General features: G+C 60.0%; 48 protein-coding genes and 4 tRNA genes (1 of these 52 only partly in view). 38 read left to right on the forward strand and 14 right to left on the reverse strand.

What is annotated here, in order from left to right:
* The 3 genes from VHB22_RS05920 to VHB22_RS05930 form a co-directional block, all read left to right on the forward strand.
* Nucleotides 1-4239, forward strand: the 3' portion of a protein-coding gene (locus VHB22_RS05920; protein WP_325456031.1) for an autotransporter domain-containing protein. 60 nt of this gene lie to the left of the window's left edge; 4239 of the gene's 4299 nt are visible here — the last part of the coding sequence; the start codon falls outside the window, past its left edge; its stop codon occupies nucleotides 4237-4239.
* A 232-nt stretch (nucleotides 4240-4471) separates the two neighbouring features.
* On the forward strand, nucleotides 4472-4864 hold the full coding sequence (locus tag VHB22_RS05925) for an invasion associated locus B family protein (RefSeq protein ID WP_325456032.1): 393 nt from the start codon (nucleotides 4472-4474) through the stop codon (nucleotides 4862-4864).
* A 341-nt stretch (nucleotides 4865-5205) separates the two neighbouring features.
* Complete coding sequence (locus VHB22_RS05930) at nucleotides 5206-5892, forward strand: hypothetical protein (RefSeq protein WP_325456033.1); 687 nt, start codon at nucleotides 5206-5208, stop codon at nucleotides 5890-5892.
* Nucleotides 5893-5917: 25 nt separating this feature from the next.
* Here VHB22_RS05930 and VHB22_RS05935 read toward each other — a convergent pair whose 3' ends face one another.
* Both VHB22_RS05935 and VHB22_RS05940 read right to left on the reverse strand, forming a co-directional pair.
* Nucleotides 5918-6592, reverse strand: a complete 675-nt coding sequence (locus VHB22_RS05935; protein WP_325456034.1) for a helix-turn-helix transcriptional regulator — start codon at nucleotides 6590-6592, stop codon at nucleotides 5918-5920.
* Between the two features lie 282 nt (nucleotides 6593-6874).
* Nucleotides 6875-6949 (reverse strand) — tRNA-Gln (locus tag VHB22_RS05940).
* 292 nt (nucleotides 6950-7241) lie between these two features.
* Between VHB22_RS05940 and VHB22_RS05945 the strand changes: the two genes are divergently transcribed.
* Nucleotides 7242-7318, forward strand: a tRNA-Pro gene (locus VHB22_RS05945).
* Nucleotides 7319-7322: 4 nt separating this feature from the next.
* On the opposite strand, the gene VHB22_RS05950 is transcribed toward VHB22_RS05945, so the two are convergent.
* The 3 genes from VHB22_RS05950 to VHB22_RS05960 form a co-directional block, all read right to left on the reverse strand.
* Nucleotides 7323-8522 carry a DUF4112 domain-containing protein gene (locus VHB22_RS05950; RefSeq protein ID WP_325456035.1) on the reverse strand — a complete coding sequence of 400 codons (1200 nt, stop codon included), beginning with the start codon at nucleotides 8520-8522 and terminating at the stop codon, nucleotides 7323-7325.
* Between the two features lie 285 nt (nucleotides 8523-8807).
* Nucleotides 8808-8882: transfer RNA gene (locus VHB22_RS05955), tRNA-Asn, on the reverse strand.
* A 234-nt stretch (nucleotides 8883-9116) separates the two neighbouring features.
* A tRNA-Cys gene (locus VHB22_RS05960) sits at nucleotides 9117-9190 on the reverse strand.
* A 276-nt stretch (nucleotides 9191-9466) separates the two neighbouring features.
* On the opposite strand from VHB22_RS05960, the gene VHB22_RS05965 reads away from it, so the two are divergent.
* The 5 genes from VHB22_RS05965 to VHB22_RS05985 all read left to right on the forward strand — a co-directional run bounded on the left by VHB22_RS05965 (nucleotide 9467) and on the right by VHB22_RS05985 (nucleotide 17529).
* Complete coding sequence (locus VHB22_RS05965) at nucleotides 9467-10120, forward strand: protein-L-isoaspartate O-methyltransferase (protein WP_325456036.1); 654 nt, start codon at nucleotides 9467-9469, stop codon at nucleotides 10118-10120.
* A 333-nt stretch (nucleotides 10121-10453) separates the two neighbouring features.
* A complete protein-coding gene (locus VHB22_RS05970; RefSeq protein WP_325456037.1) occupies nucleotides 10454-11923 on the forward strand; it encodes a TolC family outer membrane protein in 1470 nt (489 codons plus the stop codon).
* Nucleotides 11924-12188: 265 nt separating this feature from the next.
* Entirely contained in the window at nucleotides 12189-13637 is a 1449-nt protein-coding gene (locus VHB22_RS05975) for a DUF2497 domain-containing protein (RefSeq protein ID WP_325456038.1), read from the forward strand.
* A 304-nt stretch (nucleotides 13638-13941) separates the two neighbouring features.
* A complete protein-coding gene (locus VHB22_RS05980; RefSeq protein WP_325456039.1) occupies nucleotides 13942-14643 on the forward strand; it encodes a DUF2497 domain-containing protein in 702 nt (233 codons plus the stop codon).
* Nucleotides 14644-14763: 120 nt separating this feature from the next.
* The gene (locus tag VHB22_RS05985; protein ID WP_325456040.1) at nucleotides 14764-17529 is read left to right on the forward strand and encodes a valine--tRNA ligase; all 2766 of its coding nucleotides are present in this window, start codon (nucleotides 14764-14766) and stop codon (nucleotides 17527-17529) included.
* Here the strand turns inward: VHB22_RS05985 and VHB22_RS05990 are convergent.
* Nucleotides 17526-18122 carry a DUF2939 domain-containing protein gene (locus tag VHB22_RS05990; RefSeq protein WP_325456041.1) on the reverse strand — a complete coding sequence of 199 codons (597 nt, stop codon included), beginning with the start codon at nucleotides 18120-18122 and terminating at the stop codon, nucleotides 17526-17528. The genes VHB22_RS05985 and VHB22_RS05990 overlap by 4 nt on opposite strands.
* Before the next feature lie 93 nt (nucleotides 18123-18215).
* Nucleotides 18216-19292, reverse strand: coding sequence for a M48 family metallopeptidase (locus VHB22_RS05995; protein WP_325456042.1), 1077 nt, complete (start codon nucleotides 19290-19292; stop codon nucleotides 18216-18218).
* 501 nt (nucleotides 19293-19793) lie between these two features.
* Between VHB22_RS05995 and ilvD the strand changes: the two genes are divergently transcribed.
* Entirely contained in the window at nucleotides 19794-21518 is a 1725-nt protein-coding gene (gene ilvD, locus VHB22_RS06000) for a dihydroxy-acid dehydratase (RefSeq protein WP_325456147.1), read from the forward strand.
* Nucleotides 21505-22602: a sel1 repeat family protein gene (locus tag VHB22_RS06005; RefSeq protein ID WP_325456043.1), complete on the forward strand. Its 1098-nt coding sequence runs from the start codon at nucleotides 21505-21507 to the stop codon at nucleotides 22600-22602. The genes ilvD and VHB22_RS06005 overlap by 14 nt, the downstream gene beginning before the upstream one ends.
* On the opposite strand, the gene xth is transcribed toward VHB22_RS06005, so the two are convergent.
* Both xth and erpA read right to left on the reverse strand, forming a co-directional pair.
* Nucleotides 22599-23381, reverse strand: a complete 783-nt coding sequence (xth, locus tag VHB22_RS06010; RefSeq protein WP_325456148.1) for an exodeoxyribonuclease III — start codon at nucleotides 23379-23381, stop codon at nucleotides 22599-22601. The genes VHB22_RS06005 and xth overlap by 4 nt on opposite strands.
* Nucleotides 23382-23427: 46 nt before the next feature.
* Nucleotides 23428-23751 (reverse strand): iron-sulfur cluster insertion protein ErpA, encoded by a 324-nt coding sequence (gene erpA / locus VHB22_RS06015; RefSeq protein ID WP_325456044.1) that lies wholly within the window; start codon nucleotides 23749-23751, stop codon nucleotides 23428-23430.
* Nucleotides 23752-23864: 113 nt separating this feature from the next.
* Between erpA and VHB22_RS06020 the strand changes: the two genes are divergently transcribed.
* The 11 genes from VHB22_RS06020 (at nucleotide 23865) to VHB22_RS06070 (ending at nucleotide 36437) form a co-directional block, all read left to right on the forward strand.
* Nucleotides 23865-25097 carry a deoxyguanosinetriphosphate triphosphohydrolase gene (locus VHB22_RS06020; protein ID WP_325456045.1) on the forward strand — a complete coding sequence of 411 codons (1233 nt, stop codon included), beginning with the start codon at nucleotides 23865-23867 and terminating at the stop codon, nucleotides 25095-25097.
* 71 nt (nucleotides 25098-25168) lie between these two features.
* The gene (gene argS, locus VHB22_RS06025; RefSeq protein ID WP_325456046.1) at nucleotides 25169-26929 is read left to right on the forward strand and encodes an arginine--tRNA ligase; all 1761 of its coding nucleotides are present in this window, start codon (nucleotides 25169-25171) and stop codon (nucleotides 26927-26929) included.
* A 59-nt stretch (nucleotides 26930-26988) separates the two neighbouring features.
* On the forward strand, nucleotides 26989-28647 hold the full coding sequence (locus VHB22_RS06030) for an SPOR domain-containing protein (RefSeq protein WP_325456047.1): 1659 nt from the start codon (nucleotides 26989-26991) through the stop codon (nucleotides 28645-28647).
* Nucleotides 28648-28945: 298 nt separating this feature from the next.
* The gene (locus tag VHB22_RS06035) at nucleotides 28946-29782 is read left to right on the forward strand and encodes a ScpA family protein (RefSeq protein ID WP_325456048.1); all 837 of its coding nucleotides are present in this window, start codon (nucleotides 28946-28948) and stop codon (nucleotides 29780-29782) included.
* Nucleotides 29783-29823: 41 nt separating this feature from the next.
* Complete coding sequence (gene scpB, locus VHB22_RS06040; protein ID WP_325456049.1) at nucleotides 29824-30687, forward strand: SMC-Scp complex subunit ScpB; 864 nt, start codon at nucleotides 29824-29826, stop codon at nucleotides 30685-30687.
* A gap of 200 nt (nucleotides 30688-30887) precedes the next feature.
* Nucleotides 30888-31097 (forward strand): twin-arginine translocase TatA/TatE family subunit, encoded by a 210-nt coding sequence (locus VHB22_RS06045; protein ID WP_325456050.1) that lies wholly within the window; start codon nucleotides 30888-30890, stop codon nucleotides 31095-31097.
* A gap of 48 nt (nucleotides 31098-31145) precedes the next feature.
* Nucleotides 31146-31532 (forward strand): Sec-independent protein translocase protein TatB, encoded by a 387-nt coding sequence (tatB, locus tag VHB22_RS06050; RefSeq protein WP_325456051.1) that lies wholly within the window; start codon nucleotides 31146-31148, stop codon nucleotides 31530-31532.
* 4 nt (nucleotides 31533-31536) lie between these two features.
* Nucleotides 31537-32361, forward strand: a complete 825-nt coding sequence (gene tatC, locus VHB22_RS06055) for a twin-arginine translocase subunit TatC (protein ID WP_325456052.1) — start codon at nucleotides 31537-31539, stop codon at nucleotides 32359-32361.
* Nucleotides 32362-32435: 74 nt separating this feature from the next.
* Entirely contained in the window at nucleotides 32436-33716 is a 1281-nt protein-coding gene (serS, locus tag VHB22_RS06060; RefSeq protein ID WP_325456053.1) for a serine--tRNA ligase, read from the forward strand.
* Between the two features lie 54 nt (nucleotides 33717-33770).
* Nucleotides 33771-34535, forward strand: a complete 765-nt coding sequence (gene surE, locus VHB22_RS06065; RefSeq protein WP_325456054.1) for a 5'/3'-nucleotidase SurE — start codon at nucleotides 33771-33773, stop codon at nucleotides 34533-34535.
* Between the two features lie 279 nt (nucleotides 34536-34814).
* Nucleotides 34815-36437 (forward strand): LysM peptidoglycan-binding domain-containing protein, encoded by a 1623-nt coding sequence (locus VHB22_RS06070; protein ID WP_325456055.1) that lies wholly within the window; start codon nucleotides 34815-34817, stop codon nucleotides 36435-36437.
* A gap of 150 nt (nucleotides 36438-36587) precedes the next feature.
* On the opposite strand, the gene VHB22_RS06075 is transcribed toward VHB22_RS06070, so the two are convergent.
* Nucleotides 36588-37451 (reverse strand): ATP-binding protein, encoded by an 864-nt coding sequence (locus VHB22_RS06075; RefSeq protein WP_325456056.1) that lies wholly within the window; start codon nucleotides 37449-37451, stop codon nucleotides 36588-36590.
* A gap of 208 nt (nucleotides 37452-37659) precedes the next feature.
* Between VHB22_RS06075 and yajC the strand changes: the two genes are divergently transcribed.
* From yajC to VHB22_RS06105, 6 genes are all read left to right on the forward strand, one after another.
* Nucleotides 37660-37995, forward strand: coding sequence for a preprotein translocase subunit YajC (gene yajC, locus VHB22_RS06080; RefSeq protein WP_325456057.1), 336 nt, complete (start codon nucleotides 37660-37662; stop codon nucleotides 37993-37995).
* 78 nt (nucleotides 37996-38073) lie between these two features.
* Nucleotides 38074-39687, forward strand: coding sequence for a protein translocase subunit SecD (gene secD / locus VHB22_RS06085; protein ID WP_325456058.1), 1614 nt, complete (start codon nucleotides 38074-38076; stop codon nucleotides 39685-39687).
* Between the two features lie 13 nt (nucleotides 39688-39700).
* Nucleotides 39701-40678 carry a protein translocase subunit SecF gene (gene secF / locus VHB22_RS06090; protein WP_325456059.1) on the forward strand — a complete coding sequence of 326 codons (978 nt, stop codon included), beginning with the start codon at nucleotides 39701-39703 and terminating at the stop codon, nucleotides 40676-40678.
* Nucleotides 40679-40704: 26 nt separating this feature from the next.
* Complete coding sequence (locus tag VHB22_RS06095; RefSeq protein ID WP_325456060.1) at nucleotides 40705-41082, forward strand: Mth938-like domain-containing protein; 378 nt, start codon at nucleotides 40705-40707, stop codon at nucleotides 41080-41082.
* Nucleotides 41083-41108: 26 nt separating this feature from the next.
* Nucleotides 41109-41942 carry a squalene/phytoene synthase family protein gene (locus tag VHB22_RS06100; protein ID WP_325456061.1) on the forward strand — a complete coding sequence of 278 codons (834 nt, stop codon included), beginning with the start codon at nucleotides 41109-41111 and terminating at the stop codon, nucleotides 41940-41942.
* A 37-nt stretch (nucleotides 41943-41979) separates the two neighbouring features.
* Nucleotides 41980-44598 (forward strand): hypothetical protein, encoded by a 2619-nt coding sequence (locus VHB22_RS06105; RefSeq protein WP_325456062.1) that lies wholly within the window; start codon nucleotides 41980-41982, stop codon nucleotides 44596-44598.
* 79 nt (nucleotides 44599-44677) lie between these two features.
* Here the strand turns inward: VHB22_RS06105 and trmFO are convergent, their stop codons facing one another.
* Nucleotides 44678-46111, reverse strand: coding sequence for a methylenetetrahydrofolate--tRNA-(uracil(54)-C(5))-methyltransferase (FADH(2)-oxidizing) TrmFO (gene trmFO / locus VHB22_RS06110; protein ID WP_325456063.1), 1434 nt, complete (start codon nucleotides 46109-46111; stop codon nucleotides 44678-44680).
* Between the two features lie 329 nt (nucleotides 46112-46440).
* On the opposite strand from trmFO, the gene VHB22_RS06115 reads away from it, so the two are divergent.
* From VHB22_RS06115 to VHB22_RS06130, 4 genes are all read left to right on the forward strand, one after another.
* On the forward strand, nucleotides 46441-47535 hold the full coding sequence (locus VHB22_RS06115; RefSeq protein ID WP_325456064.1) for a DUF2157 domain-containing protein: 1095 nt from the start codon (nucleotides 46441-46443) through the stop codon (nucleotides 47533-47535).
* A complete protein-coding gene (locus tag VHB22_RS06120; protein ID WP_325456065.1) occupies nucleotides 47532-48116 on the forward strand; it encodes a GDYXXLXY domain-containing protein in 585 nt (194 codons plus the stop codon). Before VHB22_RS06115 ends, VHB22_RS06120 begins: the two co-directional genes overlap by 4 nt.
* 61 nt (nucleotides 48117-48177) lie before the next feature.
* Nucleotides 48178-48525 carry a RidA family protein gene (locus tag VHB22_RS06125; protein ID WP_325456066.1) on the forward strand — a complete coding sequence of 116 codons (348 nt, stop codon included), beginning with the start codon at nucleotides 48178-48180 and terminating at the stop codon, nucleotides 48523-48525.
* A gap of 192 nt (nucleotides 48526-48717) precedes the next feature.
* Nucleotides 48718-49068 (forward strand): hypothetical protein, encoded by a 351-nt coding sequence (locus tag VHB22_RS06130; RefSeq protein WP_325456067.1) that lies wholly within the window; start codon nucleotides 48718-48720, stop codon nucleotides 49066-49068.
* Nucleotides 49069-49142: 74 nt separating this feature from the next.
* Here the strand turns inward: VHB22_RS06130 and VHB22_RS06135 are convergent, their stop codons facing one another.
* The gene (locus VHB22_RS06135; RefSeq protein WP_325456068.1) at nucleotides 49143-50027 is read right to left on the reverse strand and encodes a DUF937 domain-containing protein; all 885 of its coding nucleotides are present in this window, start codon (nucleotides 50025-50027) and stop codon (nucleotides 49143-49145) included.
* A 288-nt stretch (nucleotides 50028-50315) separates the two neighbouring features.
* Here VHB22_RS06135 and VHB22_RS06140 point away from each other — a divergent pair, with 288 nt between their 5' ends.
* Entirely contained in the window at nucleotides 50316-50768 is a 453-nt protein-coding gene (locus tag VHB22_RS06140; RefSeq protein ID WP_325456069.1) for a VrrB protein, read from the forward strand.
* A 230-nt stretch (nucleotides 50769-50998) separates the two neighbouring features.
* A complete protein-coding gene (locus VHB22_RS06145) occupies nucleotides 50999-53155 on the forward strand; it encodes a sodium-translocating pyrophosphatase (protein WP_325456070.1) in 2157 nt (718 codons plus the stop codon).
* A 79-nt stretch (nucleotides 53156-53234) separates the two neighbouring features.
* Here VHB22_RS06145 and VHB22_RS06150 read toward each other — a convergent pair whose 3' ends face one another.
* Nucleotides 53235-53489, reverse strand: a complete 255-nt coding sequence (locus VHB22_RS06150) for a hypothetical protein (RefSeq protein ID WP_325456071.1) — start codon at nucleotides 53487-53489, stop codon at nucleotides 53235-53237.
* Between the two features lie 142 nt (nucleotides 53490-53631).
* The gene (locus tag VHB22_RS06155) at nucleotides 53632-54129 is read right to left on the reverse strand and encodes an outer membrane protein assembly factor BamE (RefSeq protein WP_325456072.1); all 498 of its coding nucleotides are present in this window, start codon (nucleotides 54127-54129) and stop codon (nucleotides 53632-53634) included.
* Nucleotides 54130-54282: 153 nt separating this feature from the next.
* Between VHB22_RS06155 and VHB22_RS06160 the strand changes: the two genes are divergently transcribed.
* The 4 genes from VHB22_RS06160 to VHB22_RS06175 all read left to right on the forward strand — a co-directional run bounded on the left by VHB22_RS06160 (nucleotide 54283) and on the right by VHB22_RS06175 (nucleotide 57592).
* Entirely contained in the window at nucleotides 54283-54831 is a 549-nt protein-coding gene (locus VHB22_RS06160; protein WP_325456073.1) for a ubiquinol-cytochrome C chaperone family protein, read from the forward strand.
* Between the two features lie 13 nt (nucleotides 54832-54844).
* Nucleotides 54845-55366 carry a DUF177 domain-containing protein gene (locus VHB22_RS06165; protein ID WP_325456074.1) on the forward strand — a complete coding sequence of 174 codons (522 nt, stop codon included), beginning with the start codon at nucleotides 54845-54847 and terminating at the stop codon, nucleotides 55364-55366.
* A gap of 154 nt (nucleotides 55367-55520) precedes the next feature.
* Nucleotides 55521-56609 (forward strand): phosphate acyltransferase PlsX, encoded by a 1089-nt coding sequence (plsX, locus tag VHB22_RS06170; RefSeq protein WP_325456075.1) that lies wholly within the window; start codon nucleotides 55521-55523, stop codon nucleotides 56607-56609.
* A 2-nt stretch (nucleotides 56610-56611) separates the two neighbouring features.
* Nucleotides 56612-57592 carry a beta-ketoacyl-ACP synthase III gene (locus VHB22_RS06175; RefSeq protein WP_325456076.1) on the forward strand — a complete coding sequence of 327 codons (981 nt, stop codon included), beginning with the start codon at nucleotides 56612-56614 and terminating at the stop codon, nucleotides 57590-57592.
* Nucleotides 57593-57671: the final 79 nt, after the last annotated feature.

Consider the following 57671-nt stretch of genomic DNA (forward strand, 5'->3'; position numbering starts at 1 on the left):
CAGTACGCCACACGCAAGACATACGGCAGGCAAAGGTCGTTTGCGCCGCCTGCCTGCTTCATTTCCGCGTTGGCTCTGGGGCTGATTATCGGTGGAAATTCAGCCGCGGGCGCGATTGGGGGCTGCATCTCTACGGTCGCCGGAGTTGAACTGACCTGCGTAGGCCAGGCGAATAATCCAGATGCCTTTACCGCAGCGTCGGATTTCACCGTCAATATCGGCACGACGACGCCAAACGATCCTGCTGAGATCACCCGAGACAACACCAGCGACCACGCGGGTCTCAAGATCGACGGAGGTGGCTTTGGCGGCACGATCAACATGACGCGCGGTTCCTCTATCACCGTCGATCCCGGAGTCCACGGCAGCTCGTTTCGCAATGGTCTTTCGGTGCTTAGCAGTGCGGTGGGCGCCAGCAAGACGTACACGATCGATATCGATGGCAGCATCGTCACCAACGATGCTCAGGGCGACGCGCTCCGCTTAGAAGGCCATTCCGGTACGGTTTTCGATGTTACCGTTCATCGCCATGGGACCATCGGAGGCGAGGACGGTGACGACTCGATCATGGTAACGGGCGCGCAGAGCCTGCTCTTGAAAAACTACGGCGAGATAGCTGGCGGCAACGGCCAACCGTCGACCGGCGGCGAGGGCATTAACGTCGGCAATGGAACGCGGATAGCCGCCGAAGGCGTGACGATCGAAAATCATGGTTCGATCACAGGGAGAGGCGACGCTGGCGTCAACGGTCAGGGAATTACCGTGTTCGGGGCGGGCGACGTGCACATAGACAACAGTCGGCGAGGCGATATCGTCGGCGCGTCGCAGGGTATCCATGTTGAAGCCGATGGGGCGGTGTCGATCAGCAATGACGGTCACATCGAGGGGCACTCCGAGTCTGGTGTGGAGGTCGCGGACGGAACTGATGTCGAGATTACCAACCGCAGCAGGCACACCATTGAAGGGGCGACGGACGGTGTGTTCGTGCATAACGTCGACGAAGCCAACATCGACAACGATCATGGACGTATCGTCGGTCACGATGGTGATGGTGTCCATGTCCACAACGTCGATGGCGCTGTCTCAGTGCAAAATAGATTTGGCGCGTCCGGATGGAATGCGGCCAGAATTTCCGGATCCGATGACGGCGTTCATATCAGCCGCGTCGAGGATGATGTCTCGGTTGATAACCGATTTGGCGGCAAGATCATCGGGCATGGGGACGACGGCATCGATATTCACAATGCCGGTGATGACGTAACGATCGCGAACTCTTTTGGCGGCAGCGTCAGCGGTCGTGAAAATGGTGTCAACGTTCACGACGTTCGCGATAACGTTCGGATCGACAACGGCTTTGGCGGCAGCATTTCGGGAGAGCGTGACGATGGGGTCCATATTCGCGATGTGCGCGGCGATGTGGATGTCTCAAACCGCTTTGGCGGGCGTATCGGCGGGCGCGATGATGGCATTGATGCCGATCATGTGCGTGGCGATGTAACCGTCAGCAATGACTTCGGCGGTCATATATCGGCGCGTCGCGGCGACGGCGTTAAAATCGAGGATGTTGGAGACGACGTCAGGATCAGTAACAGTTTCGGTGGGCAGATTCACGGCCGTGACGACGGCGTACATGTGGATGGTGTTCGCGATCATGTGACGGTGAACAACAGTATTGGCGGCTCGATCGTCGGATATGCCGACGACGGCATCGATATCGATGACGTTCGGGACGACGTTGATATTTTCAATCGGTTTGGTGGAACGATTGCTGGGCGCGATGCCGGTGTTGAAGTCAGCGATAGCGGCGACGACGTCCGCATCGATAACGCGTTCGGCGGGACTATAGCTGGCTGGCGTGCTGATGGTGTTCGCATCGACGATACCGACGGTTTCGTTGCCATCGATAACAGCCGGGGCGGCAAGATCTCCGGCGGCGGGGATGGAGTTCATGTCACGCACGCCGATGACGGCGTTCGGATCGACAACAGCTTTGGCGGCAGTATCGAGGGGCGACATGACGATGGCATCGACGTGCGCGATGTCGATGACGACGTTCGAATTGACAATCGCTTCGGCGGCAGTATCGCGGGTGACGATCACGGGCTTAAGGTCCACGACGTCGACGGCAGCGTGGCGATCGCCAATAGTTTTGGGGGCAAAATTCGCGGCGACGGTGGCAATGGCATCGATATCGATGATGTCGACGATAATCTCCGCATAGACAACAGGAGAGGCGGCTCGATCAGCGGCCGCAACGATGGCGTTCACTCCGACGACGTCGACGGGAATGTTCGGATCGATAACGGCAGTGGTTCTATTCGGGGCCGGAGAGGCGATGGCGTCGACGTTTCCGCGGAAGGGGATGTGACAGTCAACAATGGTCGGCTCGGGCGCATCGAGGGGGCGGACAGCGCCATTGAGATCGATGCGCAGTCTGCGGAAATTAATTCGGCTGGATTGATCCGAGGATCAGGCACCGATCATCCGACGATCAAGATTTCGACCGAGGGCGGTGCGACGATCAACAATTATCGGAGCGGAAAGATCGTCGGCCATGACTATTCGCCGACAGACATGATCGTAAAGGCGCATGGCGGCCCGGTCACGATCAACAACGACGGCACCATGCTCGGCCGTATCGACCTTTCCGATGCGGGCAATACGCAAGAAGGAAACGTCTTCAATAATACCAGCAATCATAGCTGGACATTTACCGGCACGAGTAATCTCGGTGGCGGATTTTCCGACGCTTACAATAATTCGGGTACGGTTTTTACGACCGATCCCGGTCGTCCCGAGAATAACGACGTAACGGAGCTTGCAGGCGTTGAAGCTTTCAACAACGGCAGCTCGTTCAGAACCGGAACGATCGATCTGCAGGATGGCTTCACCGGCGATGTTACGACCTTAAGCCCGACCAGCGGTGCGACGCTGACGTTCAATGGCGCGGCAGGGCATAGTTATCTCAAGGTCGATAGCTATCTCGGTTCTCCGACCAATTCGAGTTCCGATCGCCTGCTCATCGATGGAGACGTCACGGGCAAAACGGCCATTGACGTCAATAATGTCAATCCGGGCTTTGGAAGCTACAACCCCGTCGGAATTGAGGTCGTGAAGGCGGCGGGCTCGTCGTCTGCGAACAATTTCTTCCTCCGGAACGGGCCCATCGACACTGGCCTGTTTGATTACAATCTTTATCTCAAGAATCCGAACGACTGGGTGCTTGCCAGCGCGCCTAATCGTACGTTTTTCGAGTTGCCAAGCTTGATCTCGGCGGCACAATCGATGTGGCACGACGCGTCCGGCGTGTGGCTCGACAGAACGGCCGATCTCCGGGCGTCACTCGAACATCCCTGTGTTTCCGAGGGGCTTAAGGGGCCGAGCTCGACGTGTCCTCCGGCCGCCAGAGCGGGCGGATGGGTGAAAGGACTAGGCGTAACGGAATCGCGCACGCCGAAGCAGTCATTCTCACTCTTCAACACGGCCCAGACTTACAAGACGGGCTACGATCAAAGCGGCGGTGGCGTTCTCGCCGGCTACGATGTCGTGCGTCGTGCCGATGACGGACAGAGCATCTGGCTGGCCGGCGTCATGGGAGGCTATCTCCGATCGGTCGTCGATTTCGATAACTCAGCAACGGGTGTCGATTTCGAAGGCGGCGCCGTCGGCGGTTATGTCACCTATCTGAAAGGTCCATGGTTCCTTGATGCCAAGTTGTTGGCGAACATTGGCAATGTCGAGTACAGCGGCTCGCATGGAGTGAAGGACAGCGCCGGCGTGACGTCCATCGGCGGTGTCCTCGATACGGGATATCGCATGGACCGTGGGCGCTATTTCATCGAGCCCGGGGCGACACTGGCTTACGTCGATAGCAATATTGACAGCCTCGGTATCTATGGTTCGTCGGTCGGCTTTTCCAATGGGGACAGTCTGCGCGGCCGGCTCGGCCTTCGCGTTGGAATGTCGCTTCAGGATCAGCAAGCCAAATATGAGCCGTTTCTCGGCATGAGTGCCTGGTACGAGTTTCTCGGAGACAATACGGCGCAACTTGCAAGCAACGGCTATACCCTTGGCGCAACCGATAACGTGAGCGGCGCGATCGGAGAGCTGAGTGGGGGTGTCGATGTCTACAGCCTTGCCGGTGACGGTCTTAGCGGCTTCGTGAAAGGCAATCTGCAATTCGGCAAGGACGATTATCTCGGTTTCGGGGGCAGCTTTGGCGTTCGCGTAGATTGGTGAGGAACCGCAAGCCGGAGCAAGGGTACGCGTGCGCTCCGGCTTGCGCCGCTTGATGCGTATGAAATTTTTGGAGCGGCTTAGGAGGGCAAATGAGGTACGGGATCAGGTTAAGTGGTGTGATGGTTGGTGCACTCACGTTCTTGTCGGCTGGCGGTATTCGCGCGCCCGTTTTTTCCTTGCCAGCGACGGCGATCAAAGAGACCCGGAAGGTGGTCGGCGATTGGGTGGTGGCGTGCGCGCCGGTAGCCAACGGACGGAAATCCTGCGCCTTGTCGCAAACATTGCTGAGTCAAAGCTCGAGCAGCCCGTCAGTGTTTTTTTTATCGGAAGGGACGGCACGGGGAAACTCAAAGGTTCGCTGCGCATGCCGGTAGGTCTCGCGCTCAAGGACGGTGTGGTCGTCGGGGTCGAGGATCGAGAGGCGTTCAAGGTTCCTTATGCCGCGTGTCATCGGATCGGTTGTTTCGCGCCATTCGATTTGAGCGCACGATCACTCGGAGAGCTTAAGTCGGCAACGAATATATCCGTCGTTGCTCATAGCGTCTCGCATAGCGCCTTGCGCTTCAACTTTTCCGGCCGAGGTTTTGCCCGCGCTTACGACACGTACATCGCGTGGTCAAAATAGCCGGAAGGATTGTTCCAATGATGATTACAGCATTTCGGATGCGGCTCGTGTTGAGACGTCGCGGTGACGAGCAGATGCGTCCGGTATCGAGACCAGTCGCGAAGCAGAGGCTTTTATCAAAGCACTCCGTGGACAGAGATGAAACTGACGTTGACGATTGCAATTCAAGGTAGTAGTAATTTATGTGTAGTCTATTCCGTGGTGTAATCGACGGTGTAGGTATGTAAGCCTATGCAGTGGCCTAAACTCGCCGGTTCCAAATCGTTTTGGGTTTTCGTTCAACGGGTTAGGTCATCGCTGTCGAAGTTGGGGTTTGGCCGCCATTGGCAAACGGAGCGGGAATGATCCGGTCTCTCAAAGGTAAAGTCGTGGCAATTCCGTTGGCCGCGTCGGCCACAGGATTGGCTGTCGCCCGCTTGGTAGCGGAGGATGACGGTGACCTGCTCCTTGGCGCTGGCACAGCGGCGCAACTCAGGTCGCTGGAAACACGTCTGCCGCGCTCTGATGCATTCTACGCGGTGCAGGTGGATCTTGAACGGCCAAAGTCGGTCGACGAATTCTTCAAGATCGCAATGGGGCAGTTCGGGCACGTCGATGCGATCGTGCTTGAAACAATGAAGGTCGCTCCTCGCGCAACGCTTTCGGAAAAGGCGCTCGGTCTTGGTGCACGTCGTCTGCTGCATTGTCTTGACGCGGCGCTCCGATATTCGGCCGGAGATCTGCATGTGATCAACATCGCACCCGTGGCTGGCCGGTACGCCATTCCCGTTGCGACGGCATTTCTCGGCGCAAGGCTTGCGACGGGCAAATCCGGCGGCGGGCCGGCGCCGAAGCTGCGCATGTCGGTCGTCTCGCCATTCGACGGGGCGGTGTCGGACGATGGGACACTAGCGCGGACTGTGCTCCACGTTTTACGGGAACCGCGTACGCCGGATATTGCCGAGCTAATTTTGCGTCGGCGGCTGGAGCCAGAGGTTCGAGACCGTCGACCGGTTGCGGCGCGGAGCAAGATGATGGTGCCGATGTAAAAAACACCGCGCGCGGGAGGCGACTTCAGCGGCGATGATTGGTCGGCCGCAGATTCAACTGGTTTACAAGCATTGCGGCTCGCGTGCGGTTCGGCAAATGCAATTTCTGTAGAACGGCCGTCACGTGCCGCTTCACAGTATTCAGCGAGCACTCAAGTTCTTCGGAGATCTCGAGATTACTCTTGCCCGCACCGACCAGCAGCAGAACTTCGTACTGCCTTGGGCTGAGACTTTCTATGTCCGGCTGTGGTTGGTAATTCCGCTGCGGTTCCGCGAAATGGCCAACGAGTGTCGAGACCGTATCCTGAAGCAGCTCTGGGTTGAGCGTAATGGGGGCGTCGGTGTTTTGCTTGCCTTCGGTGACCCAAGGCGTGATGTCGACATGCATCAAAACGGCACCGGTGCCGGCATCGGGGCTGACGGGAATGCCGAGGACAGCGAGCCAATGTTTTACTCTGGAGGATGGGGAGGACGTCACGAATGAGATCAGCGTGCGCTTACGCTTGAGCAGTGCCTGGATGTCAGCGCGGTTCGCTTCATCGGCGCAATGGTCGAAATAGGAGTCGCCAGCCGCGTAGCCGACGGCGTTACGACGATTCGAAGGACCACTGTGCGTCTGTACGCCGGTTATGGTTCCGCGGCTATCGATGAGTACGACGTGTACGGCCGGCTCGCGTAAGTCAGTTCGTTGAACGTTCATCGTTGCCCCGTAATTTGCGGCTTGTTGTCATAAGCGGTTAAGGCCTGAGTGCTTGCGCGACCGGATGAAAACAGGACTAGTCCGGCCGGCTTGCGATGACTCTCGCCCAGAAGCGTATGGCTTAGTCAACTTGTGGCCCGAGGGCTAGATAGAGCGCTAAAGGGGTTGTGCATCGTCGGGGAGGGCGCCCTCGTAGCATGGCAGGTTCCGGCGCAATCAATTTATGGCGGGGACCGGATGCACCGGCGCCGGTCGAATATTGCTCGACGCATGTATCAGTGGTGGCTGGGATGCCAGGATTCGAACCTGGGAATGGCGGAATCAAAATCCGCTGCCTTACCACTTGGCTACATCCCAATGCCGCTCGGGGAAACCGGTGCCGCAGCACCGGCGGACGCGCACCATAATCAGTCGACACCGAGGCCGCAATGGCGCGTGGCAATGCGCGCACATCCCTGCTGGGCGGCCTCTACAAGCCAGTATCCATGGCTTTCGGCACGGCCCTAATTGGCTTATCGTATCGGTCGGCAGGGCAACTTAAACCGTGCTTGCGGTACCGTGAACAGGTGGCTATAACGCCGGTCTCCTCGCCGCTCGATACGTCTTGAGCGTGCGGAAGAAAAGCCTAAATTCAGGCTGTTCGGTCGGGCGGAGCGTAGCGCAGCCTGGTAGCGCACTTGCTTCGGGAGCAAGGGGTCGGAGGTTCGAATCCTCTCGCTCCGACCAATTCTCATTCAGTTCGATAAAATGCCGTGGGGTGTCCGAGGCGGTTGCCAGCGGCCGCTGCCGCTCGTGCATACGGCGAAGGCGCGTGGCGAAAAAGACTATGACCCGCCAAATGACGCCGGAGAAGCGTGACGTTACGAATATTGGACTTATAAGAAGCGTCGAAAATATCACCGGCGATCGGGATGCATCCGACGAGCGTGTCGAGGGCCGAATTGAGCAGCATGCGGAGTACGAGCTGGCGGGGCGCGCCGAGGCGCCTGGATTTCCAAATGATGTAGGCGCCGACCGATCCCCCGAGCACGTCGCCGACGACGGGAACGATGCCGAGTAGTGCATCGAAGCCGACCGTCATTTTTGTCCCTGGTATGCACATCGCGCTGTCAAAAACGTGGGCCAATCTTTGCAGCCGTCCAAATGTCTGCCCGGCTGGACCTTGTGATTGGCTGAAGTCTGTTTCAGCAAGCCGGAATTTTCGTTGCCCCAATCCATTCGGGGCTGGTTCGACGTACGTCGTCGGCGCCGCGAGTTTGCTGTTCGCCCGGCGCATGACCGTATTTTCCCACTGGGCGTGAACGGCCTTGATTTCGGTGTCCCGTCCGTAGCGCAAGCAGTTGCGAAAGTTCTTTTCGCGAACGTCGGCCCGTTGCGCCCAGCGGCGGCCGAAATGGCTCGCCGCGTTTTTTACGCGTGCCGGGAGCAGCCGCTCCAATTCGAGCATCAGCGGGCCGGCGCGGCTAGCGAGCGGCCGTAAAGGGGCAGGCAAATGCGTTACCGCAGCGCGTCCTTCAAGCTGGCGAATGAGCTGCTCTTTGGGAGCTTTAATGACGACGAAGCGCACGTCTTCTGCGGCGTCGAGAAGGGTATGCAGATTTTTTTCTTCACGATGCAGGCTGGGGACGAGCGAGGCTGGCGTCTCCGCAAAGGACTTCCGATACGCTGTCGAGGTCTTCATATCGAAATGAAAAATCTGGCCGTTTGGCTTGGGCCCGCGCCGGAGCAGCCGATAATAGAAACGGCGCTTTCCCCAAACGTGGCGCCAAGTATGAACGTCAGGGGGTAGTCGGCACAGAATATCTTCCGGCAGCCGCCTCCGTTTCAGCTGCCGGATGAATGTCGATTTTCCCGAGCCCGAGAGGCCTGCGATAACAAGGAGGCTTTTTATCTCCGGGTCCCAGGGAATGCGTCGGGAGCCTCTTGGCAAGGCCCGCCCCCCCGTCACTTGACTATCAAAATGCGGTTGCTGGAAACTCAAGATGGCGCGTGCAGGAGCAGGAACAACGCTTTTTTGCGTTTTTATGACATTCCTTCCTTTGATTGTGACAGTTCGGCCCAGCTCATGAGTTCTGGCGCCGGCAGCGCCTGAGATGCCGCGTAACCAAATCGCCGTCCAAACTTTCCCAACAACCGCTATGGGGCGATGAATTTATCGTTCAAGCCGCTCGGATGAGGCGGCGGAACGCAAGGGACATAGGTTGGTCGGGGTAAATGGCTCCGCGGGTAGGATTCGAACCTACGACCATCCGATTAACAGTCGGACGCTCTACCACTGAGCTACCGCGGAATACCGTGCAATACTGCCGGAGAGCGCTCCGCATAGCAGAACACATCGGCGCTGGCGAGGCCCTTTGACTATTTTCTTCGTGCGAGGGTCTCGACGCGCAAAGTCTTTGCACTTCAAGGCGGAAGCCGCAACTGCGACGCCCGGTCTCGGCCGATCCGATCCACGACTAAGAGCATGCTGCGACGGCCTAAAAAAGCACGTTGGGTCAATGCCAGCACTTAATGGGAGAACTATTGGAGGCCACGCCCGGAATTGAACCGGGGTACGCGGATTTGCAGTCCGCTGCGTCACCACTCCGCCACGTGGCCTCAACGCGTCGCTAGCGGATTGCCCGTTAGCATCTTTTATGTCGACAGCGGAACGTCTTGCTGATGCGACGGCCGTCTAACATAGAGCGGCAACACCTTACAAGCCGTTACGATCGCCTTCGCGCGGTCGGTTTGCAGTGGCGGCTTGCCAGACGCGCCGTGCGACGGGTTTCCTGTCGCGCCGGAGGCGCCGCTCGCGTATAGGAGGGTCGGAATCGCGGGCTGCGGCGGCAGGCTTCGGCGGCGCGAGCATCGACTGAAGTGCGAGGACGAGCGATGGCGGACGCCGCTTTGCAGCGAAAAAATATGGTTGAAAGCCAAGTGCGTCCTAGTGACGTGACGGACCGGCGCATAACTGCGGCGATGGCGAAGATACCGCGCGAACGGTTTCTTCCCGCACGGCTGACGGCATTTGCCTATAGCGATGAAACTCTGAACCTCGGGCCGGGTCGTGTCGTGCTGGCGCCTTCGACGTTTGCCAGACTTCTGCAGCTCGCCGAGATCGATGCGAAAAACAACGTCCTGGTGATCGGCGGTTGCGGATACGCCGCCGCGATCGTTGCTGAGATGGCGGCGACGGCCGTTGCATTGCTGCCGGATGGACAGGCAGCAGCCAACGTTTCCGAGATCTTCTCCGCAATCGGCACTGCCAACGTGACGGTGGTGAATGGCGAACTCGCAGCCGGATGGAAAGCGAAGGCGCCTTACGATGTCATCGTCATTGAGGGCGGGGTTGAAGCCGTGCCGGAGACGATCACGGCGCAGCTGGGAGAGGGGGGCCGACTCGTCGCAATCGAGGTCGAGCGCGGCCTAGGCCACGCATTTCTGCTCCACAAACGAGCGGGATTACTTGCGCGCCGCGACGCATTTCAAGCCGCCAGTCCTTTGCTGCAAGGTTTCGAGGCCGCCAAGCCAGCTTTCGTTTTCTAAACGGAAGGTTGAGCAGCCGTTGCTCTGGCTGAGGGGTGTCTGCGTGTTCGTATTCTTGGACGCCGTTCTTGGAGAAGCAACTCAAGCCCTTGTATAATCACACCTGTCGATGACCTACTTCGGAGCAAAAGAGTGTGATTGCTGCCACGCTGGGGGAGCAAATTGGGGGCGGTGCTCGACGGATAGGCGTTTCGCCCTAAGTTATCCAGTAGCTTCGCGTTCGGGGGTTTGAGTCGGTAGGGGCGTTTTCGTCCGAATCGGATAGAGACACGTCGGAAGTTTGGGGGTTCCGCCCGTAGTTCGGGGTCCGGGCGGCAAAACGGGTTCATAGCATTGGCAAAGATAGCGGTATTTCAACCGTCACGCGGGCGTGCGGCGATAGCGTCGCAATGTGCGCTTGCTGCTTTTCTTGCGATTGCTGGCATCTTGGCGCACCCGGCGCCAAGTTTCGCCGAGACGTTACTCGACGCGCTTGCCGCGACCTATCAATACAGTCCGACACTCGATGCTGAGCGCGCGCGCCAACGAGCCCGCGACGAAGACATCGCACGCGCGAAGTCGGGGTATCGGCCAGATATCAACGCTTCGGCCAACGTCGGCCGCGAAGGTAGCTGGACCAAAGGCAAGCCCGCTTTCGGCAACGATCACAGCGTAACATCGCCTCGCGGCTACGCCATCGATGCGGTGCAGCCGCTCTTTACCGGTTTTCAGGTTACGAATGCAGTGAATGCTGCCGAAGCGACAGATCGCGCCGGACGCGAGACATTGCGTTCGACTGAACAGCAGGTCTTGCTCGATGCGGTGACGGCGTATGGCGATGTCGTCCGCGATCAGGCCATCGTGAAGCTCAACGAGAACAACTTGAAGTTCCTCGACGCCGAGCTTAAAGCCACACAGGATCGCTTCAATGTGGGCGAAGTGACGAAGACCGACGTGGCTCAGGCGCAGGCTCGCCGGGCGCTTGCGCAGTCGGATCTCGATCTTGCTCGGGCAAATTTGAAGTCGAGTCGTGCGATTTTCGAACAGGTCGTAGGGCATCCTCCTGCGCGTCTGGTCGAGCCTAATCCGAACATCAGGCTTGTCCCGCGCTCCGTCGACGAAGCGATTGCAATCGGGATCAAAGAAAATCCGCAGGTCGTTCAGGCACTCTACTCGGAGCAGGCGGCACGCTTCACTGTCGATCAAATTCGCGGTCAATTGCTTCCGCAGGCGCAGTTGGAAGGCAATTGGACGGAGAGCTATGATCCGTCGGATCAGATTGATCGCGGCAGCTCGGCATCGGTGGTTGGCCGCGTGAATGTGCCGATCTATCCGCAAGGCGGCGAGGTCTATGCGGAGATCCGGCAGGCGAAGCACACGCACATCTCGTTGTTGCAGCAAATCGAAGAAGCGCGCTCGCTGACGCAATCGCAGGTCGTTCAAGCCTGGTCTCAACTTCAGGGCTATAAGGCGCAGTCCGAATCTGATCGTGCTTCGATCACGGCCAACACGACGGCGCTCGAAGGTGTGAAGGAAGAAGAGCGGGTTGGCCAGCGGACCTTGCTCGACGTATTGAACGCGCAGCAGGAATTGCTGCAGTCACAGGTCAACCTGGAAACCACGAAGCGGAATATCCTTGTCGCGTCCTATACCCTCATATCGGCGATCGGCCGTTTGAGCGTCTCGGAAGTCGGCGCGGCGACCCAGGTCTACCATCCCGAGGTGCACTATCAGGATGTGCGCAATAAGTGGTTCGGCATCGACATCACCCATGACGATGGGCGTCGCGAGCACATCGATCTCAAAAATGCTCCTATGAAATAGAGGTTGGCGTTCGCGTTCGCTTTCGCCGTCCCCTCGCTTTCGACTCGTTTTGACACACGGCGGGGGCAATAGTATTTCCCCCGCTTGCCATGAGAGTGCCGCGCTCGGGGGATAACTGGTGCCCGGATCGTTGCTGCTTATTGTGCAACCTGTCACCATATTTGCTATGGCGGGTTATTCGATCAGGCGGGTGCGCCGGTCGCCGCCGCCCGCAAGATCTCTGGGACCCTGAGAACGGGCGTCGCTGACGCGAGAAGGTACGAGTATGTCGAGATTTGAGCCCAACGTCGAACCGAGCATGGAGGAGATCCTTGCTTCGATCCGCAAGATTATTGCGGAGGATGCGTCGGGCTCAAGAGTTGTGCCGCCAGCGCCTCCTCGAAACAACGGGATAAAGTCAGCGTCTTCGGCGCAGCGCGGGTTCATGTCGCGCGAAGCCTTCATGCGCTCCTCGGCTCCACAGGAGGAGTCGGATAATCAGCGCTATTTCACTCCTGTTACGCCGCACGATCCTCAGCCCGCGCATGAGCCGACTGCGAAAGCCGAACCACTGGCGAATAGCGACAAGGTCGACTCTGAGCCAGCACCGGCCGTCGCTCTCGAAGCAGAGAAGCCGTCGCCAAAGGTTGAGCCAAAGCAGCACAATCAACTTGAAATCGAAACGGCGACTGTCGTGGAGGTTGAGCAGGCGAATCTGAAAAGCTTAGGTGCTGTCGAGCCCGAAAAGGAAAAGCATCCTAAGGCTGCGTCCGAGGCGGCTATTGTCGATGCGCAGATCGACGAGCATTCGAGCGAAGATCTCAAAGTGCTGCGCGATGGCGAGAGCCATTCGCAGGCAAGCGAGTTAGACGCGAAAGGCGAAGTTCGCGACAGCAACGCCAGCGAAGCCCTAGCAGACTTGCCGCAAAAGCAGGCTGCATTGGCTTCCAAGTCGGCGGCCGAGCCGGCGTCTCCGGTATCGACTCCGGCTGCAAAAGATCCTGCTCCGGCGATCGAAAGCCAGGATAGCAGCGATCCCTTTGCGTTCGATCTGGGACCTTCGCCTTTTTTGCTGCGTCCGTCTGCGGAACGAGCAGTGGATCCGAAGATTTCTATCGAACCCGCCTCCGATGCTGTTCCAACACGACCAAGGGAGCCGTCGCGGGCTGAGCCATCGCCGTATTCGGGCCGCGAGACTTCCAGAATTAATGGGACTTCGATGCCATCGGAGCCCGGACGCTACGCCTTTTCGCCGCCGAAAAGCTACGAGCCCAAACCGGCGGCCTCGCCTTCTTCTGCGCGTCCCGCGGCTCCGTTTGCCGTTCCAAGCGTTTCGGCGACGCTCGGTCCGCATCGGCGGCTGGAGCCTTTGTCGAACGCATTCAAACCTGCTCCTTCCGATGATCCTCGCGCGCGTTCGGAGCTCCATTCTGCGGACCCTTATCCCCGCCAGTACTACACGCGCGACGCAGAAATTCCGGCAGAGTCTCGTGAGGAGCGGCGCGATTCGATGCTTCAGCACGCGCCAGCTCAGCCGCCAGCGCCTCCACAGTTGGATACGGCCGCGAATGCGGTCAGCAATCTCGACCGGACGATTGAAGACGCCGTCGCAGACCTTTTGCGGCCGCTTCTCAAGACCTGGCTCGCTGAAAATATGCCGAAGATCGTCGAGCGCGCTCTGCGTCGCGAAATGTCCGAACGCTTGTTGCCAGACCATAAGAGCGGACGCGACTAGTGACCTGACTTCCATGGTGAAGTTGTAAGAAAGCGGGGCTTCCCCGCTTTTTATGTATCTGCAGCAATTTTTTCTTGCTCGTGACTTTTGCCACACGGCTGCCTCGACTGGGCCTTAGCAACTTGTGTCAGGCGCGCGTGGAGAAGACCTTCGGGTGATGCCATCCACTCGCGCGACGTCACTGGGGGGTAGTGCTGCGTTTTTGTCGTGCAGCGATCGCTCTCCAGAATCGACGAACCGGAAGGGCAACGGGGTGCCGACGCGGTTCTGCGAATTGGGTTCTCGTACGCAGAGAGGAAGCGTCATGACGATGATGAACGGAGCAAAACACGACGTCGAAGATATTCTTGCATCGATCCGCACGAGCATTGCCGATCGAGCGCCGGAATATGACATGGACAGGCGGGAGGCACGTGTGGCGACATTAAGGGGTCGTGGAAATATCGCGGATGAGGCATTGGAATTCGAGCTGCCGGCGATCTTCAAGGCGGCTTCGCAAGCAGCGCCCGAGCGGCCCAATTTGCTCGGGCGGTTGAGTGAAGCGCTGGGCTCGAACGCGCAGCATGCACAGCAGAGCGATTGGGGTCGAGGATCGCGGACGGTCATTCCGTTCGAACCTGCCCACGGACGCATGATCGAGCCGCCGCCGAGGGCCCTCAAGGCCGCCAGGCAGGAGCAGCCCGAGGACGTCGCGGAACCTGAGGCTCACGATGTCAAGCGAGTCATGCCGACCTTTTTCGATACGCGTATGAGCCGCATGAGCCAAATGGCCGCCAAGCCGACACCCGTCGAACCGCCCCGGCAGGCGCCGCCGCAGCCTTCGCTGCGCGCCGAACCGCCGCGTCTTCCCGAGGGTCCGGTGACGGACGCCGCCCATGGCGCCAACGGCGGTGGCGTGGAAGATGCCGCAGCGCAGCTGCTGCGTCCGATCCTGCGTCAGTGGCTGACGGAAAATATGCCCAAAATCGTCGAGAAGGCACTCATGGACGAGACTGGCAAGCGCTGACGTTACTCAAGGTTGTGACACGGCGAACTGCATCCAAGGGGGTGGCAAGGTTGACAGCGAACGAATGTCAGCCTTACCACCGATGGCGAACAACCGCGGTTGGAAACGACACCCCCTCAGATGCTTGAAAAAACGTTCCGCCCGGCCGAGATCGAGCCGCGCATCAATTCCGAATGGGATAAGGCCGACGCATTTAAAGCTGGTCGGGCCGTTTCGGGCGGAAAGAATGCTTCTTATTCGATCGTGATCCCGCCGCCGAATGTGACGGGATCGCTCCATATGGGGCACGCGCTCAACAACACGCTGCAGGACATTCTCGTGCGCTTCGAGCGCATGCGCGGCCGCGACGTCCTTTGGCAGCCGGGTACCGATCACGCAGGCATCGCGACGCAGATGGTCGTCGAGCGCCGGCTCGCGGCCGATAAACAGCCGTCGCGGCGTGAGCTTGGGCGCGAAGAATTCTTAAAGCGCGTTTGGACGTGGAAAGAAGAATCCGGCGGCACGATCATCAATCAGCTGAAACGACTAGGGGCGTCCTGCGATTGGAGCCGTGAGCGTTTCACGATGGACGAGGGCTTGTCGAAGGCCGTCGTGAAGGTCTTCGTGCAGCTTTATAACGAGGGGCTGATCTACAAGGACAAGCGCCTCGTCAACTGGGATCCAAAGTTTCAGACAGCGATCTCCGATCTCGAAGTCGTGCAGGTCGAGGCGCGCGGCAAGTTCTCGTGGTCGAAAGACAGCGGCGAGCCATTCGATGCGACAGCACTGGCGAAAGTGCTCGCAAAAGATCCAAGCGGGCACATGTACCATTTCCGCTATCCGCTGGCGGCGAAGGTTCCGGGCTACGACAGGGATTACATCGTCGTTGCGACGACGCGGCCCGAGACGATGCTCGGCGACACCGGCGTTGCGGTGCATCCGGAGGATGAGCGTTATTTGGCGCTGATCAAAGCAGGCGCGAAAGTGAAGCTGCCGCTGGTCGGGCGAGAGATTCCGATCGTCGCCGACGAATATTCCGACCCTGAGAAGGGTACAGGCGCGGTGAAGATCACGCCCGCGCACGACTTCAACGACTTCGAAGTCGGCAAGCGGCATGAACTGGCGCAGATCAATGTGCTCGATGCGTATGGCAAGATGATCGACGTGCCCGAAGCCTATCGTGGTCTTGATCGTTTTGAGGCGCGCAAGAAAGTCGTCTCGGACATCGACGCCCTGGGCCTGCTCGAAAAGGTCGAGCCGACGACGCATACTGTTCCGCACGGGGATCGTTCCGGCGCCGTCGTCGAGCCGTGGCTGACGGATCAGTGGTACGTCAATGCCGGCGAGCTGGCGAAGCCTGCCATGGCTGCGGTCGAGAGCGGCAAGACCGTGTTCGTGCCGAAGAACTGGGAGAAGACCTACTTCGAGTGGATGCGAAACATCCAGCCGTGGTGCATTTCACGCCAGCTGTGGTGGGGTCATCAGATACCGGCTTGGTACGGGCCTGATGGCAAATACTTCGTCGCAGCGACGGAGGAAGAAGCGCGAGCGCTCGCCAATAGTCACTATGGCAAGGACGTTGCCCTGACCCGCGATGAGGACGTGCTCGACACGTGGTTTTCGTCCGCGCTTTGGCCGTTCTCGACGCTCGGGTGGCCCGACGAGACGCCGGAGCTTGGTCGATATTATCCGACGAGCGTGCTCGTCACCGGCTTCGATATCATCTTCTTCTGGGTGGCCCGGATGATGATGATGGGCCTCCACTTCATGAAAGAGGTGCCGTTTAAGGACGTTTACATCCATGCCCTCGTCCGCGACGAGAAGGGGCAGAAGATGTCAAAGTCGAAGGGCAATGTCATGGACCCGCTCGTCCTGATCGACGAGTTCGGCGCCGACGCATTGCGCTTCACTCTGGCAGCGATGGCCGCGCAAGGCCGCGACATCAAGCTCGCGAAGTCTCGCGTCGAGGGTTATCGCAATTTTGCAACCAAACTTTGGAATGCGTCGCGCTTCGCGGAAATGAACGAGTGCGTGCGCCAGCGGAACTTCGATCCGAAATCCGCGACGCAGACGTTCAGCAAGTGGATCATCGGCGAGACGGAGCTGACAGCGAAAGCAGTCACCGAGGCTCTCGAAGCCTACAAATTCAATGACGCGGCTGCAGCGATCTACGAATTCGTGTGGGGGCAGTTCTGCGATTGGTATCTCGAACTGATCAAGCCGATCCTTGCGGGCGATGACGAAGACGCGAAGGCCGAGATGCGCGCGGTGACCGCGTGGACCCTCGATCAGATTCTAAAGCTGCTGCATCCGTTCATGCCGTTCATCACGGAAGAGCTCTGGGACCACATGGTCGAGCACGGCGTCAAGCGAGACGATCTGCTCGCGCTCAGCCAATGGCCAGCACTCGATGGGCTGGTCGAGCGCGACGCGGTGGACGAGGTGAACTGGCTCGTCGCGCTCGTTTCCGAGATCCGTTCGGTGCGGACGGAGATGCGCGTCCCGGCCGGCACCAAGGTCCCGCTGGTCATTGTCGGTGCCGACGATCTCACGCGGGAGCGCGTTCGCCATAACGATGAGACGCTGAAACGGCTGGCCCGGATCGACGAGATCGATTTCGCAGATATCGCTCCGAAGGGCGCCGCGTTGATCGTTGCCGGAGAAACAACGGCGGCGTTGCCCCTCGCCGGGATCATTGACATGGACGCCGAACGGCGGCGCCTTGCGAAGGAAATTGAAAAGGCAGACAGCGACCTTAAGAAGATGGATGCGAAGCTTTCCAATCCGCAGTTCATCGAGCGGGCGAAAGAAGAAGCCATCGAAGAGGCGAAAGATCGCAAAGCCGAGCTTGAGGCGGAGATCAAACGCTTCTCAGCGGCTCTCCGGCGCTTGGAAGATGCGGCTTAGCCCGCAAGTCTTTGGATAGCGCTTTTAGCGGTCGTCAGAAGCCTGAGGCGAAGCCCGGTCAGTTTCCAACCGGTGCGCGTCAGTTCGAGCTTGCCGAGGTAGATGCGGGAAGCGTCGTGCTTGTCGGCCATGTCGATTTCAAAGGTTGTCAGGGCGGTGAACTTGGCGCGTTTGACGCGAGCCCAGCCGCGTGAAATTCGTTCCAGAATCGGAAGCGCGTTCGTTCCGTCGTCTGTTTCGACGTAGTTGCGATAGGCTTTGCGCATCGTGAAGAGTTTCGGGAGCCCTTCCGGCGTTACGTAACTGTCGACAAGCTGATCGACGGCGCTTTTTCCCCAATAAACTTTGAAACGCTGCCAGAGCGTGGGGGCCTTGGGCGGGGTCTGTTCCTGTTCGGGCAAATCCAGGGCGATATGCGCGATAGACGGTTTTAAAGTTTCGCGCACGCTTGGCCATTCGATTGCGGTCGCCAGGTATTCCGAATTGCCGCTGCGGACTGCCTCGCGGATGCGCCACGCCGTCACAAATGGCGATGCCGCGTAGGCCGACGCCGCAACGACAGCAAAGATGATCGCGACGCAAAAGCGTTTCATCGATTATGCCATTCCTTGGCGCCGATTATTGCGGTCGACGTTTGCAATGAATTCCGACAATCGTCGGGCCGAGCACTAGCCCTTTCCGGCCCTTCAGCCGTCATCCTCGGTTTTTTCGGGCGCTGCCGTCGTTTTGCAGATGGCTTTCAATTCTTGCCAGGACTGCACGTCGAGCGCTGGTGTTGCAGGGTAATCGGTTTGCCTCCGAACGAGCGCGACGCGTTCTGTAACGGGCGGGTGTGTGTGCAGCCAGGTGAAGGCGTCGGAGTTCCCGCCGGACGGATCCTGCGCTTCCATTTTCATCACGCGCACGAAGAAATTTCCGAGCCCTTTCGGTGCGATACCCGCCTCTTTCAGTAATTCGAGTGCCCGCTGGTCCGCCTGGCGTTCGGCATCGCGAGAGTAGCCGAGCTGCGCCAACATCAAACCGACATTCGCAAGTCCACCGCCCGCCCCGCCCCCGAGCATCACCTGGACGGCAGTCGCGAGGCCGATGCCGCGCAGAATGGCCGTCTCGGGGTGCAGCTCGATGCCGTGGCCCATCTCGTGGCCGAGGACGCCTGCGACTTCATCGGCTGTTTCGGCTTTTTCGAGCAGGCCCTTGGTCAACACGATCTGACCTCCGGGCACGGCGAAAGCATTCATCAGGTCCCAGTCGTAGACGCGGACGTTGAAGGCTGTTCCTGGCGGCGCGTTCTTCGCCAGGCGTTCGGTCAAGTGTGTGAGGGCCGTAACACCGTCGGCATCAACACATTGCTTATGCGGCGCAGTCATCGATTCGCGTGCCGCATTTCCCAGCCGCTGGCGCCAGTTTTCGGGCAATGTTTTGGCGACAGATTTGATCGGGCTCCATCCAGCGGCGAAGCCCACAAGGATCAGCACGGCGAGCATGGTTGCCAAGAGCAAAAATTGCCCTAAGCGGCGCCCACGAACGGATCGGTAGGAGAGGTGGGGGGCAAACTCCCGCAGACGCGCTGCGAAATCATGCCCTTGGACAAAGAGCGATGCGCCGGGCTCGTCTCGCGACGTGAGGAGCACGTCGATCGCATTGGGCCGTACCGGCTCCGAAGCGTGGAGTCCGGCGTAATGCCAAACGCGTTTGGGTTCTCCAGGTCCCAGATCGATTTCGATGCCGCTCAGACCGAGTGACGCCGTGCCGTCGTGAGACAAAGAGGATCGTCCGGACGTGAAGCGGCAATAGCTGCTTGCGGGATGAGACTGAGAGCTTGGCGGCATCGGTGCCCACCTGTTCGCGGCGTTAACCCTGGAGCGGAAGCGCCGCGCCTTGGCTCATTTAAGCACGGCGAAGGCAGAAGGGAATGTCCCGAGGATGCCTAACTCGGGCCCTCGTAGTGACGTACTCGGCTCGCTCTATAGGCTTACGCTGACGCCTGACTCGACGCCTGGATCGAATAATCGGAAATTCGCGCGACCGTTTTACTGGACAGGCCGGTCGTCGGCCCATCCTCGTGAGTTGTGGCTGTTAAGCAACTTTTTCAAACGCTACCGCCACTTTCGAGCCACAATAACCGCGCACGTGCAGAAGTCCGGTCCCGTATCGCGCCAACGTCCTTTCGATAGAATCGAGCACTTGCGGCTGCCGGATTGGCATCTCTGCCCTATTCGTATGCACAGCCGCTACGTGAAGCAGAGAGCCCGATGAGGAAAGCAATGGACGCGAAGACGTTCGACAAGTCGAAGCTTCCGAGCCGTCATGTGACGGAGGGTCCGTCGCGCGCGCCTCATCGTTCGTACTATTACGCGATGGGCCTTGAGGAAGATGACATCAAGCGTCCGTTCGTTGGCGTTGCCTCGTGTTGGAATGAAGCGGCGCCGTGCAACATCTCGCTGATGCGCCAAGCGCAGTCTGCGAAATTGGGCGTGAAGGAAGCGGGTGGCACGCCACGAGAATTTTGTACCATCACCGTCACCGACGGCATCGCGATGGGGCATCAGGGGATGAAGTCCAGTCTCGTGTCACGCGAGGTGATCGCAGATTCGATCGAGCTGACGATGCGCGGCCATTGCTACGACGCGCTCGTTGGGATCGCGGGTTGCGACAAGAGCCTGCCGGGCATGATGATGGCGATGCTGCGGCTCAACGTGCCAAGCGTTTTCCTGTATGGCGGTTCGATATTGCCAGGCCGGTTCAAGGGCCACGACGTCACCGTCGTCGATGTTTTCGAAGGCGTTGGCATGCATTCGGCGGGTAAGATGTCGGATGAGGACTTGCATGCGCTTGAGTGTGTCGCTTGTCCGTCGGCGGGATCATGTGGCGGACAATTCACGGCGAACACAATGGCATGCGTCTCCGAGGCGATCGGGCTCGCTTTGCCGGGCTCGGCGGGCGCACCGGCACCTTATGAAAGCCGCGATGCTTACGCGCTCGAAAGTGGCAAGGCAGTCATGCGGCTCATCGCGGACGGCATACGGCCCCGTGATATTTGCACACGGAAAGCGTTCGAGAATGCCGCCATCGTTGTCGCCGCGACGGGCGGCTCGACCAATGGTGCGCTACACTTGCCCGCCATGGCAAATGAGGTCGGCATCGACTTCGACCTTTTCGATGTCGCCGATATTTTCAGGAAGACGCCGTACATTGCCGATCTGAAGCCTGGCGGCCGGTATGTCGCCAAGGATGTTTTCGATATCGGCGGTGTTCCGCAGATTCTGAAGGCCCTTCTCGAAGGTGGCATCCTGCATGGCGACTGTCTCACTGTGACCGGAAAGACGCTCGCGCAGAATCTCGAAGCCGTAAAATTCAATTGCGACCAGAAAGTCGTATTTCCGGTTTCCAATCCGATCTCGCCGACGGGCGGCGTCGTCGGGCTCAAGGGCTCGCTGGCGCCAGACGGCGCGATTGTAAAAGTAGCTGGGCTCAAGACTTTGAAATTCCGCGGTACGGCAAGATGTTTTGATTGCGAGGAAGACGCTTTCCACGCCGTCGAAACGCGCGATTACAAAGATGGCGACGTGATCGTCATCCGCTACGAGGGACCGAAGGGCGGTCCCGGCATGCGGGAGATGCTGTCGACCACTGCCGCTCTTTATGGGCAGGGCGCGGGCGACAAGGTCGCGCTCATCACCGACGGACGCTTCTCCGGCGGTACGCGCGGCCTTTGCATCGGTCACGTCGGACCGGAGGCCGCAGTCGGAGGGCCCATCGGGCTTCTCAAAGATGGGGACGTGATCATCATCGATACGGAGGCTGGAACGCTCGACGTCGATGTCAGCGAAGAGGAATTGGGGCGACGGCGCAAAACGTGGAAGGCGCCGCCGAATATGTATCAGTCAGGGGCACTGAAAAAATTTGCAGACCAAGTGGGACCGGCCAGGTACGGCGCCGTAACCCATGCGGGCGGAAAGGCGGAAGTGCACTGCTATGCGGACATTTAGATTTGCGCTCGCGGGAAGCGTCGTCGTTTTTTTCTCGACGCTGAGCTTCGCAATGGCGGACCAGGTGGCATTCCGGTCGTCCGACGACGCCATGAAGCAAGGTATCTCGGCCTTCAACGGTGGATATTACGAATTGGCGCTTCCAGCATTCGAAGCGCTTGAGGCGACCAAACCGCGGATTGCGCGCTTTTACGAAGCGCGCATCTACGGCGACAACGATGGCGCCTATACCGATCATGGCAAGGCGTTCCGGCTTTACAAAGAACTCGCCGACGAACTCAAGGACATCGATCCGGATGACGAGGATTTAGCGCCGATTGCGGCAAAGTCGCTGACGGCGGTTTCGATGTACTTGCGCAATGGCATCAAAGATGCCGGCATCCGTCCGAATATCGAATTGGCGGATTTGGATTTGCAGCGCGCGGCGCTGACGTTCAACGACGAAGACGCGCAATTCGAGCTTGCGAAAGTTTTGCTCCGCGGCGAAGGACCGGAGATCGCGGGTTATGAAGATCCGGCGAGCAAAATCGAAAACGGCCGGCATTGGCTGTCGCGTCTCTCGCGCGCCGGGCATCCTGGAGCGCAAGCGTTTCTTGCCGATTTGTTGTGGCGCGGCAAGTTCGTTCAGAAGGATCAGGCGGCCGCGCTCAATCTGATTGACGTTGCCGTTTCCAACGCGCCGCCGAATGAGCGCGTGTGGATCGAGGACATCTACCAGAACATCTTCTGCAACGCGGGCGAAGGCGTTCGTCAGCAGGCGACCGGCCGCGTTGCCGAATGGCACAATCGCTACGGCCGCCGTCCGATCGTGCGCGATGACCGAGACGGCCTCGACGAGCTTAACGCTGAGCCAATCCGGACCTGCGCCAACGGCGAACTGGTGCGGCCGATGACGGCGATTAGTGCTCCAGCTGCAGTTCCACCGCCGATAAATGCATCGCGGTCCGCGGCGCATCGCAGTGTCGCTATCGACATTGAATTGGGAAAAGCCTCCGGCTTCGCAAGAGCTGCGGGCGTCGGTGCGCAATCCGCGCCGAGCGGCTTTGCGCCGACAGCAACCGTGCCGCAGGGTGAAGCGCGCTAGGCGGCGAGCTTGATCCAGACCGGCGCGTGATCGGAAGGCTTCTCTTGTGCCCGGGTGGCGCGGTCGATTCCCGATGACACGAGGAGATCGGCTGCCTGAGCAGAAAGCAGCATGTGGTCGATGCGGATGCCGTCGTCTTTCTGGAAGGCGCCAGCCTGATAATCCCAAAATGTGTAGACGCCCGGCCCCGGATGGCAGGCGCGGGTCGCGTCGGTGAAGCCGTGGTTTACAAGAGCGCGCCAAGCGGCACGGCTTTCGGGTTGGAATAGCGCGTCGTTGACCCACGCCTGCGGGCGCTTGGCATCGACCGGGTCCGGAATGACGTTGAAGTCGCCCGCGAGGACCAGGGGCATCTCGTCGTCGAGTAATTGCAGCGCGCGCCTCTGCATCCGCTTCATCCAGGAGAGTTTGTAGGCGAATTTCTCGGTGCCAATCGGATTACCGTTCGGCAGGTAGAGCGATACGATGCGGATCATGCGATTGCCGAGTGGAACCGACGCTTCGATCCAGCGGGCATGCACATCGAGATCATCGCCCGGCAAACCGCGCGTTACGTCTTCGAGAGGCGACTTTGAGAGGATCGCGACGCCATTGAACCCCTTCTGGCCGTTGGTCGCGACGTTATAACCGAGGTCTTCAAAGGCCGCTTTCGGAAAGCCTTCGTCGACCGACTTTATTTCCTGAAAGCAGATGACGTCCGGCCCATGCTGACGCAGATAGGCCAGCACCGATTCAAGTCGCGCCTTGACGCCGTTGATGTTCCACGTGGTGACGATCATGGCGTCCATGTGCCACTGCGGCGCGCCTAAAGCAATTTTTGATTGGTCAGATCGAGAAGCTGGTGCCACAGCCGCAGGAGGCGGTTGCAACGGGGTTTTTGATCTTGAAAGCGGCGCCGATGAGGTCGTCGACGAAATCGATCTCGGCGCCGTCCATGTATTGCAGCGATACCGGATCGATCACCACGACCGCGCCGTTTCGCTCGATGACAAAATCGTCCGCCTCCCGCGCATCGACGAGATCGAACTTATACTGAAAGCCGGAACAGCCGCCGCCCTCGACGGAAACACGCAAAACGGGAGACGCGGGTTCGCTACCAGCGATTTCGGAAATTCGTGTCGCGGCTCGATCGGTAACGGTGACGGTCATGGTCTCGGCGTAGCTTTTGAAAAAAGGAAAACGACAGCGGGCGTGGGTGGCGCCTTCGGTTCCGAAAAGATAGGAAGGCGCATGATCAAGTTAAATACCAAGTGCGGCAGTCTATGCCAATCAGGTTAAAGCCGGACATCGATCCCGACGATTACGGGGAAAAGCTGCAGCCCGGCGAACGCGCGCCTGCCTGCTATGCCGCGAGTGCAGAGCCCACGCGGGGGCGGTTCCATGCGGAACCCGAATGTACGACTCGCAGCCCGTTTCAGCGCGATCGGGACAGAGTGCTTCATTCGACAGCGTTCCGGCGTTTAACCTACAAGACACAGGTCTTTCTGCCCCATGAGGGCGATCACTACCGGACCCGGCTGACGCATACGCTTGAGGTGGCTCAAATAGCCCGCACGGTTGCGCGCCAGCTTCGGCTCGACGAGGACCTCGCCGAGACGGTCGCGCTGGCCCACGATCTCGGGCATTCGCCGTTCGGACATGCGGGAGAACGGGCACTCGACACGGCAATGGCTGACTTCGGCGGTTTCGATCATAACGCCCAATCTATTCGCATCGTGACCAACCTCGAACGCAAGTATCTGGCCTTCGATGGGCTCAACTTGACGTGGGAGACGCTTGAAGGGCTAGCGAAACACAACGGCCCCGTCGCGGACCGTGCATTGGCCGTTGCGAAAGCGGTCCATCATCTTGAGGACGCATGGCGGCCCCTTGCGCTCGATAAGTGGGCATCCGCCGAGGCCCAGGTCGCGAGCCTTGCCGACGACATTGCTTATCTTTCGCACGATGTGGATGACGGTTTGCGCGCGGGGTTGATTTCGCTCGATGTCTTGTCGGAGACGCCGCTCGCAGGAGAAATCACTCGTGATGTCGCCGCACTGGCGCGTGACGCGGAACCCGGGCGCGCGATTTACGAAATTACGCGGCGCATGATCACCGTCATGGTGAGTGATCTGATTGCGGAAAGCAGGCGCCAGCTCGCCAAGCTAGCACCGAGATCGAGCGATGACGTTCGCGATGCGGGCCGGGCGGTGATCGCATTTTCGGCACCAATGGCGGACGATCTTATGCAGCTTAAGTCGTTTCTTTTCCAAGCCGTCTACCATCACCGCAAGGTGCTCGACGTTATGGAGCGCGCGGAGAAGATCGTTCGCAATCTTTTCGAGCGGTACAACGCCGATCGCGCGGCGCTGCCGGAGGATTGGCGTGCGGCGTCCGAAGGGCTCGATTTGCGCCGACGTGCGCGGCTCGCATGCGACTTTCTTGCCGGGCAGACCGATCGCTACGCTCTTGCCGAATATCGCCGATTGTTTGACGCCACCGCGGAACTGCGATAGGCGCGAGAAAACTCCCTCTCTCATTCGTCTGCGCTTGGAATGGGGGCAGGATAAGCATCTCAAGGACTCCCATGAACGTTTTCACCGAAGTGCAAACGCGCGTCAGAGCCGCGCTCGAAGCGTTGAAAAGCGAAGGCGCGCTGCCTGCCGATCTTCCGTTGCCGGATTTCGAGGCCGAGCCCCCGCGCGATGCGAGCCACGGGGATATTGCGGTGAACGCGGCCCTGGTGCTGGCGAAAGCGGCCAAGATGAAGCCGCGTGATATCGCGGAGGCACTGAAGTCGAAGCTCGAAGCGCATCCTGACATTGCGAAAATCGAAGTCGCCGGGCCGGGATTTCTGAACATCACCTTCAAAAGCGAAGTGTGGCACGATCTCATCCGCACGATCCTGCAGCGTGGCTCAGCCTACGGAGCGGGGTCGGAACGGAGCGACGGGAAGCTCAACGTTGAATACGTTTCGGCTAATCCAACGGGACCGATGCACGTTGGGCATTGCCGCGGCGCAGTGTTCGGAGATGCGCTTGCAAATCTGCTAGTGTTTGCAGGCTACAACGTCACGCGCGAATATTACATCAATGATGCAGGCGGACAGGTCGATGTGCTGGCACGGTCAGCGTACCTCCGATATCGCGAGGCGCTGGGCGATGACATCGGCGCCATTCCGGAAGGGCTCTATCCCGGGGAGTATTTGCAGCCGGTCGGCGTTGCGCTGGCCAAGGAGCACGGGAAATCCCTGATCAATATGCCGGAAGAACGGTGGCTGCCGATCGTTCGATCGTTTGCGATCGAAAAAATGATGGAGATGATCAAGGACGATCTTGCTGCCCTCAATATCCGGCACGACGTCTTTTTCTCAGAAGCATCGTTGCGGTCTGGCGGCCGCGACCAGATTAAGGCTGCCATAGAGGAACTGCGGAAAAAGGGGTTGATCTACGAGGGCAAGCTCGAAAAGCCCAAGGGCCACGACGACGGAGAGTGGGAAGATCGTGTCCAGACGCTTTTCAAATCGACGGCCTTTGGTGACGATGAAGACCGTGCGCTGCAGAAGTCGGACGGCAGCTACACGTATTTCGCGGGCGACGCCGCCTACCATTACGACAAGTTGCAGCGCGGCTTCCGGCACCTGATCAACGTCTTCGGCGCCGACCATGTCGGCTATATTCCGCGTATCAAGGCGGTGGTTGCGGCGCTTTCCGACAAAGCTGCCGATCTCGACGTGAAGGTTGTGCAACTCGTCCGGCTCTTCAAGGCTGGCGAGCCCTACAAGATGTCGAAGCGGGCTGGGACTTTCGTGACGCTTCGCGATGTCGTCGACGAGGTTGGCCGCGACCCTGTGCGTTACATGATGCTCTACCGGAAAAACCAGGAAACCTTGGATTTCGATTTTGCCAAGGTGACGGAGCAGTCGAAGGATAATCCCGTCTTCTACGTGCAATATGCACATGCGAGATCGGCGAGCGTGCTGCGCAACGCCGTCGAGCAGATCCCGGGTCTCGATGTTTCCGTTGAAGCCTTGAAGAATGCCGACCTATCAAGCCTCACCGATCCAGGTGAGATCGATCTCGTCAAGCGTCTGGCGGCATTTCCGCGTCTCGTCGACGGCGCTGCATCGGCGCATGAACCGCATCGCGTGGCGTTCTATCTCTATGATCTGGCAAGTGCTCTCCACTCCCAATGGACACGAGGCAACGATTCGCCACATTTACGATTTATCCAGTCAAATGACGGGGTTGCGACTGCTGCACGCTTGGCGCTGATCATAGCGACAAAGACGGTGATAAAATCGGGACTGGACATTCTCGGCGTCGAGGCTCCCGAAGCGATGCGGTAAAGTCTCGAATCGAAGATTTGGCGCAAGGGGTGCTGCGCCCGATATTGAGGGGTTTCGCGATGTCCTCGCAGAACGCATATCCAGGACCGAATGGGGCGCGGGCCGCTGCCCGCCAGCCAAACCACGAGCAATCGCGTCAGCCCTCGTGGGTCAATCCCCACGCTCAGCCGCAGTCTCAACCCGGATATACGCAGCAGCCAGCAAATGCCTGGCCGCCGCAGGATAACGACTACGGTCACCAGCCTGGATATGGCCAAGCCCCGCCGCAGCAGCCGGATTATGGCCACTGGGGCGCGCTGCAACCGGGCGCGCGTCACGAGCAATCGGCTCCGTCGCCTGCGTCTGATCCATACGCGCCACAATTCGAGCCCTATGTTCCTCCGTCCAATGGGCCATCGTTCGGACGTCGCGAGCAGGCGCCGGGATTTGGGCAGCCGCAGCCTGCACCGCAATGGCCGGGGCGGACCGGCGCCGAGCAGCCGGGGTTTTCGGCTGGGTCGTATGGCGGCTCGGGGTATGCACAGCCGAGCCATGGCGGTCCGACATATGGCGAGCAGGCCTATCGCGAACCGGAGCTCAGTGCCTCTGACTGGGCGGGGCAGCCGGGGGACTTCGGTCCGGATCCCTACCAGGAGCAGGGCGATAACCTTGGTTTTGCGCAAGCCGAGGGCGGGGAGCTCGACGCCTACGACGACGAAGGCGACTATGATGACGAGGAGGCACCGCGCAGCCGCCGTCCGCTCATGGTCGTCGCAGCGCTTGCCGGTGCTATCCTCGTTGGCGGCACCATGGCTTACGGATACAAAAAGCTTGGCCTCAGCGAGCCTCAGGGCGATCCGCCCATCATCAAGAGCGAGGCGTTTCCGGCGAAGACGAAGCCTGCTGATGCCGGCGGCAAGGTCTTTCCCTACACCGATACCAAGATCATGGGCCGGTTAGGTGACGGCACATCTTCTTCGGCCGGAGGCCCGGCGACTGCACCTCTGCCGCCTGCAGCGCCCGACAACGCACAGGCCGCATCTGCCGACTCGGAACCCATCGATGGCGGTCCCAGGAAAGTATCGACGCTGGTCGTAGGGCGCGACGGATCCATTCAACAGCCGCCTGACAGTGGCCCCGCGGCGCCAAGCCAGGTTTCCGTTCCCGGGACGTCGCTGGTCGATGTCTTCGGCCAGCAGCATGCGAATGCCGGTCAGCCGCCACCACCTGCGCGTGATGAACCTCCGTCGCAAGTAACAAAGTCGGTGAGCGGCGACGACACACCTGCGCCGATGAAAAAAGCAGCGCCTGTGAAGATCACAACGCTCAATGCCAAGCCATCGACCACAGGCAGCGTGGATGCGAATGACACGCCCGTCCACAGCAAGAGGCGGCTAAAGAGGGTCGCCCGCGCCGAATCCGGGATGACCTCGGACGCTTATGAGCCGGGAGCGCCGGTTACGTCGGGCAAGTCGAGCGGCTTTGTCGCGGTGCTCGCATCGATTCCGCATTCGTCGTCGAGCCGCATGGATGCTCTCAAGCGGTACGCAGACATGCAGCAGAAGTATTCGTCTGCGCTCGCCGGGAAGACGCCCGATGTGGCAAGCGCGAATCTCGGCGCCAAGGGCAGTTATGATCGATTGATCGTCGGTCCGCCCGGGTCTCGCAGAGAAGCGAACAACGTCTGTTCAGAGCTCAAGGCGGCCGGCTACACGACCTGCTGGGTGACGTCTTATTGACGGGTATATGAAATACGGCGAACTCCAAATGGCCGATGCCGGTGCTTCGGCCATTTTTGTTTGTTTGGCGGTCATTCCGTAAATCGGGGTCGCGTCAGATCGTCAGCATACGAAGGCCCCAACGGCCGGTATGCTTGCATTCGCCAATCCGAGTCTTACGATTTACGGGGCCGCTGCAACCTATTCGCTTGCGATCCGCACATCGAGCGGGCGGACTCCCGCTGTCTGAATCAGTGTAATGTTGAGCGCCGGATCCCGATCAAGGGCGCCCCAACGGGTATCGAATTCCATAAGAGCGATGACAGAAACGACCACACAAGGTGAGCCGGGCGCGCAGGAATGGGATGCCCTCAGTTTCGAGGCCATGCCGACGGCCGAGGAGGCTTTCGTCGTCGATATCGATGGCTTTGAAGGCCCGCTCGATCTGCTCTTGGCGCTCGCCCGAACACAAAAGGTCGATCTTTCAAAAATCTCCATTTTGGCGCTGGTCGAGCAATATCTCGGCTTCATTGCCGGGGCGCAGCAGTTGAAACTCGAGATTGCCGCCGACTATCTCGTCATGGCGGCTTGGCTCGCTTTTCTGAAATCGCGTCTCTTGCTGCCGAAAGAGAAAGACGATGCAGACACGGCGTCGGCGGAGGAAATGGCGCAACGGCTGGCTTTCCGCCTGATGCGTCTGGATGCCATGCGGGAGAAGGCCGCCACACTCTTTACGCGGCGGCGGCTCGACAAGGATGTTTTCGCACGTGGTCAGCCGGAACGGGTTCGCGTCACGCGGGATACGACCTACACCGCGACGATCTACGATCTTCTGAAAGCCTATGCAGACCAACGCAAGCGGACGATAAAAGTCGTCCACGTCGTCAAGATGCGACGGGTGTGGTCGATCAAGGAAGCGCGGATGCGGCTGCAAAAGCTGGTCGGTGCGACGGAAGGGGATTGGGCGCAGCTCGATCTTTTCCTTGAGCAGTATCTGCCCCGAAACGAGGAGGAGCGCTCAGCGCTGGCCAGCTCTTTCGGGGCAACGCTCGAAATGGCGCGAGAAGGGTTAATCGAGCTTCGCCAGGACGAGCCGTTCGCGCCGATCTATATGCGCAAACGTGAAGCAGGGGCTGAGTGGGAAAAGATCGGCTAGCGCCGCCGTAAAGGCCGTTATAAGGGGGGCTCGAAATAGCCATGGTTCCGCCGAGACTGAGTGTCGTGTCGGACATTAGCCGAGAGATGGAAGTGATGTCGGCAAACGACGATGCCGATAATGCGCGCGATCAAGGCGAGCCGCATGTGCTGAGCGATCCGGAGGCCGCCGTCGATCATCTGTCGAAGAGTGCGCAACGTGAGAAGCTTCGCCGTTTGGAAGCGCTTCTCTTTGCATCGGCTGAGCCGGTCGATGTGAAGACGCTTGCGCGCTGTGTCGACCCCGAGGACGACATCAATGCGCTGCTGGCGGACCTGCAAGAAGCATACAAAGATCGCGGTATCGCGCTTGTCCGCGTCGCTGGGCGTTGGCAATTTCGCACTGCCGATGATCTGTCCTATCTACTCGAACGACAGCAGAAAGAGGAGCGGAAGCTTTCAAAGGCGGCGCTCGAAACGCTGGCGATCATCGCTTACCATCAACCCGTCACGCGGGCCGAGATCGAGGACATTCGCGGTGTTTCGACCTCGCCCGGCACCCTCGATGTGCTGATGGAAACGAGTTGGATCCGACCACGCGGCCGCCGACGGGCGCCGGGAAGGCCGTTGACCTACGGCACGACGGAAACGTTCCTCGTGCACTTCGGGCTCGACACGATCAAGGACTTGCCGGGTCTTGCCGATCTCAAGGCTGCTGGGTTGCTCGACGCTAATCTGCCGCCCAACTTCACGATGCCGGCGCCCACCGATGTCGCCGCGCTGATGCCCGACGAACTACCGCTGTCCGACGACGGTGATGAGGAAGAGCAGGAGGCTTTGCCTCTCGACGGGGACGAGAGGGAAGCTGGCGAGGAGAGCGATGGCGCCGAAGGCAGCGAAGCTCCGCCGGAGCCGAAGGGGGAATAGGCCGTTCGGCAGGCTGCGCGTCGAAGTTAACGGAATGTAATTCGATTTATTCCGGCGATTCTTCGCTGTTTTAAGGTCATTGGTACGCCAACGCGCCAAGATCGCGTCAATTGGTGTTTGCCCGAACCTTGCTCGTGCCTAGCGGTTCTGCGATAAGATACTTAACTCCCACGGGTGGCCGCTGCCGCCGAGAGGTTTCAATGGGTTTTAGTGCACAACATATTCTTCTGCTTTTGATCATCGCGTTGCTGCTGTTCGGCCGCGGCAAGATTTCCGAGCTGATGGGCGACGTCGCGAAGGGCATCAAGAGCTTCAAGAAGGGCATGGCCGAGGACGACGAGCCGGAGAGGCCAGCGCCCCGCACGATCGAGAACGATGCGGTAAATTCCGATCGCACAAAGGTCGGTTGACGTTTCTCATTTGCGGTGCGGCTCGGCTGAGCTCGGCAAGGTCAACGCATGTTTGAAATCAGCTGGAGCGAGCTTCTGATTCTCGGCGTCGTGACGCTGGTGTTCGTCGGCCCGAAAGAGCTGCCCGCGTTGATGCGAACGCTCGGCAAGTATGCGGGCATGGTCCGCCGTCATGCCAACGACTTCAAAGCCCAATTCGATGCGGCGATGCGCGAGGCCGAACTCGACGCGATGCGCGAAGAGGTCGAGAAAATGCAAACCTCGATCAACGCTGAGGTGATGCGTGCGAAGACGAGCATCGGCGACGCAGGCAAACTCGCGCGGATCGAGCCGCCGTCGACCGCAAATACGAGCGCGTCGGAGAAGCAGGACCCGCCCGCTCATGCAGCGGTCTTGAAGCCGCCCATGCCAGCGCCTCCAGGCATGGAGTCTTGAGGCGATGCTCGAACGGTTGCCGCCATCGGGTCCTTCGGGGGACGATGTGCCTCGCGAGGGGCAGGACGAGATCGACGCCAGCAAAGCGCCGTTGCTCGATCATCTCATAGAACTCCGGCAGCGGTTGATCTGGGCGCTCGGCGCCTTCGTCGTCATGTTCTTCGTCTGCTTCTCGGTTGCGGGGCACATCTACAACGTGCTTGTCTGGCCGTATATGTGGGTGACAGGCAACGATCATGTGAAGCTGATCGCGACGCACTTCCTCGAACAGATCATGACGCAGGTGAAGCTTGCGATGTTCGGCGCGGCTTTCCTGTCGTTTCCGGTCGCCGCCACGCAGGTCTATAAATTCGTTGCGCCGGGGCTCTATCGAAACGAACGGCGCGCGTTTCTACCGTATCTGATCGCGACGCCCGTTTTATTCGTCATCGGGGCGATGATGGTCTACTTCGTTGCGATGCCGGTGCTGATCCGATTTTCCATCGGGCTCACGCAGTCCGGGGGGCCAGGCGCTCCGACGATCGAGCTGTTGCCGAAGGTTTCCGAATATCTTTCGCTGATCATGACGCTGATCTTCGGTTTCGGCATCGTCTTTCAGCTGCCCGTTGTCCTAACGCTATTGGCCCGCACCGGCCTGGTCACTTCGACGGCCCTGAAGCACGGACGGCGCTATGCGATCGTCGCAATCTTCGCAGCCGCGGCCATTCTGACTCCGCCCGATGCATTCAGCATGGTCATCATGGCGCTCCCGACGATTGGGCTCTATGAGATTTCGATCCTGGCCGTGCGCTTCGTCGAGAGACAGCAGGCGGCTGCTGCGAAGACCTAATCGGCTTCCGTGTTCTAGACCTCGCGCGCGGTTCGCCGTATGACCTGCGGGAATCTGCAAAACGAGGCCCGCCCGTGTTCGATATCAAATGGATCAGAGACAATGCCGAAGCTTTCGACGAGGGCTTGAGGCGGCGAGGGCTTGCGCCACAGGCTGCCGCTTTAATCGCGCTCGACGATAAGCGCCGCGCAACGCTGACGACGCTGCAAGAGGCTCAGTCGCGCCGCAACACCGCGTCGAAGGAGATCGGCAAGGCGAAGGGCGCCAAGGACGAGGCGACGGCCGCGCGTCTTATGTCGGAGGTCGCCGCGCTCAAGGATACGATTGCAAAGGGCGAGGACGACGAGCGCAGGCTCGATGCGGAGATAAAGGCCGCGCTCGAAGTCATTCCGAACCTGCCGCTTGCCGATGTTCCCGAGGGTAGCGACGAAACCGGCAATGTCGAAATGCGGAAGGTCGGAACGCCTGCGCGTTTGGATTTCACGCCGAAGCAGCATTTCGAGATTGGCGAAGCGCTGGGATTGATGGATTTCGAAGCCGCGCAAAAGATTTCGGGCGCGCGCTTCGTCGTGTTGAAGGGCGCGCTGGCGCGGTTGGAACGCGCGCTCGCAAATTTCATGCTCGATCTGCATACGGGCGATTTTGGATATACGGAGGTCAATCCGCCGATCCTGGTCAAGGATCAAGCAGCGTACGGGACGGCCCAGCTGCCGAAATTCGCGGAGGATCTCTTTAAGACGACGAACGATTTTTGGCTCCTTCCCACGGCCGAAATTTCGCTGGCGAATCTCGTGCGCGAGCAGCTTTTAGACGAAGCGCAATTGCCGATGCGCGTGACGGCCTGGACGCCGTGCTTCCGGTCGGAGGCGGGTGCGGCGGGCAAAGATACGCGCGGCATGATCCGGCAGCATCAGTTCTCGAAGGTCGAGCTTATTTCGATCACGACGCCGGAAACGTCTCTCGAAGAACTCGAACGTAAGACGGCGTGTGCAGAGGAAATTTTGAAGCGGCTCGGTTTGCCGTTCCGCACGGTGGTTCTGTGCACGGGAGACATGGGATTTGCGTCGCAGAAGACTTACGACATCGAGGTCTGGCTGCCGGGACAGGGTATGTATCGCGAGATTTCGTCGTGCTCGGTGTGCGGTGATTTCCAGGCTCGGCGCATGGACGCGCGCTATCGTCCGAAAGACGGCGGCAAGCCCGTTTACGTGCATACGCTGAATGGCTCGGGACTCGCGGTCGGGCGTACGCTGATCGCGGTGCTCGAAAATTATCAACAGGCCGACGGCAGTGTCATAATTCCCGATGCCTTGCGCCCGTACATGGGCGGGCTGTCGAAGATCGCGAAAATCTAACCGCACCCGGCGGCCGGCTCTCCGTCAGGAGAGTCGCCGGGTGCAAGGAAAAACATGCGCATACTGATTACCAACGACGACGGCATCAATGCGAAGGGGCTTGAAATCCTGAAAGCGATTGCGCTCGGCATTTCGTCGGACGTCTGGACAGTTGCGCCGGAGACGAACCAGTCGGGCACGTCGCATTCGATGACGCTGCACACGCCGCTCAGATTGCGCACGCTCGACGATCGCACGCACGCGGTCGCCGGTACGCCGACGGACTGCGTAATCATGGCGGTGCGCCATATCCTGAAGCATCAACCGCCCGATCTCATTCTGTCGGGCATCAATCACGGATCGAACCTGGCGGAGGATATTACGTATTCGGGAACCGTCGCGGCGGCGATGGAAGGAGCGGTTCTCGGCATCCGTTCGATCGCGCTGTCGTTGATGATGGGGTTTGAAGATGGAGAACGCCGTGCGTTGTGGGACACGCCGCTCGCGCATGCGCCGCAACTCATCAAGACACTCATTGCGCAGAAGTGGAATCCCAATACGCTGATCAACGTCAATTTCCCGGATACTCCGCCTGAGGCGGTGAAAGGCGTCGCCGTCGCGACGCAAGGATTTCGGGATCAGGCGCTGCTCAACATCGACAGCCGAGCTGATCCGTGGGGGACGCCGTATTTCTGGTTCGGTTTCGAGCGGCGGAAATCGACGCTTGTGCCGGGCACTGATCTGGCCGCGATTGCGGAAAGCAAAATTGCCGTCACGCCGTTGACACTCGACCTGACGGATCGCGGCGCCGCGAAGACGCTCGCGTCGCGCCTCAAGTAAATCGTCTGCGGACCTCTGCAACGCAAACGCCGCTGGAATGCCGAAATCTTTTCGCGAATAAAGCGCAATTCTCACCTAATGAACTAACTCTGGGTGAGGCCGCTCTCTGCGAACCTCGTTCGACGTTATCGATCCTTCCTTCATGCCGGCTGTGCGCGGGGCACGGACAATCGGCATGCCGCATCGCTACTTTCAGGATTTGGGGCAATCCGTCTGGCGACGTTTACCGCCTGTTAACCGGTTAACGGTTAATGGATGGTGCGAGTAGAGGTGCGTACCATGACCATTTGTTTTGGCGTAGGCCAGCGCGGGCGTTTCAGCCTCAAGTCCGCAGGTGCCGTTTCGATTTTATTTGTCGGCCTCGCGATTGGAGGCTGCAGCGCAGACGTGACGCGGTTTGACAGCGCGTCGTTCAATCTCAACGATCCGCCAGATGCTGCCCCGGTGCCTTCGGAGCCGGTTCGGACGAGTGCACTTAACGATAGCCAAGTCGTCGCGTCGCAGCCGCGCGGGCCTTACGGTGCCGGTGCATCCTCGGTGCAAGTTGCCGCTTTACCAGATGCAGGGCCGCCAAATCAGCCGTCATCTTACGCGCAACCGTCCTACTCGGCGCCCGCCTATTCGCCGCCGCCGCCCGCCTATACGCCTCCTGCGCCTGCGCACAGCTACAGGCCGAAACCGTTCGGCTATACAAGCTATGAAGTTCCGAACGGCGGTCACGCGGCATCGTCTAATGCGCCTCGGCCAACAGTGCGCGGCGATGAGATCGAGGTGCAGCCTGGCGACACACTCTATTCGCTGTCTCGCCGCTACAACGTTTCGATGTCCGAAATGATGTCGATCAACGGGATCAGCAACCCCAATTTGCGTCCGGGCCAGAAGCTTTATCTGCCGAGCGACGCTCACATGCCCCAGCCCACGCGCAGCAGCGTGGCGGCTGCGAACGCCGTCGAAGCGGCGCGGCCTGCGCCGGCACCGCTGGCACAAGCGGCTCCCCCCGTCGCTGCCCGATATAACGCGACCTATACGGTAAAGCCCGGCGATTCCCTTTACGGCATTGCGCGCGCCCATCATGTGAAGTTCACCGAACTGCAGCAGGTGAACGGAATTGCCGATCCGCGTTTCGTGAAGCCAGGAGCCGTGCTGAAAATTCCGGACAACGGAGGATCGCAGGTCGCGGCGTCGGCGCCTCCAGCGCGCATACCCCGACACGCGACGAGCGTTGCCGACAATGCACCTCCGGCTGTCGTGCCGCCGCTTAGCGCGACGCAATCGAAAGCGGATATTCCGAATTACGGTCAGTCGCTGACGACCCGTCCGACCATTATCAACGAGCGGCGCGTCGCCTCGCTGACGGACAAGCAAACCGACGCCGCACCTGCACCGCCTCCGCAAGCTCCTGCCGCGCCCCCGGCCATCGCGCACAAGGTTGCGGCCGAAGCGGCGCCTGCCGCCGCACCGAAGCAACCGGAAAAGAAGGTCGCGATGGCGGGCACCGCTGCGGCGTCTGCTCTCGCCGGCGCCGTCAAGCTGCGCTGGCCGACGACGGGCCGGATCATTGCGGGCTTCGGCGGTCGTCCCGACGGCACGCATAACGACGGTATCAATCTCGCCGTCCCCCTTGGTACCGACGTTCACGCTGCCGAATCCGGTGTCGTCGCGTATGCCGGCAACGAGCTCAAGGGCTACGGCAATCTCGTGCTCCTTCGGCATGACAACGGTTGGGTGACGGCTTACGCGCACAACGATCAACTGCTGGTCAAGCGTGGCGACAAGGTGCAGCGCGGACAGGTCATTGCCAAGGCCGGAAAGACCGGATCGGTCGACCAGCCGCAGGTGCACTTCGAATTGCGTCAGGGATCGCGGCCGGTCGATCCGATACCGTACCTCGAGAAGCTCTGACGCTCACGGGCTAGCGCGGGGTGAAGCGCTGGCACAGAGGGAAACGAGGAGAGCCGGATCGTTCGATCCGGCTCTTTTTTGTGTGCGCTTGGTATCTTTGATTGCGCTTGGCGACTCGCGTTCCGCGAGCCGGCCGCCAAGCGCGGAAAATCAGATCTTGTCCATCGGTGTTTTCAGGCGGCCGGCGAGGTCTTGGACGTACTGCCAGGCGACGCGGCCGGAACGTGCGCCGCGAGTCGTTGCCCATTCGAGTGCGTCGCGTTCGAGATCTTTATCGCTAATCTTCAGCTTGAAGTGCGCGACGTAGGCGCGGACCATCGCCAGATAATCATCCTGGCTCGCATTGTGAAATCCGAGCCAGAGTCCGAAACGATCCGAGAGCGAAACTTTCTCTTCGGTCGCTTCACCGGGATTGATGGCCGTCGCACGCTCGTTGTCGATCATATCGCGCGGCATCAAGTGACGGCGGTTGGACGTCGCGTAGAACAGCACGTTCTTCGGGCGTCCCTCGATGCCACCTTCCAAGACAGCCTTGAGCGATTTGTAGCTCGCATCGTCGTGATCGAACGAGAGGTCGTCGCAAAATACGATAAAGCGGTATGGCGCTGCTTTGAGATACCCCAGGCACTTCGGAAGCGACGCGATGTCTTCGCGGTGGATCTCGATGAGCTTCAATTTGCGTGAACGGCTCTGAGCGTCGGCATGCGCGGCCTTGACGAGGCTCGATTTTCCCATACCGCGGGCACCCCAGAGGAGCGCGTTGTTGGCGGGTAGGCCGTCCGCGAACCGGCGTGTATTGTCGAGCAGGATGCCGGCCGTGTGATCAATTCCCTTGAGCAAACCGAGCGGCACGCGATTGACCTCGGGCACCGGCTCGAAGCAGGCGCCTTCCGCGTGCCAGACAAAGGCTTCGGCGGCCTCAAAGTCGGGTGCCCGTTCCCGGAGCGGACCAAGCCGCTCCAACGCATTGGCGATCCGTTCGAGAAGGGGTTTTAATTTGTCGGCGTCGTTCATCTGCGGTCCAAGCGGCTATCTATCGGAAACAGCGTGTTTAATCGCAGCGGCCGGAGATGCCAACGGCAAACACCTGCGCCTTTGCGAGGTTGCAAATGGGCCGCTGGCCACTATAGTCCGCAGCGAATTTGGTAAGCGCTCCCCTGAGGCCAACGGGCTCGGGGCAGGGGCGCTTATTCCGCTCGCACCCAGAGGACTCGCCGTTCCGATGTTCGCCACCCCCGCTTTTGCGCAGACTGCCTCCAGCCCGATGGAGCCTCTCGGCGGTTTGCTGATCCCAATGCTTCTCATGTTGGGAATTTTCTACTTTTTTCTGATCCGCCCGCAATCGCAGCGCGCCAAGGAGCTTCGCGAGCGAGTCAACGCGGTGCGCCGCGGCGATACGGTCATTACCTCGGGCGGCATGGTCGGCAAGGTGCTGAAGGCATCCGACACTAGCGATGAGATCGAGGTCGAATTGGCCGAAAACCTTCGCGTGAGGGTCGTCAAAAGTACGCTGCTGGAGGTGCGCTCGAAAGGCGAACCTGTCAAAGAGGCAACGTGATTTAAGCGACGTTTACATGCGAGAATGCCCAGGCGGCCCGGCTCGGCCGCTCCACCAGGAATTTTGAGATCCTTTCAGATGCATTTCACACGATTTAAGACCTTGTCCATTTTGTTGATCTGCCTCGCGGGCTTCCTGGTCGCGATGCCGAACTTCTTTTCGAAGGAGACGGTGCAGTCGTGGCCGTCGTTCATGCCGAAGAAGCAGCTTCGGCTCGGCCTCGACCTGCAGGGGGGGGCCCATCTGTTGCTCGCGATGGATGAGGACGAACTCAAAAAAGACTGGATCAACAACTTGCGCGATGAAGCGCGCAAGGTCCTACGGGACGCAAAAATCGGATTTACCGGAATCGGCGCGCAGGGCTTATCGCAGCTCGTTATCAAGCTTGCGAAACCGGAGCAGCGGGATGCGGCGATGAAGGCGCTGCATAAGGTCCGGCAGCCGATTGGCAATGCCCTGCTTGGTAGTAGCGCATATGACGTCGACCTCAGTGAAGGCTCTGATCCCGGCACGATCATCATCAAGGAGAGCGAGCAGGGCCTTCGGCAGCGGATTGCCAATGCGGCTTCGGCTTCGATCGAGACGATCAACCGGCGCGTCAACAATCTTGGAACGTCGGAATCGACGATCGTTCGTCAGGGCACGGACCGAATTCTCGTCCAGTTTCCAGGGCTCAAGGATACGAAGGAGCTGAAAAAGCTCATCGGCGAGACGGCGAAGCTGACTTTCCATGAGGTGCATCCGTCGCTGACGACGGAAGAAGCGAAGATGACCTCCATCCCGTCAGGTTATAAAATTTATCAGGGCGACAAGGGCGAAAACGAGTACCTGCTGCGCGAGCAACCCGTGGTGCAGGGCGCCGATCTCGCCGACGCGCAACCCGGCTTCGATAGCCGCACCGGCGAGCCGGTGATCAACTTCCGCTTCAACCAGATCGGTGCGCGCAGGTTCGCTGCCTTTACGAAGGATCATGTCGGGCGGCCATTCGCGATCGTGCTCGATGACAAAGTGCTGTCGGCTCCTGTCATACGCGAGCCCATCCTCGGCGGCTCCGGACAGATTTCGGGTAACTTCACCGTCGAGAGCACAAACCGCCTCGCCGTCCAGTTGCGATCCGGCTCGTTGCCGACCAAACTGACGATCGTTGAAGAGCGTACGGTCGGTCCGTCGCTTGGTGCCGACTCCATTGCCGCCGGTAAACTCGCGGGCATCATCGGCGGCCTTGCCGTCGTCTGTCTGACGATTTTGGCCTATGGTACGTTCGGTATCTTCGCGTGCGTCGGTCTTGTCGTGCACTTGATGCTGACGCTGGCGTTGATGACGCTGATCGGATCGACGCTGACACTGCCTGGCATCGCTGGTCTCGTTCTGGGTGTCGCCATGGCGGTCGATGCTAACGTTCTCATCTATGAGCGCATTCGAGAGGAACTGCGGGTCGGCAAAATGCCGGTTTCGGCTATAGACGCCGGGTTCAATCGCGCGTTCGTGACGATTGCGGATAGCCAGCTCACGACGCTTGCTTGCGCGATCATCATGTTCTGGCTCGGTGCAGGGCCGATACGCGGCTTCGCCGTCACGCTCACGATCGGCATTCTGACATCGATTTTTGCTTCGGTGACCGTCGTTCGGTTGCTGATTTCGTTGTGGCTCAAGGCCCAGCCGAAGGGCCGTATCGCTACCGTTCCCGTTTAGGAGACCAGAACCCGTGCTAATGAGACTTATTCCGGTCTTCAGGGGCGTCGACTTCTTCCCGCACGACCTCAATCTGCCCTTCATGAAATTCAAGGGCCCCGCTCTCGCGCTTTCGATCATTGCGATGCTGATCTCGATCGGCCTTTGCGCAACGTTGGGATTGAACTATGGCGTCGATTTCAAGGGCGGTTCGCTGATCGAGCTCAAGACGAAAAGCGGCGATGCCGACATCTCAGCGCTGCGCGATAAGCTGAACGGCCTCGGCCTCGGCAATGTTCAGATTCAGCAATTCGGTGCTCCTGATGATGTGCTTGTCCGGCTCGAAGAGCAGCCGGGGGGAGAGACGGCGCAACAGGCCGCTTTGAAGAAGGTCACCACTGCAACGGCTGCGAATTATACCGAACGCCGGGTCGAGGTCGTCGGACCGGCGGTATCCAGCGAACTCCGGATGACCGGTTTCATCGCCGTTGCTGCCGGTATTCTGGCGATTGTCGCTTATGTCTGGTTCCGCTTCGAATGGCAGTTTGCCCTTGGCGCGGTCGTGGCTCTGTCGCACGACGTTCTGGTCACGGCGGGCATTTTCTCACTGTTTCGTTTCGAATTCGACTTATCGACGGTCGCTGCGCTGCTGACCATCCTCGGCTATTCGGTGAACGACACCGTCGTCGTGTCGGATCGTATCCGCGAGAACTTGCGTAAATTCAAAAAGATGGAACTCAACGAGCTGTTGAACCTTTCCATCAACGAAACGCTGTCGCGGACGATCCTTACCGGCATGACGGCGCTCGCGGTGCTGCTGGCGCTTTACATCTTCGGCGGCGAAGTGATCCGGAACTTCAACCTCGCGATGCTGCTCGGTGTCGTGATCGGGACGTATTCGTCGATCTTCATCGCGGCTCCGCTGCTTGGTTATCTCGGCGTGAAGCGAGATTGGAGCGATGCAGCCGCGAAAGCAGTTGCCGCATCGTCGAAGGCCAAAGCCAAGGCATAGCGCTTGACTGGAGGAGCGGCGCTCCAATGACGGATGCGGGCGCCCGCTATCCTTACGAAACAGCCATTACCGCCTATGGCAACGGCGGGTTCCGCTTTGCCGAGATGAGCCATCGTGGCTCGATCTTCTGTCTTCCGAGCGGCATTTATGCGTGGAGTGCGACGTCCGCGGCAGCGCTTCGGCCGGAAGACTTCGCGTTTGTTTTGGGCACACTTGAACCGCCGATTGCGCTTCTGCTTGGTACGGGCGACGCACAAGTCTGGCCGGAGCCCTCAATTTATCAGGCGTTTGCTAAAGCCAATATCGGGCTGGAGCCAATGTCGACGGGCGCGGCGGCGCGGACCTACAATATTCTCGTCGCCGAGAAGCGAAGGATCGCAGCGGCTTTGATCGCCGTTCCTTGAGGGTGCTTGCATCGTGGAGCGGGAGTGTGAGCGAGGCTCGCGATAAATTCGGCAACATCGAAGCCGTGCGAGCGAGTGCGCGGCGCAATGCGCCTGACCGATACTATGCTGCGCTGTTTGCGCCGCCGGCCGTTCGTGATGACCTGATTGCCCTTGCCGCTTTCGACGGCGAGATTTCTCGTATTGCCCCGCTCGTGAGCGATGCGATGCTCGGCGAGATCCGTATTAGCTGGTGGCGCGATGCTCTCCTCGGGGATAACAGTGAGCTTGGCCTTTCGGGAAATCCGGTGCTCGATCAGTTCGCGGACGTGATGAGGCGCCACACGCTCTCGCGCGAAGATCTCGCTTGCTATCTCGATGCCCATGTTGATGCGCTTTTCGCCGATCCGCCTCGGGATGACGCGGCCCTCAATCAGTCGCTACGCGCCATCGACGGGACGCCGCTCGCTTTTGCTTTGCAGATTTTGCACGGGCCGCTCGACGCGGCCGGCCGGGATCTGATTAACGCGGCGGCACGGGCTTCTGGGCTTACGCGCATCGCTTTAGAGCTTCCCTATGCTCTTGCAGCCGGCCGTTCGCCGCTGCCCGACAATAGATCTCCGGCCTCATCCGACAGCGATTGGCGTCCGCAAATCGGCTGGCTTGCGGAGGAAGCGCGGGCGTCTCTCGCTGCCGTGCGTCGCCAACTGGCGGGCAAACCGAGGGTTTTTACTACGGCCTTGCTTAAGCTCGCCCTGATCGAGCCCCATTTTCGCGCTTTGCAGATGGCACGACATGAGCCGCGCCGTGACATCGTGGACATCGCACCGCTCACGCGATTGTGGCGCATTGCACGCGCGCATTGGATCAGAGCGCTCTGAAGAGCGCCATGTCAGACGACCAAAGCGAAGGGGGCAGATGATATCTCGCTTGCAGTCGGCGCCGCGCCGGGCCGCGGTCCTGTCGCTTTTCGCGACCGTCGCGGTGGCGCTTCTTTCGATGGCTGCGCCGCGACCGGCGGAGGCGTCGGCGTTCATCACGTGGCGCGTCGAGAATCCGTTCCGATTTTTTACCGACCCGAGAGACACCGAAGCGCATCGACTGGCTTATCGCGCGCTTGGGCCCGAACAGAAGGCGACACCGGTTCTATCGGAAGAGCGGGCTTTGCAAAGCAACGATCCTGGCGGTTGGGCGTCCGCCGTCTACCAGAAGACCTGCTGGCACGATAACCGCTTCAAGTGCAAAGCGTACGACGATTACATCAATCCGACGAGCCATGCCGTCATCTTCAAGGTCATCGGTATCGACGATCCCAAGATGCTCTCCTGCACGTGGCTCACGGCGCCGAGGGATGCGGAGCATCCGCGCGGGGATGCCGTCACGCAGCCGTGCAGCGCGCCGGTGCGCTTTGTCATTCCCTATCCGAAGGGTGCCATCGTCAGCGTGCAGATTGGTGGGCTGGAAGTCGCCAAAGCGGACGTCAAGGTTCGCGACATTCTGATCGCGGGCATGGGCGACAGCTTTGCGTCGGGCGACGGCAATCCCGACGTTGCGGTTCGGTTTTCCCGTAAGCGATCCGCCGATTACAGCACGGTCGGTCTCTACAGCGATTTGACCGGCTATCCGGCGCGGGTGGGAAACTGGCGCGAGTTTGGGGACAGCGCATTTCAAAAGGCTAATGCGCGCTGGCTCGATCAGGCATGCCACCGCTCGCTCTATTCCGAACAATTGCGCACGGCATTGCAGTTGGCGATTGAAGATCCGCATCGTGCGGTGACGTTCGTCGGCGTGTCGTGCGCTGGCGCCGAGGTCACCGATGGTCTTTTCCTTCGTTACAAAGGCAACGAGTGGGTGCCGAACCCTCCGCGCCTATCGCAAATTTCGGCCGTCGCCCAAGCGCAATGCGGAAATAATCCTACCAAGTCGCTCTATGCGCCGGAGGCGTATCACATCAACGGGCAGATTCCCGAGCTGCAGGGCGGCCTTGTTTTGCGCAAATGTCCGCAGGACGAGGCGCGTAAGATCGATCTCGTTCTGGTTTCCATCGGCGGCAACGATATCGGCTTTTCGCGGCTTCTGGCGAATGCGGTGCTTTCCGATGAATCGATATTGCGGGAGCTCGGCGGCTGGCTTGGCGAAGTACACGGGGAAGCGGAAGCGTCGGCCGAACTCAGTCATCTCGGCGCGCGCTACAAGGCGCTCAATCGCGCGCTTCATAACATCCTCTATATGCCGTGGGACGAGAGCGATCGCATTCTTCTCGTCGCCTATCCCGGGCTTGCGTTGCAGGGCGACGGCAGCGACACCTGCGCCAGCGGCAATGCCGGGATGGAGGTTGTTCCTGATTTCCATCTCGACGGGACGAAGCTCCGGCTCGGAACTTGGTTCGCCGATAAGCTCAACAGGCAGATGCGGAAAAGTGCCGAGGACTATGGCTGGACGTACGTCGAGACGCACAGGCGTGCCTTCATCGGACGCGGCATCTGCGCTGGTTTGAGCGTGACGGGCGTCAGCCAGGTCGACGATCTTCGGCTGCCGCGCAAAGTGAATGGTGTTTGGACGCCCTATAATCCGGCCGACTATCTTCCGTATGCGTCACGGCAGCGTTGGTTCCGCACGCCCAACGATGCATTCATGACGGCGAACTTTCACGTCGCTGCGGGTCTGATTACCAAGGTTCTCAAGATCGAACCATTCGCGCCGCTACAATTGCTGCTCGCTTCGACGTATTCGGGAGCGTTCCATCCGACGGCTGAGGGTCAAGCGGCGATTGCCGACGCCGTTGTCGACAAGGCGCGCGCGGTTCTTGCGAAATACGGGCAAGGGCCGGACAACTCCGAAGCCCAGGCCATTGCGTCGGACGACGATCCGTTGGCTTTGCCGCTTCCCGATAAGCCGGAGCGTGTGAAAGTCAAAGCTGTGGTTTCCGGTCCGAACGACGTACAGTCGGGAACACTGTCACAGCCAGAGGCTCCGGCCGATGCGGTTCCAGCCGATGCGGCTTCGTCCGAAGCGAAGGCGAACCCGCCTCCGGCGCCCGAGCGTTTGCCGACGCCGACGAATTTAGCCGAGCCGCCGCGAACCACGGGCCCGAGAGTCGTTCCGGCGACGCAGGAAGATATTGCGGCTCCGAACTCCGCCGCCGCACCGCCGCAGCGTCAACCTCCACCACCGGCAGCGAACCTCGAGCAAAAGCCCTTGCCGCCGATACCTTCAGCGGGCGGAGACACGGGCCTTGGCGAAGCGAAGGCCATCCTGGCGCCGGCTGTACCTTCGGCGACTGGACAGGTGCCCGTCGTTGGTGCTCCGCCATCCGCTCGTACCGGTCCGGTGCCGGTCGTCGGGTCGCAGCCGCCTGCCGCAGCGACAGGTGAGGCCGCATCAACGGCTTTGCCGCCCGCTGCAACGAACGCTGAGACACTTGCGCCTCCCGCGCCGCCATCGCAAAGCGATCCTTCGGCTACTGGGGCGCTACCTGAGACGGCCATTCGGCCATTCGCTCCTGCGAGCGGCGGCGGGCCATCCGGTTCGCCTTAGGAGCGAGACCTTGTCGTGCGCATCCTAGGTCCGGGCTCTCCGCTACGCTTCTGCCGGGATGACAATGCACGCCGAAGTGTTACGCCGAACGTCGGATGGTGCGCGCTGCATCGGCATCGAGCCACTGCGCGAGATCGGCGAGCGCGCGGCGGGACATTGCCCGTTTCTTTTCACGTCCTCGCTCGGGGCCTTTGAGGCGTTTCCCGTCCTTATCGTGCGTTGGTGCGGTTTTGAGATCGGGCAATAAACCGTAATTGATGTTCATCGGCTGGAACGACCTCGCGTTCGAACGTTCGGCGTCTTCGCTGATGAGATGGCCGCCGGTGATGTGATCGAGGAGTGCGCCAAGTGCCGTCGTTGCGGGTGGCGCATCCATTCGCTGTCCAAGCGCTTCGGCCGCTGCGAAACGGCCAGCAAGCAATCCCATGGCCGCGCTTTCGACGTAGCCTTCGACGCCTGTGATCTGTCCCGCAAAGCGGAGACGCGGTTGCGCCTTGAGGCGCAGTGAACGGTCGAGCAACTTCGGAGAGTTGAGATAGGTATTGCGGTGCAGACCGCCGAGGCGGGCGAACTCCGCATTCTCCAGTCCTGGGATCGTGCGGAAGATACGCACTTGCTCCGCGTGTTTCAGTTTCGTCTGGAAACCGACCATGTTCCATAGCGTTCCGAGTGCGTTGTCCTGGCGAAGTTGCACGACGGCATACGGCCAGCGTCCCGTGCGTGGATCGTCGAGGCCGACCGGTTTCATTGGGCCGAAGCGGAGTGTGTCGCGGCCGCGCTCGGCCATGACTTCGATGGGCAGGCACCCGTCGAAGTAAGGCGTGGATGCTTCCCATTCCTTGAATGACGTTTTATCGCCATCGCGTAGCGCGTCGACGAAGGCTTCGTATTCGTCCTTCGTCATTGGGCAGTTGAGATAATCGGCGCCAGTGCCGCCGGGACCGGCTTTGTCGTAGCGCGATTGGAACCAGGCAATCGAGGTGTCGATACTGTCGCGGTGGATGACCGGTGCGATCGCGTCGAAGAAAGCGAGCGATTCTTCGCCGGTCAAAGCGCCGAGCGCTGCGCTCAACGCGGGCGACGTCAGCGGCCCGGTCGCAATGATGACATTCGTCCAATCATCAGGCGGAAGACCTTCGATCTCGCCGCGCACGATGGACACGAGAGGACTTTCCGAAAGCCGCTCTGTCACCTCGGCGGAAAAGGCGTCGCGATCGACGGCGAGAGCACCGCCTGCGGGAAGCTTGTGCTTGTCGCCGGCGGTCATGATCAGCGAGCCCGCGCGGCGCATCTCCTCGTGCAACAGGCCGACGGCGTTGTTTTCCCAATCATCGGAGCGGAAGGAATTCGAGCAAACCAGCTCTGCGAAGCCATCCGTCTTGTGCGCTTCCGTTCCGCGTTCCGGACGCATTTCGTGGAGCACGACGGGGACACCGGCGCTCGCGATCTGATGCGCGGCTTCCGATCCGGCGAGACCGGCTCCAATGACGTGAACGGGAAGGATATTCTTCATTGTGTCGTGCTTCCAAAATTCCGTTGGGTCGCGGCTAAACGATCGCCCGTGCTCGACGCGTCTCGGCCGCTACTTAAGCTCGGTGGGGTGTGCGTGCAATGCATCGCGCTTGGCCGGTCGATTTTGCCGTAATTTTTGGTGCCTTACCGATCTTCCGGCAAGAAGCGTCAGGTACGCGTAAACACCGGTAACCATCGCTTCCGACTGACTAGCCAAACGGCGATGAACATGACTTCTATGCCGTGCGGACAGAAAATGGCCACGCATCAGCGGAAGTGTCTGAAAGACCAGCAGGACGAAACACGGTCGACGGTGAAGAAAAGTTCAAAATGTTGACGCCATACAAAAAACGCCTGGCGCAGGATCTCGATCGCTGGCGCAGCAACGGCTGGGTCAGCGAAGAGGGACGTTCGGCTATTCTCGCCGATGTCGCCAACAGCGGCCGCGATTTCAATCTACCGTCGGCGCTCGCCATCCTCGCGAGCGTGTTGTTTGGATTCGCGGCGATTTCATTTGTTGCCGCACATTGGGAAGACATGCCGCGGCTGGGCCGCTTGCTGTTACTGTTGGCGTCGGTCTGGGCCGGTTACGCAGTGGCAGGCTGGCTTGCGAGCAAGGGTCACGACATGTTCGCAGACGCGGCCATTCTATTTTCGGTCGCGATGTTCGGCGCCAGCGTCATGCTGATCAGCCAGATGTATCATATCAGCGGCGATCCGACGGATGGCGTGCTGATGTGGTGGATCGGCGCGCTTTTCGCGGGCGTACTGCTGCGGTCCAATCCGGCGCTGGCTTTGGCGATGGTGCTCGTTTGCATTTGGTCGAGCATGAAGACGCTGGACCGCAACGAGGTCCATTGGCCGTTCCTCATCGGTTGGGCGGCGGTGACGGCTGCTTTCATTTGGCAACGCTGGTGTCCCGGATTGCACCTTTCGGCGCTTGCGCTGTCGCTGTTCGTCATCTCCCTCGGTTATCTTTTGGACCGCGGGCATGAGCACGCGCTTGTCGCGATCCTCGGTCTCGTCGCGGCCGGGGCAGCGATTGCCGCGGAGAAAGCTTTGCCGGAATTCGACTCTGTCGCGGCTCCGAGCCTCGGCTACGCGGTCGCTGTAGCGTTTGCCGGATTATATGGCTTGCAATTCTTCGAGGATCCGACACTCGGTACGCTGATCGCGCTTGCTGCTTTGACTCTCGTGTTGCTGCTCGCAGCCATCAGCTACGCGCTCGCCACCGGCAATCGCGGTGTGCTTTGGCTGGGATATATTGGGTTTTCGCTCGAAATTCTGTCGGTCTATTGGAAGACGGTCGGATCGATCCTCAATACGTCCTTGTTCTTCCTCATCGCGGCGCTGATCGTTGCGGGACTTGCTTACATGGCCTTGCGTCTTGCGCAGCGTGGGCCCGGCAAGGAGGTCGCGGCATGAGCGGAACGCGTCGCTATTTTTGGCTGCTACTGATCTTCGTCGCGCTGGTGCAATCGGCGGCGCTGTTCAAGATGGTCTATGACAAGGACCGGCTTTTGAAGGACGGTCGCGAAATTACGATGCCGGTGAAGCCGCTTGATCCCCGTGATCTGTTTCGCGGTGATTACGTGACGCTTGGCTACGACATCACGACTTTGAACAAGACGAACGCGCCAGAGGGCCGCCTCGCCGACGTTCAGACCGGATCGATAGCCTTCGTGACACTCAGTCCGAAGCCTGATGGCGGATGGACGGTCAAGGAGCTTTCCACCACCTATCCCAAAGAGGTCGCTTCCGGAGATGTGGTGCTCAAAGGCCGGGTTCATAACGCTTGGGGCGGCGCGGGTGCCTACGATAAGGTTTTGAACATGCGCTATGGGATAGAAACCTATTTCGTGCCCGAGGGAACGGGCCGCGCGCTCGAAAGCAAGGTCAGGGACCACAAGATCGACGCCATCGTCGCGGTCGGCGGCGATGGCACGGCGGCGCTCAAAGGGCTCATCGTCGATGGTGAGCGGCACGTCGACCCGCCCCTCCTTTAAAGTCTTCTGGTGTGTGCCGGTGCCTGCTATGAGGCGCCGGATAAGCACCTGGGAGGCGCACGTGACCATCAAACGCTATGAAAGTTCAGCCGTTTATTCAAAAATGACGGAGGCCAACGGCTTCGTTTTTACGGCGGGCGTCATCCCGACCGACCTTTCGCGCGACGTCGAAGGACAGACGGCCGAAGTCCTAGCCGAGATCGACCGCCTGCTGGCACTTGCCGGAACCGATAAATCCAAGGTCGTGCAGGCGACCGTCTGGCTCAATGACATCCGGAACCGCGACGGCATGAACAAGGCGTGGAGCGCGTGGCTCGGCGGTAAGGACGCCCCGGCGCGGGCATGCATTGAAGCCAAGGTCATCGACCCGCGGATGCTGGTCGAAATCTCGGTCGTCGCGGTCAAATAGAGCTGTCGCCCCTAAGTAGGATGATTTTGATGCGCCGTCCGGCCGTCCTGCGCCGGCACGGTGCATCTGTGCCCCGTTTGCCGCTTTCCGAGAATTTCTTGAGGGACGCCATCGACAACGCTTCGAACCGCCTTCTGAATCTGCGAGATATCCGCAGGGGTTCGCCCTAAAGTCGTTTCCGGGGGGTCGACAATGACAATGACGGGATGCGTTCGGGGCGGTCTTGCGCTCGCCGCGGTTTTGTTCATCGCTACGCCAGTCGTGGCACAAGAGGTTGCCGATATTCATGAGCAGCGTCGCGAGCGCGGCTCCATCTGCTTCACTGATCACTACCATTACGGATCGAGTTCTGGGCTTCCGACAAAAAAGGCAGCGACACTCGCAGCCATAAAGTCGTGGGCCGATTTCGTCGATTTCGAATACGGCGGAGCGTGGACGAGCTGGCGGCGGTCGGGCAGCAAGAGCATCAAATGCTCTCAAGCCGGTATTCGCGGTCCCTGGAGCTGTGACGTCAGCTCGCGGCCGTGCCGTGGCGGCCGCTAACGCACACAGTTGGGATATTTGAGATTTGGCGCCGCGCGTTAATCGCGCGGCGCCTTGCGTATTGTGTTCCCGTTTTATCGGGCGCCGAACATCCGCGATAAGAAACGGCGTGCAAGCGATGCCAGCCAGCGGATCAGAAAGAGCTGAATCATTGTGCCGATGACGCCGCGGTTCGAGCCGAGCACGCTGCCGAAGATTGAGCGAATAACGTCTTCTAATGAGCCACCGCCCGATCCGTTGTCTTCCGGCACTTGTTGTCCGCCGCGGCGGATAATGTCGGGTAGCCGCTGATACGGGTTTTGCGGATCGGGGTAGCGCTGCGGCGACTCGCGGCCGAGGCCCGGAATGTTGTCTCCTGGGATCGGCAATGGTTGCCCGGCGTCAACGGGTCCGCGCGGCGCGGACTGTGGTGGAGATGCCGTCGGATCCGTATTCCAATTGCTCTGCGATCGAGCCGACGGCAACGTGTCTCCGGGCAGCGGAAGCGGACTGCCCCCTGCACTGACGAGGCCGGGCGCATTGCGGACGAGATTTGCCAGCCCCGGCTGTGATTGGCGCTGAAGCTCTCCGATGAACAGGCTGGCTACGGCGGGCAGGAGTTTCTCGACGGTGCCGGTGTCAAGGTCGGACTTCGTGGCAGTACGCCCGGCGATCTTCCGGCTGACGTGCTTGTTGCCGATCAGCACGTCGAGGATGTGATTGCCGGCTTCAGCCGCTGCCGGCGAGGCGAGCGTGTCCGGTTTTGCAAGAGTGTTTCCTGCTGCGGGGCTCGTTACCAGGGCGGCGACGTCGGCAATGCCGCCGCGGGACAGCATACTTCGCTGTACGCGGGCATTCAGTTCGTCGGTTAGCGAGCGAACCGCAGTCTCCGCCTTATCGTCATCAATATTGAACGCCTGTGCAACTTTGCTGATGAGCAGGCGACCTTCCGGACTTCTCAGGCTCGCATCGATCGTCACGTCAGTCTCCGCTCGGGATCATGGCGCTGTTGGCAGCCATCCTTATACCCAGCATGGGTCATCAGATCTGGCATCTGTCCGCTGTTTAGCAGCGTGTAAGGAAAATTTCACCGCGCTTTCGCATTCAGCGGGCGTTCATCCCACAGAGCCTTTACGTTTGAGCGTGTGAGAGACGCGGACGCCCTCTCATGCGTACGTGCAACTTTGGCCGCACTGCGGCGTTACGAAACCAAGCAGAATGCTGACCGAATACTTCCTCTAAGGGAGGATGCGAAGGTGGAGAGTTCCATGCGAAAATTGTTGATGTCTTTGTCGGTCATTGGCGGGCTTTTGCTGGCGGGAACACTTCCCGGTCCAGCACATGCGGCTGCGGGTCTGACTGCCGCACAAGTTGGAAAGACTTCTGGCCTGGTCACGCAGGCCCGTTGGCATCGCGGCTGGGGCCATCGCGGCTGGGGCCATCGCGGCTGGCATCGTGGCTGGGGGCATCGCCGCTGGGGCTGGGGTCACCGCCGGTGGTGGGGCTATGGCATCGGCTGGGGATGGCCATATTACGGATATGGCTATTATTATCCGCGCTATTATTACGGCGGGTATTACGGCTACGGCGGCTGGGGATGGCGGCATCGGCACTGGCGCCATCGCGGGTGGCGGCACCACGGTTGGCGTCATCATGGCCGGCGGCATCATGGCGGCTGGGGCCACCATCGCGGCCATCACGGCGGTCACCGCCACCGCTAGCAGGCAAAGCTCGTTTTTAGAATTTATCGTCCCAGCGGCCGGAGGCAGACCCGTCTCCGGCCGCTTTTTCTATGCCAAAGGTGGCACAAGCGCTCAGTTGCAACGCGGAAGCACTTTTGGCATGGTCCGCCGCGACTTTCGCTAGGCGAGTCTGTCTGGGGAGCAGTCGGGGTCTGTCCCGGCAGAACCCGCGTGCACAAACAAAAAAGCGGGCCAAAAAGGACCACTTCATGAGCAACATACTTTGGGGGATCATCGCCTGCGGGGCGTTGGCGATCCTTTATGCATTTATTACCTCGAATTTCGTGTTGAGCGCCGATCAGGGCAATGCACGGATGCAGGAGATTGCAGCGGCCGTCCGCGAGGGCGCGCAGGCATATCTCAGCCGGCAATATCGAACGATTGCAATTGTCGGCGTCGTCATCTTCATCTTGGCGTGGTTGCTTCTTGGACCGCTACAGGCGTTCGGCTTCTTGATCGGTGCCGTTCTGTCTGGCCTCGCGGGCTTCATCGGCATGAACGTCTCTGTGCGTGCCAATCTCAGGACCGCGCAAGCCGCCACCGTCTCACTTGGCAAGGGACTCGACATTGCCTTTAAGTCAGGAGCGATCACCGGACTTCTGGTTGCTGGTTTGGCGCTGCTCGGCGTTGCGGGCTACTACGCATTTCTGGTCGGTGTGCTCGGCAAAGAGCCGGGGGGCCGTGAAGTCGTCGACGCACTCGTTGCGCTGGGCTTCGGTGCTTCGCTGATTTCGATCTTTGCGCGTCTCGGCGGCGGCATCTTCACAAAAGGGGCAGACGTCGGCGGCGACCTCGTCGGTAAGGTCGAAGCCGGTATTCCGGAAGACGATCCGCGCAATCCCGCAACGATTGCGGACAATGTCGGCGACAATGTCGGCGACTGCGCCGGTATGGCTGCGGACCTGTTCGAAACTTATGCGGTGACGGTCGTTGCGACGATGGTTCTGGCGGCGATTTTCTTTGCCGGTCAGCCGAACCTTTCGATGCTGATGCTGTACCCGCTTGCGATCTGTGCCGCGTGTATCGTGACGTCGATCATCGGCACGTATTTTGTGAAGCTCGGCACAAACGGTTCGATCATGGGTGCGCTCTATCGCGGCGTGATCGCGTCGGGGCTGCTTTCGATCGCCGGACTTTGGGTGGCAACGCAATACGTACTCGGCGGCTTCGGTGACGTCGGCACGGCCGCCGGTCAGACGATCACCGGATGGAACCTGTTCCTGTGCGGCCTCGTCGGCCTTGCCTTGACCGGCCTCATCGTCTGGATCACGGAATACTATACCGGCATCGGCTATCGGCCGGTGAAGTCGATCAGCCAGGCTTCGGTTACGGGACACGGCACGAACGTCATTCAGGGCCTCGCCGTTTCGCTCGAAGCCTGCGCGCTGCCAACGCTCGCCATCGTTGCGAGCATCATTGCTACGTATAACCTCGGCGGCCTTTTCGGCACCGCAATCGCAACAACGACAATGCTGGGTCTAGCCGGCATGATCGTCGCGCTCGACGCCTTTGGTCCGGTGACGGATAACGCGGGCGGCATCGCGGAGATGGCGGGACTTCCGAAGGAAGTGCGCCGGTCAACGGATGCTCTCGATGCGGTCGGTAACACGACGAAGGCCGTGACGAAGGGCTATGCGATCGGTTCGGCGGGCCTCGGCGCGCTCGTTCTTTTCGCGGCTTATAATTACGACCTCTCGCACTTCATCGAAGAAGCGAACAAGGCAGGCGCGACCGGCTACCAGTTCTTCAAGGGCGTGCAAGTCAACTTCGGTCTTGAAAACCCGTATGTCGTCGCGGGGCTCTTGCTCGGCGGGCTCATCCCGTTCCTGTTCGGCGGTCTTGCGATGACGGCCGTCGGGCGTGCAGGCGGTGCGATCGTGCTTGAGGTGCGCCGTCAGTTCAAAGCCAAACCCGGCATCATGAAGGGCACCGAAAAACCCGACTATGCCGCTGCGGTCGACCTGCTTACACGCGCCGCGATCAAGGAGATGATCGTGCCGTCGTTGCTGCCGGTGCTGTCGCCGATCGTGCTCTTCGTCGTCATCAATGCGATTGCAGGGAAGGGCGCGGCGTTCTCGGCAGTCGGTGCGATGCTGCTCGGTGTCATCGTCACCGGCATCTTCGTTGCGATTTCGATGACTTCCGGCGGTGGCGCTTGGGATAATGCCAAGAAGAGCTTCGAAGATGGTTTCGTCGACAAGGATGGCGTCAAGCACGTCAAAGGTTCCGAGGCACATAAGGCTTCGGTGACCGGCGACACCGTCGGCGATCCTTACAAGGACACCGCGGGTCCGGCCGTTAACCCGGCGATCAAGATCACCAACATTGTGGCGCTGTTGCTGCTCGCGGTGTTGGCGCACTGGTGATCGCCGCGCGAGGTGAAAACGATAGAGGCTCCGGTAACTCCGGAGCCTTTTTTTGTCGCGTGCCTCTGTACCCAGCCAGCTAACCCGCGAGGTTTGGATCTTCGCTGTCATGCGCGTGGCCGACGGCCGCCAACAAACGTTTGTCGAGCCGGCCGGGTACTAAGATGACCTTTTCGGAATGCACGTCCTTTACCGCAGAGCGCGGCACGACGAATTCGCCCGCGTTCTCGACGTAGATCACGATCGAGGTGTCGTTGACCTCGCGGACCGCACCGATACCTTCCTCGCCGTCGGCGATGAAAGCCATAAAACCTTCCTGGATGTTTTCGGTCATGTGGTACTCGCGCGCTGCTTCGGTTTCGACATTGTGCCGGTGGTCGCGAATTTCACTGCGATTCAGGCTTAGTTGCTTCTCCTGCATGGCCACGTAGTGGCTGCGGCGGTCTATGCTAGCGACAGCTTGCGCAGGGTAAAGCCTAATATTGTCCGCTTCCGAAGGCACTTCCTGCGCCGAACAGCTGTTGTTTTCCGAGGTTGCGGAAGAGCTGCTTCAGGATGCCTTCGTCCTTGCCACCCGGGGCAGGGGTTGTGCGGCTGACGAAGTCAAACACTTTGCCGTCCTTGAGGCCGTAATTCGCGACCTTGTCGACCGTGCCACCCTGATTGAAGTAAACGGCGACCACCTGCCGGCTCTGCTCGGTCGGCAGGAAGAAGGATGCCTGTGTGTCGGTACTTGAAATGTAATAATAGGCGTGGCCATCGCCGATGACAGCCGTCGTGGCGGGCGTGCCCAGGGCGGCTCGCACCTGATCCTGGCTCATGCCGGGTTGAACTGCCTGAAGGTCTGTTTCGGTAAATATCTGGCCGTGCCGGGTGACCGTTCCGCCGCAACCTGCGAGTGCGACAAGCGACGCAAGGGCAAGTCCACGGCAAAGCGCCGCTCCGAACCGTTTCGTCTTGCCAAGCTGTCGCATTCGACCCTTCATTCGTTGAGAATCGCTTCGATATCTCGTGCGGTGTGTTTAGAATGTGCTGTAGAAGCGGGCAACGCGAGCCAATGCCGTTGCGCCGCACGATCCCCAGACATTTCCCCCCGGCTTACCGGCGAACCAAGGTCCTTTCCGCGCATGTTGCACTGGTTCAGACGGCGCGCCACAGTAAGCCGCAGAGCAGAAAAGCTTTATGGCAGCGTCGTGACCGCAGCGCGGCATCGTGCGCTTTATAGCGATGTGGGCGTACCGGACACACCCGAAGGCCGTTTCGAATTGGTCGCGCTTCACCTTTTTCTGGCGTTAGAACCTATTAAGTCCGATTCGACGGCCATTGAGCTTTCGCGGCGCACAATCGAAGCGTTCGTCACCGATATGGACGACTGCATGCGGGAGATGGGCGTCGGCGATATGGCCGTCGGGAAAAAGGTCAAGCGTGCCGCTGCGGCGTTTTACGAGCGCGCCGGAGCTTATCGGCGGGCGCTTGCCGGACAGGGGCCGGATCTTGAGGCTAACCTTCGTGATTACGTACTTGGGAACGTGATCGACGATGGGGCGAGGCAGGAACGCGCAGAGGCGCTCGCCCGCTATATGCGCGCCGCATTCGCTGTGTTGGCATCCTCTGACACGCCGTTCGAGACAATCGTCGAGAATGGGACGCTCGACCGGCTTCTGAGCAACCATTGAGGATTGGGGCGTCGTGACCGAACCGCTGACCGATTGGACACACAACGTTACAAGCATCCCCGCGGGCGGGTTCGATGGCGAACGACGCGCGACCGAGGCCGAGCGAGCAGCTATTGCGAAAGTCCTGGAGCTGCTGAAGCTCGATGGGCTTGCCGCGCATTATCGTATCAAATCCGTGTCCGGCGGAGGATACCGGTTGTGGGGCAGGTTGACGGCTGATGTCGAGCAGGCTTGTGTCGTCACGCTCGATCCGGTCGCCGCCAAAATAGATGCGCCGTTCGATGTCGAATTTCGACCGAAGGTCGAAACCGCCGACAACGATGAGGATGCAAGCGTTCTCGCCGGCCCCGACGTCGATGTTCTGGAGCGTGGCATCGTTCCGGTCGGCCGCATCGTTTTTGAGACGCTTTCGGCATCGCTCGATCCTTATCCACGTCGGCCCGATGCGGAGTTTACATGGAGGGACCCACAGGCGGGCGAGCCTGAAAAGTCGAACCCTTTCGCGGCGTTGTCCAAGCTCAAAGACAGAGATTGATAAGGCACTGCGGCAACCGTGCATGAGCCGCGTTTTCGCCTTGTTCCGAAACTTCAAAGGACTATGGTCGCGACCAAATTCGGGAACAGAGAGGGCCTAGGATCGGGCACCGGCATTGCCATGCCGGGTTCGGCGTCACGGGCAATCGGCAAGCATGGCGAGCCCTAAGACAATCGCAATCGATGCAATGGGGGGAGACTTCGGGCCTGAGGTTGTGATCCCTGGAGCAGCTCTCTCGCTTGAACGTCAACCAGCGCTGAGCTTCATTTTCTTTGGGCAACAGGAGCGGATCGACGACGCCCTGGGTAAGCATCCGAAGCTGCTTGCCCGCTCGCGGATCGTCCATACGGATCATGTGATCGGGATGGACGAGAAGCCGAGCCAGGCGCTGCGCCGTGGCAAGGGTTCGAGCATGTGGCTCTGCCTTGAGGCTGTGAAGTCGCTTGACGCCGACGCAGCTGTCTCGGCGGGTAACACGGGCGCGTTGATGGCGATTGCGAAGCTCGTTCTGCGGCCCATGCCCGGTATTGAGCGACCGGCTATTGCGGCGCTTTGGCCGACCGTCAAATCGGAAAGCATCGTGCTCGACGTCGGCGCCAATATCGGTGCCACCTCAACGCAATTGACCGATTACGCTTTGATGGGCGCGGCGATGGCGCGCGCTGTCTTCCACATCGAGCGGCCGTCGGTGGGACTGATGAATGTCGGCACCGAGGAGATGAAGGGCAACGAGGATGTCAAGGCGGCGCACGCGTTGCTCAAATCTGCAGAGAACCTGCCTTTGGACTACAAAGGTTTCGTCGAGGGGGATCAAATCGGGCAGGGAGCCGTCGATGTCGTGGTCGTCGAGGGCTTTGCGGGCAATATCGCGCTCAAAACGGCGGAAGGGACTGCCCGGCAGATAGGGACGTACCTCCGGGCCGCAATGGGGAGTTCGTTAATGAGCCGATTGGGCGCGCTCTTCGCCCAGGGTGGTTTCCGCGTTTTGAGAGAGAAAATGGACCCGCGCCGGGTTAACGGGGGCACTTTTTTGGGACTGAACGGCATTGCGGTGAAGAGCCACGGCGGGACCGATGCCTTTGGATTTGCGAGCGCCGTCGATCTTGCTTACGAAATGGCCGATTCCGGTCTGATTGCGCGCCTGACGGCCGACATCGGCGGGTTTCATCATCGGCTGTCGGAGGCCGGCTCCGGCGGTGTGCCGCCAGAACGTTCTGCCGGCGGCGCGCTCGGAAAGGTCTAGGCGTGGTCGCAGTTCTCCGCTCCGTCATTCGTGGCGTCGGCGCGCATCTCCCCAAGCGTATCGTATCGAACGACGATCTTTCGAAGATTGTCGATACGAGCGATGCGTGGATTCGGGAGCGCTCGGGGATCGTCAACCGGCACATCGCCGACGAGACGGAGAAGACGTCTGATCTTGGTGCGGCCGCGGCGAAGCAAGCGCTCGTTCGCGCTGGGATCGATCCGATCGACATCGACTTGATCGTCTGCGCGACCGCGACGCCGGATCGTACGTTTCCGGCGACGGCTATCAAAATTCAATCGATGCTGGGCGTCACGAAGGGAGCGGCTTTCGATGTGCAAGCCGTTTGCTCCGGATTCGTTTATGCTTTGACGGTCGCGGACAACTTCCTGAAGACCGGACAATCCAAGCGCGCGCTCGTCATTGGTGCCGAAACGTTTTCGCGCATCCTCGACTGGTCGGATCGGTCGACGTGCGTGTTGTTTGGCGATGGCGCGGGCGCGTTGGTGCTCGAAGCTCAGCCGTTGCATGGGATGCGGGAAGATCGAGGCATCCTGGCGACCAAGATTCGATCCGACGGCCGTTATGAAGATCTGCTTTACGTCGACGGCGGCCCGGGATCGACGAAGACCGTCGGACATCTCAGGATGAATGGGCGCGAAGTTTTCCGGCACGCCATTCAGAAGATTTCAGGCGTTATCGAAGAAACGCTCGTCGAAACCGGATATGCTGCCGACGAGATCGATCTTTTCATTCCACACCAGGCCAACAAGCGCATTCTTGATGGCATCGCGAAGAAGCTCGGCGTCGCGCCGGAGAAGATCGTGATGACATTGCATAAGCACGGTAACACTTCGGCCGCCTCGATCCCGCTGGCGCTAAACGAGGCTTTCGAAGCCCATCGGGTCAAGGAGGGCAGCCTGATCCTGATGGAAGCGATGGGCGGCGGCTTCACTTGGGGCGCTGCGCTGGCACGCTGGTGATTTCCTGGCCTTACGGCGCATTCGCTGTAGCAATTTCCGACCAAATTTTTTAGTGTTTCTTCAACGCATTACGTTGACC

Origin of the sequence: Hyphomicrobium sp., assembly GCF_035548195.1 — a bacterium.
Lineage (GTDB): Bacteria > Pseudomonadota > Alphaproteobacteria > Rhizobiales > Hyphomicrobiaceae > Hyphomicrobium_B.

Bases quoted from the DNA above. Each gene is read 5' to 3' on its own strand.
- trmFO (WP_325456063.1), bottom strand. From the start codon at position 46,111: ATGAAGAATATCCTTCCCGTTCACGTCATTGGAGCCGGTCTCGCCGGA.
- argS (WP_325456046.1), top strand. From the start codon at position 25,169: ATGAACGTTTTCACCGAAGTGCAAACGCGCGTCAGAGCCGCGCTCGAA.
- VHB22_RS05935 (WP_325456034.1), bottom strand. From the start codon at position 6,592: ATGAACGTTCAACGAACTGACTTACGCGAGCCGGCCGTACACGTCGTA.
- VHB22_RS06120 (WP_325456065.1), top strand. From the start codon at position 47,532: ATGAGCGGAACGCGTCGCTATTTTTGGCTGCTACTGATCTTCGTCGCG.
- VHB22_RS06030 (WP_325456047.1), top strand. From the start codon at position 26,989: ATGTCCTCGCAGAACGCATATCCAGGACCGAATGGGGCGCGGGCCGCT.
- xth (WP_325456148.1), bottom strand. From the start codon at position 23,381: ATGATCGTCACCACGTGGAACATCAACGGCGTCAAGGCGCGACTTGAA.
- VHB22_RS06150 (WP_325456071.1), bottom strand. From the start codon at position 53,489: ATGACCGAAAACATCCAGGAAGGTTTTATGGCTTTCATCGCCGACGGC.
- secD (WP_325456058.1), top strand. From the start codon at position 38,074: ATGCATTTCACACGATTTAAGACCTTGTCCATTTTGTTGATCTGCCTC.
- VHB22_RS05975 (WP_325456038.1), top strand. From the start codon at position 12,189: ATGTCGAGATTTGAGCCCAACGTCGAACCGAGCATGGAGGAGATCCTT.
- VHB22_RS06075 (WP_325456056.1), bottom strand. From the start codon at position 37,451: ATGAACGACGCCGACAAATTAAAACCCCTTCTCGAACGGATCGCCAAT.
- VHB22_RS06045 (WP_325456050.1), top strand. From the start codon at position 30,888: ATGGGTTTTAGTGCACAACATATTCTTCTGCTTTTGATCATCGCGTTG.
- VHB22_RS06155 (WP_325456072.1), bottom strand. From the start codon at position 54,129: ATGCGACAGCTTGGCAAGACGAAACGGTTCGGAGCGGCGCTTTGCCGT.
- VHB22_RS06145 (WP_325456070.1), top strand. From the start codon at position 50,999: ATGAGCAACATACTTTGGGGGATCATCGCCTGCGGGGCGTTGGCGATC.
- VHB22_RS06070 (WP_325456055.1), top strand. From the start codon at position 34,815: ATGACCATTTGTTTTGGCGTAGGCCAGCGCGGGCGTTTCAGCCTCAAG.
- VHB22_RS06035 (WP_325456048.1), top strand. From the start codon at position 28,946: ATGACAGAAACGACCACACAAGGTGAGCCGGGCGCGCAGGAATGGGAT.
- VHB22_RS05985 (WP_325456040.1), top strand. From the start codon at position 14,764: ATGCTTGAAAAAACGTTCCGCCCGGCCGAGATCGAGCCGCGCATCAAT.
- VHB22_RS05930 (WP_325456033.1), top strand. From the start codon at position 5,206: ATGATCCGGTCTCTCAAAGGTAAAGTCGTGGCAATTCCGTTGGCCGCG.
- tatC (WP_325456052.1), top strand. From the start codon at position 31,537: ATGCTCGAACGGTTGCCGCCATCGGGTCCTTCGGGGGACGATGTGCCT.
- VHB22_RS06105 (WP_325456062.1), top strand. From the start codon at position 41,980: ATGATATCTCGCTTGCAGTCGGCGCCGCGCCGGGCCGCGGTCCTGTCG.
- plsX (WP_325456075.1), top strand. From the start codon at position 55,521: ATGGCGAGCCCTAAGACAATCGCAATCGATGCAATGGGGGGAGACTTC.
- tatB (WP_325456051.1), top strand. From the start codon at position 31,146: ATGTTTGAAATCAGCTGGAGCGAGCTTCTGATTCTCGGCGTCGTGACG.
- VHB22_RS06140 (WP_325456069.1), top strand. From the start codon at position 50,316: ATGCGAAAATTGTTGATGTCTTTGTCGGTCATTGGCGGGCTTTTGCTG.
- VHB22_RS06095 (WP_325456060.1), top strand. From the start codon at position 40,705: ATGACGGATGCGGGCGCCCGCTATCCTTACGAAACAGCCATTACCGCC.
- VHB22_RS05980 (WP_325456039.1), top strand. From the start codon at position 13,942: ATGACGATGATGAACGGAGCAAAACACGACGTCGAAGATATTCTTGCA.
- ilvD (WP_325456147.1), top strand. From the start codon at position 19,794: ATGGACGCGAAGACGTTCGACAAGTCGAAGCTTCCGAGCCGTCATGTG.
- surE (WP_325456054.1), top strand. From the start codon at position 33,771: ATGCGCATACTGATTACCAACGACGACGGCATCAATGCGAAGGGGCTT.
- VHB22_RS05965 (WP_325456036.1), top strand. From the start codon at position 9,467: ATGGCGGACGCCGCTTTGCAGCGAAAAAATATGGTTGAAAGCCAAGTG.
- VHB22_RS06130 (WP_325456067.1), top strand. From the start codon at position 48,718: ATGACAATGACGGGATGCGTTCGGGGCGGTCTTGCGCTCGCCGCGGTT.
- VHB22_RS06115 (WP_325456064.1), top strand. From the start codon at position 46,441: ATGTTGACGCCATACAAAAAACGCCTGGCGCAGGATCTCGATCGCTGG.
- VHB22_RS06160 (WP_325456073.1), top strand. From the start codon at position 54,283: ATGTTGCACTGGTTCAGACGGCGCGCCACAGTAAGCCGCAGAGCAGAA.
- yajC (WP_325456057.1), top strand. From the start codon at position 37,660: ATGTTCGCCACCCCCGCTTTTGCGCAGACTGCCTCCAGCCCGATGGAG.
- scpB (WP_325456049.1), top strand. From the start codon at position 29,824: ATGGTTCCGCCGAGACTGAGTGTCGTGTCGGACATTAGCCGAGAGATG.
- erpA (WP_325456044.1), bottom strand. From the start codon at position 23,751: ATGACCGTCACCGTTACCGATCGAGCCGCGACACGAATTTCCGAAATC.
- VHB22_RS06005 (WP_325456043.1), top strand. From the start codon at position 21,505: ATGCGGACATTTAGATTTGCGCTCGCGGGAAGCGTCGTCGTTTTTTTC.
- VHB22_RS06020 (WP_325456045.1), top strand. From the start codon at position 23,865: ATGCCAATCAGGTTAAAGCCGGACATCGATCCCGACGATTACGGGGAA.
- VHB22_RS05990 (WP_325456041.1), bottom strand. From the start codon at position 18,122: ATGAAACGCTTTTGCGTCGCGATCATCTTTGCTGTCGTTGCGGCGTCG.